This is a genomic window from Haemophilus sp. HMSC061E01, assembly GCF_001810345.1.
Lineage (GTDB): Bacteria > Pseudomonadota > Gammaproteobacteria > Enterobacterales > Pasteurellaceae > Haemophilus_D.
On sequence record NZ_KV801015.1, the window covers coordinates 401,455 to 455,934 of the forward strand.

At 39.1% G+C, this 54,480-nt stretch carries 46 protein-coding genes and 4 tRNA genes; 16 read left to right on the plus strand and 34 right to left on the minus strand.

Going from position 1 to position 54,480, the window contains the following annotated elements:
• The first annotated feature begins 52 nt into the window (after positions 1–52).
• From HMPREF2732_RS07910 to rnb, 3 genes are all read left to right on the plus strand, one after another.
• The gene (locus tag HMPREF2732_RS07910; RefSeq protein ID WP_070592355.1) at positions 53–808 is read left to right on the plus strand and encodes a Nif3-like dinuclear metal center hexameric protein; all 756 of its coding nucleotides are present in this window, start codon (positions 53–55) and stop codon (positions 806–808) included.
• 85 nt (positions 809–893) lie between these two features.
• Positions 894–1,682 carry an SDR family oxidoreductase gene (locus HMPREF2732_RS07915; protein ID WP_070592356.1) on the plus strand — a complete coding sequence of 263 codons (789 nt, stop codon included), beginning with the start codon at positions 894–896 and terminating at the stop codon, positions 1,680–1,682.
• Between the two features lie 66 nt (positions 1,683–1,748).
• Positions 1,749–3,728 (plus strand): exoribonuclease II, encoded by a 1,980-nt coding sequence (rnb, locus tag HMPREF2732_RS07920; protein ID WP_070592357.1) that lies wholly within the window; start codon positions 1,749–1,751, stop codon positions 3,726–3,728.
• Positions 3,729–3,938: 210 nt separating this feature from the next.
• Here the strand turns inward: rnb and HMPREF2732_RS07925 are convergent, their stop codons facing one another.
• The 3 genes from HMPREF2732_RS07925 to malQ are packed head-to-tail and all read right to left on the minus strand — an operon-like array spanning position 3,939 to position 10,188.
• Positions 3,939–5,603 carry a PTS transporter subunit IIBC gene (locus HMPREF2732_RS07925; protein WP_070592358.1) on the minus strand — a complete coding sequence of 555 codons (1,665 nt, stop codon included), beginning with the start codon at positions 5,601–5,603 and terminating at the stop codon, positions 3,939–3,941.
• 10 nt (positions 5,604–5,613) lie between these two features.
• Entirely contained in the window at positions 5,614–6,405 is a 792-nt protein-coding gene (locus tag HMPREF2732_RS07930) for an endonuclease/exonuclease/phosphatase family protein (protein WP_070592359.1), read from the minus strand.
• 9 nt (positions 6,406–6,414) lie between these two features.
• Entirely contained in the window at positions 6,415–10,188 is a 3,774-nt protein-coding gene (gene malQ, locus HMPREF2732_RS09720; protein ID WP_083304369.1) for a 4-alpha-glucanotransferase, read from the minus strand.
• 195 nt (positions 10,189–10,383) lie between these two features.
• Here malQ and HMPREF2732_RS07940 point away from each other — a divergent pair, with 195 nt between their 5' ends.
• Entirely contained in the window at positions 10,384–11,097 is a 714-nt protein-coding gene (locus HMPREF2732_RS07940; protein ID WP_049367404.1) for a UTRA domain-containing protein, read from the plus strand.
• 78 nt (positions 11,098–11,175) lie between these two features.
• Here the strand turns inward: HMPREF2732_RS07940 and tehA are convergent, their stop codons facing one another.
• The gene (gene tehA, locus HMPREF2732_RS07945) at positions 11,176–12,120 is read right to left on the minus strand and encodes a dicarboxylate transporter/tellurite-resistance protein TehA (RefSeq protein WP_049367403.1); all 945 of its coding nucleotides are present in this window, start codon (positions 12,118–12,120) and stop codon (positions 11,176–11,178) included.
• A 157-nt stretch (positions 12,121–12,277) separates the two neighbouring features.
• Positions 12,278–13,567 (minus strand): serine--tRNA ligase, encoded by a 1,290-nt coding sequence (gene serS / locus HMPREF2732_RS07950; RefSeq protein WP_070592360.1) that lies wholly within the window; start codon positions 13,565–13,567, stop codon positions 12,278–12,280.
• Positions 13,568–13,805: 238 nt separating this feature from the next.
• Between serS and HMPREF2732_RS07955 the strand changes: the two genes are divergently transcribed.
• Entirely contained in the window at positions 13,806–14,024 is a 219-nt protein-coding gene (locus tag HMPREF2732_RS07955) for an HP1242/YdcH family protein (protein ID WP_005695756.1), read from the plus strand.
• A gap of 51 nt (positions 14,025–14,075) precedes the next feature.
• Here the strand turns inward: HMPREF2732_RS07955 and HMPREF2732_RS07960 are convergent, their stop codons facing one another.
• Together HMPREF2732_RS07960 and HMPREF2732_RS07965 are read right to left on the minus strand one after the other, a co-directional pair.
• The gene (locus HMPREF2732_RS07960) at positions 14,076–14,954 is read right to left on the minus strand and encodes a DMT family transporter (RefSeq protein ID WP_070592361.1); all 879 of its coding nucleotides are present in this window, start codon (positions 14,952–14,954) and stop codon (positions 14,076–14,078) included.
• Positions 14,954–15,754, minus strand: coding sequence for a hypothetical protein (locus tag HMPREF2732_RS07965; protein WP_070592362.1), 801 nt, complete (start codon positions 15,752–15,754; stop codon positions 14,954–14,956). Before HMPREF2732_RS07965 ends, HMPREF2732_RS07960 begins: the two co-directional genes overlap by 1 nt.
• 133 nt (positions 15,755–15,887) lie before the next feature.
• On the opposite strand from HMPREF2732_RS07965, the gene HMPREF2732_RS07970 reads away from it, so the two are divergent.
• Together HMPREF2732_RS07970 and proA are read left to right on the plus strand one after the other, a co-directional pair.
• The gene (locus tag HMPREF2732_RS07970; protein ID WP_049366010.1) at positions 15,888–16,550 is read left to right on the plus strand and encodes a trimeric intracellular cation channel family protein; all 663 of its coding nucleotides are present in this window, start codon (positions 15,888–15,890) and stop codon (positions 16,548–16,550) included.
• A 549-nt stretch (positions 16,551–17,099) separates the two neighbouring features.
• Positions 17,100–18,353, plus strand: a complete 1,254-nt coding sequence (gene proA / locus HMPREF2732_RS07980; protein ID WP_070592364.1) for a glutamate-5-semialdehyde dehydrogenase — start codon at positions 17,100–17,102, stop codon at positions 18,351–18,353.
• A 68-nt stretch (positions 18,354–18,421) separates the two neighbouring features.
• On the opposite strand, the gene HMPREF2732_RS07985 is transcribed toward proA, so the two are convergent.
• The 10 genes from HMPREF2732_RS07985 to seqA form a co-directional block, all read right to left on the minus strand.
• Positions 18,422–19,270: a DUF808 domain-containing protein gene (locus HMPREF2732_RS07985; protein WP_005695749.1), complete on the minus strand. Its 849-nt coding sequence runs from the start codon at positions 19,268–19,270 to the stop codon at positions 18,422–18,424.
• Positions 19,271–19,310: 40 nt separating this feature from the next.
• Positions 19,311–21,455 carry a DNA polymerase III subunit gamma/tau gene (gene dnaX, locus HMPREF2732_RS07990; protein ID WP_049374568.1) on the minus strand — a complete coding sequence of 715 codons (2,145 nt, stop codon included), beginning with the start codon at positions 21,453–21,455 and terminating at the stop codon, positions 19,311–19,313.
• Positions 21,456–21,471: 16 nt separating this feature from the next.
• Positions 21,472–22,014 carry an adenine phosphoribosyltransferase gene (apt, locus tag HMPREF2732_RS07995; RefSeq protein WP_005698770.1) on the minus strand — a complete coding sequence of 181 codons (543 nt, stop codon included), beginning with the start codon at positions 22,012–22,014 and terminating at the stop codon, positions 21,472–21,474.
• A gap of 113 nt (positions 22,015–22,127) precedes the next feature.
• Positions 22,128–23,087 carry a lauroyl-Kdo(2)-lipid IV(A) myristoyltransferase gene (lpxM, locus tag HMPREF2732_RS08000; protein WP_049374569.1) on the minus strand — a complete coding sequence of 320 codons (960 nt, stop codon included), beginning with the start codon at positions 23,085–23,087 and terminating at the stop codon, positions 22,128–22,130.
• A 9-nt stretch (positions 23,088–23,096) separates the two neighbouring features.
• Entirely contained in the window at positions 23,097–23,864 is a 768-nt protein-coding gene (locus tag HMPREF2732_RS08005; protein ID WP_070592365.1) for a TSUP family transporter, read from the minus strand.
• Positions 23,865–23,874: 10 nt separating this feature from the next.
• Positions 23,875–24,747 (minus strand): penicillin-insensitive murein endopeptidase, encoded by an 873-nt coding sequence (gene mepA / locus HMPREF2732_RS08010; protein ID WP_049370279.1) that lies wholly within the window; start codon positions 24,745–24,747, stop codon positions 23,875–23,877.
• A 65-nt stretch (positions 24,748–24,812) separates the two neighbouring features.
• Positions 24,813–25,886, minus strand: a complete 1,074-nt coding sequence (gene aroC / locus HMPREF2732_RS08015) for a chorismate synthase (RefSeq protein ID WP_049374570.1) — start codon at positions 25,884–25,886, stop codon at positions 24,813–24,815.
• Positions 25,887–25,901: 15 nt separating this feature from the next.
• Positions 25,902–29,246 carry a mechanosensitive channel MscK gene (mscK, locus tag HMPREF2732_RS08020; protein ID WP_049374571.1) on the minus strand — a complete coding sequence of 1,115 codons (3,345 nt, stop codon included), beginning with the start codon at positions 29,244–29,246 and terminating at the stop codon, positions 25,902–25,904.
• 13 nt (positions 29,247–29,259) lie between these two features.
• Entirely contained in the window at positions 29,260–30,612 is a 1,353-nt protein-coding gene (gene menE, locus HMPREF2732_RS08025; protein ID WP_070592366.1) for an o-succinylbenzoate--CoA ligase, read from the minus strand.
• A 4-nt stretch (positions 30,613–30,616) separates the two neighbouring features.
• Complete coding sequence (gene seqA, locus HMPREF2732_RS08030) at positions 30,617–31,258, minus strand: replication initiation negative regulator SeqA (RefSeq protein WP_070592367.1); 642 nt, start codon at positions 31,256–31,258, stop codon at positions 30,617–30,619.
• 70 nt (positions 31,259–31,328) lie between these two features.
• Here seqA and HMPREF2732_RS08035 point away from each other — a divergent pair, with 70 nt between their 5' ends.
• The 3 genes from HMPREF2732_RS08035 (at position 31,329) to fur (ending at position 33,228) form a co-directional block, all read left to right on the plus strand.
• The gene (locus HMPREF2732_RS08035) at positions 31,329–32,114 is read left to right on the plus strand and encodes an alpha/beta fold hydrolase (protein WP_070592368.1); all 786 of its coding nucleotides are present in this window, start codon (positions 31,329–31,331) and stop codon (positions 32,112–32,114) included.
• Positions 32,115–32,237: 123 nt separating this feature from the next.
• Positions 32,238–32,762, plus strand: a complete 525-nt coding sequence (fldA, locus tag HMPREF2732_RS08040; RefSeq protein WP_049357621.1) for a flavodoxin FldA — start codon at positions 32,238–32,240, stop codon at positions 32,760–32,762.
• A gap of 31 nt (positions 32,763–32,793) precedes the next feature.
• On the plus strand, positions 32,794–33,228 hold the full coding sequence (gene fur, locus HMPREF2732_RS08045) for a ferric iron uptake transcriptional regulator (RefSeq protein ID WP_049357622.1): 435 nt from the start codon (positions 32,794–32,796) through the stop codon (positions 33,226–33,228).
• A gap of 95 nt (positions 33,229–33,323) precedes the next feature.
• On the opposite strand, the gene argG is transcribed toward fur, so the two are convergent.
• The 3 genes from argG to HMPREF2732_RS08060 form a co-directional block, all read right to left on the minus strand.
• Positions 33,324–34,658 (minus strand): argininosuccinate synthase, encoded by a 1,335-nt coding sequence (argG, locus tag HMPREF2732_RS08050; RefSeq protein WP_070592369.1) that lies wholly within the window; start codon positions 34,656–34,658, stop codon positions 33,324–33,326.
• Between the two features lie 51 nt (positions 34,659–34,709).
• The gene (locus HMPREF2732_RS08055) at positions 34,710–35,540 is read right to left on the minus strand and encodes a Rossmann-fold NAD(P)-binding domain-containing protein (protein ID WP_070592370.1); all 831 of its coding nucleotides are present in this window, start codon (positions 35,538–35,540) and stop codon (positions 34,710–34,712) included.
• 72 nt (positions 35,541–35,612) lie between these two features.
• The gene (locus tag HMPREF2732_RS08060) at positions 35,613–36,473 is read right to left on the minus strand and encodes a phosphoribosylaminoimidazolesuccinocarboxamide synthase (protein ID WP_070592371.1); all 861 of its coding nucleotides are present in this window, start codon (positions 36,471–36,473) and stop codon (positions 35,613–35,615) included.
• A gap of 220 nt (positions 36,474–36,693) precedes the next feature.
• Here HMPREF2732_RS08060 and prfC point away from each other — a divergent pair, with 220 nt between their 5' ends.
• Positions 36,694–38,277: a peptide chain release factor 3 gene (prfC, locus tag HMPREF2732_RS08065; RefSeq protein ID WP_070592372.1), complete on the plus strand. Its 1,584-nt coding sequence runs from the start codon at positions 36,694–36,696 to the stop codon at positions 38,275–38,277.
• A gap of 34 nt (positions 38,278–38,311) precedes the next feature.
• Complete coding sequence (locus HMPREF2732_RS08070) at positions 38,312–38,851, plus strand: hypothetical protein (RefSeq protein ID WP_070592373.1); 540 nt, start codon at positions 38,312–38,314, stop codon at positions 38,849–38,851.
• Between the two features lie 140 nt (positions 38,852–38,991).
• Here the strand turns inward: HMPREF2732_RS08070 and HMPREF2732_RS08075 are convergent.
• The 7 genes from HMPREF2732_RS08075 to gloB all read right to left on the minus strand — a co-directional run bounded on the left by HMPREF2732_RS08075 (position 38,992) and on the right by gloB (position 42,392).
• Positions 38,992–39,066 (minus strand) — tRNA-Gln (locus tag HMPREF2732_RS08075).
• 47 nt (positions 39,067–39,113) lie between these two features.
• Positions 39,114–39,188, minus strand: a tRNA-Gln gene (locus HMPREF2732_RS08080).
• Positions 39,189–39,215: 27 nt separating this feature from the next.
• Positions 39,216–39,300, minus strand: a tRNA-Leu gene (locus HMPREF2732_RS08085).
• Positions 39,301–39,305: 5 nt separating this feature from the next.
• Positions 39,306–39,382, minus strand: a tRNA-Met gene (locus tag HMPREF2732_RS08090).
• 123 nt (positions 39,383–39,505) lie between these two features.
• Positions 39,506–40,249, minus strand: coding sequence for a phosphodiester glycosidase family protein (locus tag HMPREF2732_RS08095; RefSeq protein ID WP_049370260.1), 744 nt, complete (start codon positions 40,247–40,249; stop codon positions 39,506–39,508).
• Positions 40,233–41,555, minus strand: coding sequence for a glutamyl-tRNA reductase (gene hemA, locus HMPREF2732_RS08100; protein WP_070592374.1), 1,323 nt, complete (start codon positions 41,553–41,555; stop codon positions 40,233–40,235). The genes HMPREF2732_RS08095 and hemA overlap by 17 nt, the downstream gene beginning before the upstream one ends.
• Before the next feature lie 135 nt (positions 41,556–41,690).
• On the minus strand, positions 41,691–42,392 hold the full coding sequence (gene gloB / locus HMPREF2732_RS08105) for a hydroxyacylglutathione hydrolase (RefSeq protein ID WP_049370258.1): 702 nt from the start codon (positions 42,390–42,392) through the stop codon (positions 41,691–41,693).
• Between the two features lie 10 nt (positions 42,393–42,402).
• On the opposite strand from gloB, the gene HMPREF2732_RS08110 reads away from it, so the two are divergent.
• A complete protein-coding gene (locus tag HMPREF2732_RS08110) occupies positions 42,403–43,119 on the plus strand; it encodes a class I SAM-dependent methyltransferase (RefSeq protein WP_070592375.1) in 717 nt (238 codons plus the stop codon).
• On the opposite strand, the gene HMPREF2732_RS08115 is transcribed toward HMPREF2732_RS08110, so the two are convergent.
• On the minus strand, positions 43,120–43,458 hold the full coding sequence (locus HMPREF2732_RS08115; protein ID WP_005695704.1) for a YegP family protein: 339 nt from the start codon (positions 43,456–43,458) through the stop codon (positions 43,120–43,122).
• A gap of 179 nt (positions 43,459–43,637) precedes the next feature.
• Between HMPREF2732_RS08115 and ycaO the strand changes: the two genes are divergently transcribed.
• Both ycaO and gyrA read left to right on the plus strand, forming a co-directional pair.
• Positions 43,638–45,401: a 30S ribosomal protein S12 methylthiotransferase accessory factor YcaO gene (ycaO, locus tag HMPREF2732_RS08120; RefSeq protein ID WP_070592376.1), complete on the plus strand. Its 1,764-nt coding sequence runs from the start codon at positions 43,638–43,640 to the stop codon at positions 45,399–45,401.
• A 153-nt stretch (positions 45,402–45,554) separates the two neighbouring features.
• Entirely contained in the window at positions 45,555–48,200 is a 2,646-nt protein-coding gene (gyrA, locus tag HMPREF2732_RS08125) for a DNA topoisomerase (ATP-hydrolyzing) subunit A (RefSeq protein ID WP_070592377.1), read from the plus strand.
• Positions 48,201–48,298: 98 nt separating this feature from the next.
• Here the strand turns inward: gyrA and HMPREF2732_RS08130 are convergent, their stop codons facing one another.
• Genes HMPREF2732_RS08130 through sstT form a run of 6 tightly spaced genes read right to left on the minus strand, consistent with a single transcriptional unit; the run spans position 48,299 to position 53,700 of the window.
• Positions 48,299–48,856 (minus strand): TorD/DmsD family molecular chaperone, encoded by a 558-nt coding sequence (locus tag HMPREF2732_RS08130; protein WP_070592378.1) that lies wholly within the window; start codon positions 48,854–48,856, stop codon positions 48,299–48,301.
• 23 nt (positions 48,857–48,879) lie between these two features.
• Positions 48,880–49,485: an NAD(P)H-dependent oxidoreductase gene (locus tag HMPREF2732_RS08135; protein ID WP_070592379.1), complete on the minus strand. Its 606-nt coding sequence runs from the start codon at positions 49,483–49,485 to the stop codon at positions 48,880–48,882.
• Positions 49,482–49,937, minus strand: coding sequence for an NfeD family protein (locus tag HMPREF2732_RS08140; RefSeq protein ID WP_070592380.1), 456 nt, complete (start codon positions 49,935–49,937; stop codon positions 49,482–49,484). The genes HMPREF2732_RS08135 and HMPREF2732_RS08140 overlap by 4 nt, the downstream gene beginning before the upstream one ends.
• Before the next feature lie 55 nt (positions 49,938–49,992).
• Positions 49,993–50,907, minus strand: a complete 915-nt coding sequence (locus HMPREF2732_RS08145; RefSeq protein ID WP_049370905.1) for an SPFH domain-containing protein — start codon at positions 50,905–50,907, stop codon at positions 49,993–49,995.
• A gap of 44 nt (positions 50,908–50,951) precedes the next feature.
• Positions 50,952–52,400 carry a molybdate ABC transporter ATP-binding protein ModF gene (gene modF / locus HMPREF2732_RS08150; RefSeq protein ID WP_070592381.1) on the minus strand — a complete coding sequence of 483 codons (1,449 nt, stop codon included), beginning with the start codon at positions 52,398–52,400 and terminating at the stop codon, positions 50,952–50,954.
• Positions 52,401–52,458: 58 nt separating this feature from the next.
• Positions 52,459–53,700, minus strand: coding sequence for a serine/threonine transporter SstT (sstT, locus tag HMPREF2732_RS08155; RefSeq protein ID WP_070592382.1), 1,242 nt, complete (start codon positions 53,698–53,700; stop codon positions 52,459–52,461).
• A gap of 273 nt (positions 53,701–53,973) precedes the next feature.
• Here sstT and HMPREF2732_RS08160 point away from each other — a divergent pair, with 273 nt between their 5' ends.
• Positions 53,974–54,423 carry a LexA family protein gene (locus HMPREF2732_RS08160; protein WP_075875252.1) on the plus strand — a complete coding sequence of 150 codons (450 nt, stop codon included), beginning with the start codon at positions 53,974–53,976 and terminating at the stop codon, positions 54,421–54,423.
• The last annotated feature ends 57 nt before the right edge of the window (positions 54,424–54,480 follow it).

The following is a 54,480-nucleotide window of genomic DNA, read 5'->3' on the forward strand; positions in this document are numbered from 1 at the left end:
TTTTTTTTAAATCCCTTACCATATCTCACCTTTTTCTTTTCTCTCAAAAATGATGAACAATCTAGAACTTGAACGTTTACTAAACGAAAAACTTAGCACAGACAGAATCAATGATTACGCGCCTAACGGTTTACAAGTGGAAGGTAAAGCAGAAATCCAAAAAATCATTACAGGCGTTACCGCAAGCCAAGCATTAATTGATTATGCTGTCTCACAACAAGCTGATGCGATTCTTGTCCACCACGGCTATTTTTGGAAAAGTGAAAATCCATGTATTCGCGGTATGAAAGGCAAACGCATCAAAACCTTGCTTGTGAATGATATCAATTTATACGGCTACCACTTGCCTTTGGATGTTCACCCTGAATTAGGCAACAATGCAAAACTTGCTCAGTTATTAGGGATTGGCGATCTTCAACCTTTAGAAAATAGCGCAACCAGCATTCCTGTTTGGGGAACGTTAAAAGAGCCCGTTACCGCTGAAGAGTTTGCGCAACGTATTGAGCAAGTGCTTCAACGCAAACCGTTAATTTGCACCGAAAATGGACCGCACTTAATCCGTAAAATTGGCATTTGTACCGGTGGCGGACAAGGCTATATTGATTTAGCGGCAGCACAAGGTTGTGATGCCTTCATTACCGGTGAGGTTTCGGAGCAAACAATTCACTCTGCTCGTGAGCAAGGTATTCATTTCTTTGCGGCTGGTCATCATGCGACTGAACGCTACGGTATCAAAGCATTAGGTGAATGGTTAGCGGCTGAATATGGCTTAGATGTAGAATTTAAAGATATTGATAATCCGGCCTAACTGGTACAAAGTGTGATTAATTGCCAAAAGCTCACAAAACAAGTATAATCTCGTCGATTTTTTTAACTCAAACATAGGAAAAAATATGGGTTTCTTAACTGGTAAACGTATTTTAGTAACAGGTCTTGCAAGCAACCGTTCTATCGCTTACGGGATCGCAAAAGCAATGAAAGAACAAGGTGCAGAACTTGCTTTCACTTATTTAAACGATAAATTACAACCGCGCGTAGAAGAATTTGCAAAAGAATTCGGTTCTAACATCGTCCTTCCTTTAGACGTAGCGACCGATGAAAGCATCCAAAACTGCTTTGCAGAATTAAGCAAACGTTGGGAAAAATTTGATGGTTTCGTACACGCTATCGCATTCGCACCAGGCGATCAATTAGATGGCGATTACGTAAACGCAGCAACTCGTGAAGGCTACCGTATCGCTCACGACATCAGTGCATTCAGCTTCGTTGCTATGGCACAAGCGGCACGTCCTTACTTAAATCCAAATGCAGCGTTATTAACCCTTTCTTACTTAGGTGCAGAGCGCGCAATTCCTAACTACAACGTGATGTGTTTAGCGAAAGCATCTCTTGAAGCAGCAACTCGCGTAATGGCAGCTGACTTAGGTAAAGAAGGTATTCGTGTAAATGCAATTTCTGCAGGTCCAATCCGTACTTTAGCGGCATCAGGTATTAAAAACTTCAAGAAAATGTTTGCTACATTCGAGAAAACCGCAGCATTACGCCGCACTGTTACTATCGAAGATGTGGGTAACTCTGCAGCATTCTTATGCTCTGATTTAGCATCTGGTATTACTGGTGAAATCGTTCACGTAGATGCAGGTTTCAGCATCACTGCAATGGGTGAATTAGGCGAAGAATAATTTTTCGTACAATCTATTTTTAGGCAGGCTTTTCAGTCTGCCTTTTCTCTTTTTTTAAATATAACTATGTTCCAAGATAATCCATTACTCGCACAACTTAAGCAACAAATCCACGATAGCAAAGAACACGTTGAAGGCGTGGTAAAAAGTACTGATAAAGCTTATGGTTTTTTAGAGTGCGATAAAAAAAGCTACTTTATTGCTCCTCCCGCAATGAAAAAAGTGATGCACGGTGACAAAATTAAAGCCACCATTGAAAAGCAAGGCGATAAAGAGCAAGCTGAACCTGAAGAATTAATTGAGCCAATGCTCACGCGCTTTATTGCCAAAGTGCGGTTCAATAAAGACAAGAAATTGCAAGTTTTGGTTGATCACCCAAGTATCAACCAACCCATTGGTGCGCAACAAGCCAAATCCGTCAAAGAAAAATTACAAGAAGGAGACTGGGTCGTCGCAAATTTGAAAACGCACCCATTACGTGATGATCGCTTTTTCTATGCCACCATCAATCAATTTATCTGCCGTGCTGATGATGAATTAGCCCCTTGGTGGGTCACATTAGCACGTCATGAGCAATCTCGTCATCCTGTGCAAGGTGCAGAAAGTTATGAAATGTTAGATCAACAAACACGTGAAGATCTGACCGCACTTCATTTTGTCACCATTGACTCTGAAAGCACACAGGATATGGACGATGCCCTTTACATCGAACCTATCGAGCAAAATGGTACGCAAACCGGCTGGCGATTAGTCGTTGCCATTGCCGATCCTACGGCTTACATTGCATTAGATTCAAAAATTGAAAAAGATGCGAAACAGCGTTGTTTTACCAATTATTTGCCAGGCTTCAACATCCCAATGTTGCCGCGTGAATTGTCTGATGAACTATGCTCATTAATGGCAAATGAAACTCGTCCTGCTTTAGTATGTTACATTGAAACGGATCTTGCTGGTAACATCACGGCTAAACCGCATTTTGTATCGGCTTATGTACAATCTAAAGCAAAATTAGCCTATAACAAGATTTCAGATTATTTAGAACAAGTACCGGATGCATGGCAACCGGAAACACCTGAAATTGCCCAGCAAATTGATTGGTTACATCAATTTACTCAAGCGCGTATTCAATGGCGTAAAACCCATTCATTGTTATTTAAAGAGAAACCAGATTACTCCTTTATTCTCGCTGAGAATGGCAAAGTACAAGAAATTAAAGCGGAATATCGTCGTATTGCAAATCAAATCGTGGAAGAATCCATGATCATTGCCAACATTTGTGCCGCTCAATTCTTAGCGGAGCATGCTAAAGCTGGTATTTTCAATACACACGCGGGTTTTGATAAGAAATTCTTAGAAAATGCCCATAATTTCTTAATGGCAAATTTAGCCAATGAAGAAAATCAAGCTGAACTTGCTGAACGTTATTCGGTGGAAAATTTGGCAACCTTAAAAGGTTATTGCCAAATGCGTCATGATATTGAACCGATTGAAGGTGACTATTTAGAATTCCGTTTACGTCGTTATTTAACCTTTGCGGAGTTTAAATCCGAACTTGCTCCACATTTTGGGCTTGGATTAGAAGGTTATGCGACCTGGACATCGCCTATCCGTAAATATTCCGATATGGTGAACCATCGTTTAATTAAAGCCGTGCTCACACAGCAAGCTTGTGAAAAACCACAAGATGAAGTCCTTGCTCGCTTGCAAGAAGCCCGTCGCCAAAATCGCTTGGTTGAACGCGATATCGCAGACTGGTTATATTGTCGCTATCTTGCTGACAAAGTCGCTGAAAATGCTGAATTTGATGCAGAAGTGCAAGATGTGATGCGTGGTGGTTTACGTGTTCAATTATTAGAAAATGGTGCATCCATGTTCGTACCAGCTTCCACGTTGCATCCAAATAAAGATGAAATGCAAGTGAATGCTGATGAATTAGCACTGTATATTCAAGGGGAACGCCGTTACAAAATCGGTGATTTGGTGAAAGTGAAACTTACCGAAGTACGAGAAGAAACTCGTAGTATCATCGGCCAATTAATCATTTAATGACCACTTCCATTCTAACACTAGAAATACCGCTCGTTATATAACGGACGGTATTTTTTTATAGAGCTAAAATTGTGGAAATTTTTTCTACGTTGATAGTATCAAATAAAAAGATTTTTAGGGTAGATTGAAGATGAGCAATATAGAAATGAGTTATTGATATAATATCCCCGCCTTGAAGGCGGGGATAAAGTAGATATTTAGGTAGAATTACATTTTAGGAATTTCTACGCCCGATGAAAGCACGTCTTGAATATCGGATTTTAAGACATCTGCTTTTGGTCCATAAATCGCTTGGATACCAGAGCCTTTCACGATAAAGCCCATTGCACCTGCTTGTTTCCAACTTGCTTCATCCCCCACCAACTCTGGATTATGTACGGTGATACGTAAACGTGTCATACAAGCATCAACATCTGCAATATTATTACGTCCACCAAGTAAGTTGATGATTTGAATAACTTGCGTGCTAGCATTCGCCACTTTTGGTTCATCGCTAGAAGCTTCATCTGAACCTTTTGCATCATAGTTACCATTACGGCCTGCTGTGGCAAGGTTAAATTTCTTAATCATAAAGTTCGCGATAAAGAACATGGCAACCGCAAAGAGGATTGATACCCAAATAAAGTTGATCACATCCATACCAATGCCAGCTTTAATCGCCATTGGTGTACGAGTTAAGAACTCAATGTTACCGAATGAATGCACACGTAAGTCAACAATATCTGCCATGGCGAAAGCACAACCTTGTACTAACGCATAAACAATATAAAGCGGTAAGGCGACAAACATAAACATATATTCGATTGGTTCAGTCACACCTGTTAAGAACACGGCAAGTGCAGATGAAAGGAAAATACCTTTATAAAGTTTTTTCTTGTCTTCATCCACATTGATATACATTGCGAGAGTCAAGCCCATTAAGATACCAGTTGACCCAATCATTTGCCCTACTTTGAATCGAGCAGGAGTCACAGTTGAAAGAAGGTCGTTATATTGCGTTAAATTACCTGCATCTTTAAGGTTGATTAAGTCAGTCACCCAGGCAAGCCAAAGTGGATCTTGACCAAATACTTGTTTGCCTTGTTGTGCACCGGTTAAGAACTCATAAGTACCGCCTAATGAAGTGTAGTTCATTGGGATAGTCAACATGTGGTGTAAACCAAATGGAAGCAATAGACGTTCTAAGGTACCATAAATAAATGGTGCTAAAATTGGTGCTGAGTTTTGTGAGTTCGCAATCCATTGACCGAAATGATTAATTCCTGTTTGAACTAAAGGCCAGAATAATGATAGGAAGATCGCCACTAATACGGAACGATAAATGACAACGAAAGGAACAAAACGTTTACCATTAAAGAACGTTAATACTTCAGGTAATTTACGGAAATTGTAGTAACGATTGAAGGTTGTTGCCCCCACAAAACCCGCAATAATACCAACGAACACGCCCATATTTAACGCAGGTTGCCCAAGCACATTCACAAAGTAATTCGCCACAGGAATTTCACCGGCCAATATGGTACTTACGTGAGCATTTGGATCGACTAGCATTTCAAGTTTCACACCGAAAAAGTTACCGGTAATTAAGTTAATTAAAATGAAAGCAAGGCCAGCTGCAAATGCACCGCCTGCACGCTCATTTGCCCAGCTACCACCAATCGCTAACGCAAATAATAGATGGAGGTTACCGATAATCCCCCAACCAATTTGGGCGATAATGTTTCCGACAATCGCTAGCCATTCAGCATCGCTAATCAAAGGCAGTGAGTTACCAATACTCACCATTAAACCCGCGGCTGGCATCACGGCAATCACAACCATTAGGCACTTACCGAATTTTTGCCAAAATTCAAAACTAAGCATTTTTTTCATATTGATTCTCCTACAAGATGAGAGCTACTTCTACGCCAAAATGGTCGGAAACAATCGGTTTATTTTTGCCATTAAAAATAACCTGACTGGATAAAACCCTTTTTGCTTGGTTTAAAAAAATATAATCTAATCGCTTTTCTTGACTATGGCCCTTCCAACCGTCAATCGCTTTCTCTACAGTGATACCGCTATCCTTCTGCTCTGCCATATCAAAAGTATCGAATAAGCCTAAGGATTTAATTTGTTGATAAGCTTGCTGATCGCTTATTGCATCAGTATTGAAATCACCCATCAGGATTTTAAGATTCGCACTTTGACTTCGCTCTACAATATAACGAACATTATCAAGTTGGTTTTCTCCATCACAATTTGGCAAATTGATATGGCAAGAATAACATTCAATTAACTGGCCTTGATATTCTACCGTCAAGCCAATGATTTTACGCGAGAGAATCGAGTCAAGACGTTGATGTTGGCTACAATAAAACGCATCAACATCATAAACGGGCAAGCGCGTTAAAAACGCAATGCCCTCATCATATTTATCGTAACCAATATGCGAATTACTCCAAAAAAGCGAATATTTCTGTGCAACGCGTTGATTGATTTTATTTAACAGAATGACACCATAGTTATCTTGCTTTAACGTTGGCGAAATAGCAGGAGACGACATCAATTGATTAACCTCTTGTAAGGCAATGATGTCATAACCCTTTTCCACAATAGTGTCAGCAAGAATCTCTATTTTTTCCGCTTGGTTAGCTTCTAACCAAGCGTGTACATTCAGGGTAAGTAGTTTCATTGCTTCCCCTTAGCCCTCACAATGCCAAATATCTGCATTATATTGAGCGATAGTGCGATCTGATGAGAAGAAGCCCGCTTTTGCGATATTGTGAACGACTTTCTCATTCCAACTATCTTGATCTTCATAATCGGCTAAGATTTGTTCTTTCGCTTCAACATAAGCATTAAAGTCAATTAACGTCATAAACCAGTCTTTATTCAATAATTCGTTATAAAGACGTTCTAAACGTGTTTTATTGCCTAATTTCACTACTGCAGGATTCAGAATAAAATCGACCGCTCTTTTAATATCTTTGTCGTTTTCATAATACTCTTTTGAAACATAACCTGCTGTTTCATAAAGTTTAATAATGCTTTCTGAATCTTTACCGAATGTATAGATATTTTCAGCACCGGCTAATTCTGCAATTTCAACATTAGCGCCATCCATTGTGCCTAAGGTTAACGCGCCATTAAGCATAAATTTCATATTACCTGTACCAGAAGCTTCTTTAGAGGCAAGTGAAATTTGCTCTGAAATATCAGTTGCTGGAATCAGTTTTTCTGCTACGCTCACATTATAGTTTTCCACCAAATGTACGTTTAAATACTTATTCACTTCAGGATCATTATTGATTAACTCAGATAAACAAAGAATTAAGTGAATAATATCCTGTGCAATCACATAAGCAGGTGCAGCTTTTCCGCCAAAAATCACCGTAATTTTACGTTTTGGTAATTTACCTGCTTTAATTTCTAAGTATTTATGAATCACATAAAGCGCATTCATTTGTTGGCGTTTATATTCATGGAAACGCTTAATTTGCGTATCAATGATTGAATTTTCATCTAACTCAATACCTTTATTTTCTTTAAGGTACGCTTTTAGTGCTAATTTATTTTCAAACTTAATTTTCGCTAATTGTTGATGAACCTTTTTATCATCTTTAAAGGCTAACAATTTCTGTAATTTCGTTGCATCATGCAAATATTCATCGCCAATCAATTCTTTAATGTAAGCGGCTAATGCTTGGTTAGAAAACTCTAACCAACGACGGAAGGTAATGCCGTTTGTCTTATTATTGAATTTTTCAGGATATAACGCATAGAATGCTTTAAGTTCTGAATTCTTCAAAATCTCCGTATGTAATGCCGCCACACCATTGACTGAATTTGAAAAGTGAATATCCATGTGCGCCATATGCACACGTTTTTGTTTATCAATGATTTGCACTGCTAGATCTTTATATTCTGCACGCACTAATTTATCTAATTTCTTAATGATCACCACTAAATGCGGCACCACTTCATCTAAATAAGCGAGTGGCCATTTTTCTAATGCTTCAGCCAAAATGGTATGGTTTGTATAGCCTACCATATTACGTACAATTTCAACGGCTTCGGCAAATTTAATCTGATGTTTTTCCGTTAATAAGCGAATTAATTCAGGAATCACCATTGAAGGGTGGGTATCATTGATCTGTACATACGCATAATCCGCTAAATCATGTAAGTTACTGCCACGCGCAATTGCTTCATCAATTAATAATTGTGCAGCATTTGATACCATGAAGTATTGTTGATAAATACGCAGTAATTCCCCATTCTTATCTGAATCATCTGGATAAAGGAATAAAGTCAGATTTTCTTCAATCGCAGTTTTATCAAACTCGATACCTTTTTTAATCAGTTTAGGATTCACTGATTGAATATCAAATAAATTGAGATAGTTTTTCGTTTCTTTCTTATAACCTAAAATATCAATGCGATCTAGTTTAGAGGTTAACGTAAATTTCTTAAATGGCACCTCATAGGTAATATCTGTTGGAATTAACCAAGAGTTATCTTCAATCCAATCATTAGGCTCCGCATGTTGTTCATTCTTTTTAAAGACTTGTTTGAACAACCCATAATGATAATTTAAACCTACCCCTTCAGCATTTAAGCCAAGTGTAGACATTGAATCAATAAAACAAGAAGCCAAACGACCTAACCCACCATTTCCTAAAGACGGTTCTGGTTCAATATCTTCAATATGACTTAATGATTTACCCGCACTTTCTAATTCTGTTTTGATATCTTGATACACACCAAGATTAATCAGGTTATTAGAAAGTAATTTACCAATTAAAAACTCTGCTGAGATATAGTAAACCTTACGTTTACCTGTGTTTTTAGGTTTATCTGCAGAAAGTGCTTTTACGTAATTTAATAATTGAATATAAGTTTCTTTATCACTTAATTGCTCAAGCGATTTATTGGTTTCGTTTTTTACAAATGTACTAAATTTAATCATTGTTTTTTCCTGATTAGCACGTTGATATAACGTGGTCATTTTTGCTAAAAAGTCTTTTTTATCTTGCGTTAAATCTGATTGCTGCATTCTCCATTGCCAGTTTCCACCAATTGTTGAAGGAACATTCATTCTTGAACTGGCTGGCAAATCTAAAACATCTTGCATTGTGGCGATCGCGGTATTGCTAACCGTTGCAAAAAGCTGACGAATCATCGCCTGACAAATCGATTCATCCTCACCACGATGCGTATAATCATTAATATATTGTTGCTGTTGTTCGGTAAGTCCGTTATACCAACCATTAGTTACTTCGTTATCATGTGTACCGGTATAAACAATGGAATGTGGGATGCAATAATGCGGGCTATCTAAACTTTTTCCGCTGACATCTTCAAAACCAAATTGCAAGATCTTCATACCTGGGTAATTACAATCTGCAAGCAATTTTCTGGCTTTATCATCAATATTACCTAAATCTTCGGCAATAATCGGTAAGTCACCCAATTGCTCTTTAACAGCTTTGAATAAATCATAGCCGGGACCTGGCTGCCAACTACCATATTTAGCAATATCGGCTTTTCCATCTACCTGCCAATAATCGGAAAAACCTTTGAAATGGTCGATGCGAAGTACATCATAAATCTTGAAACTTTCTTCAATACGATGAATCCACCACGCATAGCCTTGTTTTTTATGCTCTTCCCAAGCGTAAAGCGGATTGCCCCAAAGCTGTCCGGTTGCACTGAATTGATCCGCTGGAACTCCAGCAACAACAAGCGGATTGCGTTCTTCATCTAATTGGAAGAGTTCTGGTTTTGTCCAAACTTCTACACTATCTGCAGCCACGTAAATCGGCATATCACCGATAATCTTAATGCCTTTTTGATTCGCGTAATGTTTTAACTCGCTCCATTGTTTAAAAAAGAAATATTGCGTCACTTTAAAGTACTGAATTTGATCCGTTAACATCGTGCGATATTTTTCTAATGTTTTTGGATCGCGTGCAACGGCTTTTTTATCATCCCATTTTTGCAATGCTTGATTGCCGAAATGCTCTTTAATTGCCATAAACTCAGCAAAATCGTCCAACCATAATCGATTGTTTTTCTCGAAGTGATTGAAATCAGCTTGGAGTGATTGATTCGCTAAAAAATTTTTTACGGCTGTTTCTAAAATCGGACGGCGTGCGTAAAAGATACGTTCATAATCCACGCTAGTTGGATCATCACCAAAATTGACCGAAGCATAATCAGATTCTTTCAGTAAGCCCATTTGGGTTAGTAAATCAAAATCAATAAAGTGAGTATTACCTGCAATTGCAGAGAAAGATTGATAAGGTGAATCACCATAACTGGTGGTAGTAAGTGGAAGAATTTGCCAATAAGTTTGTTTAGTTTCAACTAAAAAATCGACAAAATCATAAGCCGATTGCCCAAAGCTACCAATTCCGAATGCATTTGGTAGCGAGGTAATGTGCATAAGAACACCACTTGAACGAGTAAGCATAATATTTCCTCTAGGAAGTTATCATTTTGGCTCATTCTAACCTAACCGTATTTTTATGCAACAACTTATACGTAAAAGTTTAGAACATTTTCGTAAAAGAGTGACTAATATCACATTTTATACGTATAACATTTATGATTTTATGATATGCTATGACGACACCTATGGAACCAACGATAGATAAAAGGATTAAAAATGAGCAAGTATAAGCAGGTCTATAATGAGATAAAGACCCAAATTAACAATGGTAATTTAGCGCCATTGCAAGAGCTTCCGAGTGAAAATGAACTCATGCAAAGCTATGGTTTTTCTAAAGATACTATTCGAAAAGCGCTTTCCTTACTTGAAATTGATGGCTATATTCAAAAGCAACAAGGCCGAAATTCAATTGTTTTAGAGCATGACTTATCTAAACCACAAATGCTTTCTGAAATTAAAACCGTTAGCGAATTAAATAGTGCCTTAACACACCACGTAAAAACGACATTAACCAGTTTGTATATTGTGCAAGGTGAAGAAGAGTTAATGCATATTTTTAATGTCGATGATCAGATCGATTTCTACCGCATCAGTCGCCTGCGTGAAATTGATGGTGAAGCCGTTGAATACGAAGTTTCTTATTTTGATCGCCGCATCGTGCCTTTTATTAGCCGAGAAATCGCTGAGCACTCTATTTATCACTATTTAGAAAACGAATTAAAATTAAAAATTAGTCACTCACAACGGAAAATTGTCTTTCGTTATGCAAATGAAGAAGAAAAAAAGGCGATCGATCTTGGTGAGTATGACATGGTTGTGAATGTGACGAGTACCACTTATTTGGCTGATGGTCGACCGTTTCAATATGGGAGTATTAGCTATCGACCAGATAAAATTGCATTTACATCAACAGCAAAACGACATGTCTAGTTTTTGTAAATGATAGGTTGTTATTTAAAAAATTCATAAAAAAAGTGCGGTCATTTTTAACCGCACTTTTTATTTAAGCTATTTTAACCAAAATTGTCCTTTGAAAATTTTTCCTAATGTCATCAGCACCAAACCGCTCATCATCAAGTTAGCAAAGATAAATGCACCGTTTGCCAATCCGCTCAGTACGTTATGATGAACAAAAGAAACAGCTCCATTCGCTAAAGAAGCTAATCCGAATGAAAAAGCCCAGAACCCAATATTCAGTCCTTTTTCACTAATCCAAGGGAACAAACGAATTAAAAAGAACATTTGTAAAAAACCGTATCCCCATAAGAGTTTAACGAAAAGATCGATCTCTCCTCCATTAAGCGATAAGTAAGCTGACGATCCTACAAATGCCGGTGCGAGAATGATCCCCATGGTTGGACGAAATTGTGGTTCAATCTGCAACACGCGTAAACGTTGGAATAACACAGGTTCATAAATAATCCAAGCAATCATCCCTGCACCTAAGAACAAATAGCCTAAATCTTGATAGCCTAACAAGGCTAATGATGAGGCACTTGTAAAGTTAGTCGCCACAGAGGGCAAATAAAAAGGTGGCAGTGTCGATTTTTCCTCAAATGTGCCATCTTTCCATAACGCACTAATACGCACTGAAGCAAACAATAATTGCCCAATTGTCCCGATCCAAATTAATCCCTCACCAATAAGAGGAAACCAACGATACAGAACATCCCCGCTTAACATCGTTGTAATCGGTATTAATGCGAGAAAAGAAAAACGTATCGGACAACAATATTCATCTCGTACTTCTTGAGAGAAATAAATCATTTTATAAATATAGAGCAAGACGAAAAGTGCCCATACTGAAACAGACGTTACGCCAATAATATCACTCACATTTCGAGAAAAAGAGAGCGTATCGCCCATATGCAACCAGGCTAAAGATAAAGCGCTTAAACCTAATGGAATCGCAAAATACCCTGTTGGTAATGGAAATGGTCGTTTATCAGTCATTATTATTCTCCTAAAAATTGATACCTTATAAGATTACCTCTAAATGCATGAATATTGATGTGGATTTATCTCAAAGACTAGAATAAAAATCTCATTTCTCTAGATGAAAGAAAGGGCTAATAAACATTAGCCCTAAATTGAATTTATATATTTTGGATTATTTGCAGATCACTTCTAATCCGCCCATGTAAGGACGTAATACTTCTGGCACCGTAATTGAGCCGTCTGCATTTTGGTAGTTTTCAAGCACGGCGACTAAAGTACGACCGACTGCTAAACCAGAACCATTTAATGTGTGTACTAAGCGAGTTTTCTTATCCCCTTTCGCTTTGCAACGTGCTTGCATACGACGGGCTTGGAAATCCCACATATTTGAGCAAGAAGAAATCTCACGATAAGTATTTTGTGCAGGCACCCACACTTCTAAGTCGTAAGTTTTGCAAGAACCAAAGCCCATATCTCCGGTACAAAGTAAGACTTTACGATATGGTAGATTTAAAAGTTGTAATACTTTTTCTGCATGTCCTGTTAATTCTTCAAGCGCTTCCATAGATTTATCTGGATCGACGATTTGTACCATTTCGACTTTATCAAATTGGTGCATACGAATTAAACCACGGGTATCACGACCATATGATCCCGCTTCAGAACGGAAACATGGTGTATGTGCGGTCATTTTGATTGGCAATTCTGCTTCATCAATAATCACATCACGTACAAGGTTAGTTACCGGCACTTCCGCTGTTGGAATTAATGCGTAAGGTTGCTCACCTTCTAAAGCTAAAGTATGGAATAAATCTTCACCGAATTTTGGTAATTGGCCTGTCCCATAAAGGGTCGCATGGTTAACTAAATAAGGCACATAGGTTTCTAAATAACCATGTTGTTCGGTATGAAGATCTAACATGAATTGCGCTAACGCACGGTGCATTTTAGCAATTTGACCTTTCATGACCGCAAAGCGCGCACCTGCTAATTTAGCCCCTGCTGCAAAATCTAATCCATTGGCATCTTCACCTAATGACACGTGATCTTTGATTTCAAAATTAAATGTACGCGGTGTCCCCCAACGTAAAATTTCTTTATTTTCAGTGTCGTCTTTACCTAATGGCACTTCATCCGCTGGGATGTTTGGAATGCTTAACGCGATTTGATTGATTTCTGCTAACACGGCATCAAGTTGAGTTTTCGCTTCGTTAAGCTGTTCGCCCATGTTATCTACTTCAGCCAATAATGGTGCAATGTCTTCACCACGTGCTTTTGCCGCACCAATGGCTTTGGAACGCGCGTTACGTTCAGCTTGTAATGTTTCAGTTTTTACTTGTAAATCTTTGCGTTGTTCTTCTAATGCGGTAAGTTTTTCCGTATCAAGAATAAAGTTACGTTTTACTTTTAATTTTTCTGCTACTTCAGCCAGATTATTACGGAGTAAATTTGGATCGATCATTGGAATTCCCTATTTTTCATTATGAAACAGATACCTTTATTCTAGCGTGCTTTGAGCAAATAAACCAGTTAAAACCCTGATTTTTCTTTTATTAATATCTTCAAAAACATCCAATTTTATGACCGCACTTTGCCATGATTTAATTTTGTGATCTCTGTCAAATTCTGAGAATGAGACACTAGAAACAGCAAAAAAAAGTTCTATAATGAAAATGAACGTTAACCAAGAGGAGTAACCTATGTTTCCTGAATTTCGCGATTTAATTACTAATCTCAAAAATAAAGATGCTTATTTCGATCGCTTGTTTGAAAAACACAATGTGTTAGACCAAGAGATCAAAAATAAGATTGATAACATAGAACTCGCTACTCATACGGAAATTGAGAACTTGAAAAAAGAAAAATTACGGATTAAAGACGAGCTCTATCAATACTTGAAAAAGAAAGCAGCTGAGTAATTGGTTTAATGTGAAGACAAAGTGCGGTGAAATTTACCGCACTTTTTTGTTTTAAGTGGTTTTATTCTTTTGAGAGCCCAGATAAATCGCGACTAATGTCAGCACTGCCCCCGCCCATTGCCAATGATTGATGGGCTTATCCAAGCCAAAATAATCAATCACAAGCGCCACCACCGGTTCGGAAAGAAGCAACAAACCGGTTAAACCTAACGACAAATAAGGAATGGTATAAGCAATCATACCCCAAGCGACACATTGCATCACTGCACCATAAATGAACACCAATCCCCAATCGGTGAAGGTGGTTGGATAAAGATTATCAGAATTAAAAATCAACGAAGGAACAATTAAGACAAGCGCACCACTTAAACTCAAAATAAACATTAACGAAAATAAAGCGGTGGGTTCTTCTTCGTGCACTTTTTTAATCATAATCATTGAAGCGGCAAGCATACCTGCCGAAATGAGCCCAATGATAATGCCGTACATACCGTCAAAATTATGTTGTAGCTCTTCCCCTGAGATTAAGACTACACCCGCAACCGCTAAAAAAAGGCTTAACATTTGTAATTTCGTTTGGCGTTCACCAAAGAAAAGATAGCCAATTGCTGCCAAAAAGAAAATCTGCAAGCTATTCAGCAACGTTGAAATACCCGGCCCTACGGCATATACACTTTCATGCCAAAAAGATAAATCAAAGGCTAAAAAGATGCCGGCTAATGCGGCATACATCATTGCTTTACGGCTTCTCGGAAAACGCTGTCTTTTTAATTTCATTAAGAACCAGAAAATAAAAGAGGCAATAAGTAAACGCCAAAATGCAATGGCATAACCACCCACTGGCACAAACTTGACAATTAGGCCTCCTAAACCGAATAGCACACATCCCACGACTAACATCGGGGCGGCGTAAGATTTTATTTTATCCATTAAATGAACATTGCCCAGACAGCCAAACTCGCCGCCATAAAGAACAAAATGAGTAAGCTGTTATAACTGAGTTTCCATTTATTAACACTGTGCAAAAGCAATACCCCTGCTATTACTAAATGAAGAACAAAATAAATACCGTATGCGAAAACACCATCAAAACTGACCGCACTTACATCTTGATAAATAATAAAGATCAGTACTGCTAACGCATTCAGTGCAAGCAGTAAAATCATCAATAATGGCAGTAACGCAATGAAACCTTGCAGACGATTACGAGAAACAGACAAACATAAATTCGCTAATAATACGCCCATCACCGCTTGTGCCAATGGATTATATTGCACGAAATTTGGTGTTGGATTGCCGAAGAAAATCATCAAATAGGCAATTACACCCAATCCACTCACCAACGATGCCATTAAAAGAAAACCATGGCGAGCTGATTCATCTTTAGGTTGTTTCCATACTGCATATACGGCAGATAATCCGCATAAGCTAACAATATCAGTCATCACGTAATGATGTGGTGAGTCTAAGCTCATTCCAAGCCAAACTAACCAATAAAGTGCAAAACAGACATTTGCTTTGATTAAACGTCCGCGTTGTCCTGGACAAATTTCGCCTTTAATAAAGGCAACCAAACAAAGTAACTGCGCAATCAGCACACCAAAGGCTAAATGAGGAATCAGTTTTTCAGCAGATTGCAAAGACTCTGCAAAACATTCAATAATTAATAGCAACCCAATTGGCAAGAGAGCAAGAAATGCGGCTAAGGGTTTGGATTGTTCTTCTGACATAAGATTCTCGATTAGAAAAAGAAGGCGTCATTATGCCAAAATTTACAGTTTTTTTTAATGGCTTTCGTGCATTTTGACTCATTCCCTTTTAAAATAAGCAAAATTATAACCGCACTTTAGGAACCACAAAAAAATGCTATTAAGCGTACTTTATATTATTGGAATAACTGCCGAAGGAATTACCGGCGCATTAGCCGCTGGACGAGAAAAAATGGATATTTTTGGGGTAATTATTATTGCCTGTGTGACGGCGATTGGTGGCGGTTCGGTACGCGATGTATTACTTGGACACTACCCGCTTGGCTGGGTTAAACATCCTGAATATTTCATTATGGTGGCTGGTGCAGCTGTATTAACGGTTTTTATCGCACCTTTCATCAAACATTTCATGCGCTACTTCCGCACAATTTTCTTGGTATTAGATGCCTTAGGATTAATCGTGTATTCCATTATCGGTGCGCAGATTGCCATTGATATGGGTTATGGTTTTACTGTGACATCCATTGCGGCAACCGTGACAGGTGCATTTGGTGGTGTGTTGCGTGATTTACTCTGTAACCGCATTCCCCTTGTATTCCAAAAAGAACTTTACGCCAGCGTGTCATTCTTCTCTGCAGCCATGTATATGGCATTACAACACATTCAAGTAGAACACACGCTTTCAATTTTACTCACGTTATTCAGTGGTTTTGCATTACGTTTACTTGCTGTTCGATTTGGTTGGGGATTACCCGTTTTCGATTTCCAAGAGCAAGATGATGAAACAAATGATAAATTACCGAAGAAAACGAAGTAATGGATAACTCATGCAAACATTAACTTTAACTGGTAAAAAATGTATTATGATTTTTGCTAATTAGAAAAAATAGATGGACAGGATCTCTGAAGGAATAAAAAATTATTCACGATACTTACCTTTCATACTTTTTCCTAAATAAAAACAAAATAGAAGTAAAACGAATATTAAAGGAAACCATTTAAGAGTCACTAACAAACTAACTTTCTTAAAATCAAAGTTAAATTTATATAGAGCTAATACATACATAAATAAAGTTGAAATTACTGACATCTTTAAAACACTAAAAAAGTCAGTTTTCATATTTTATCTCCCCCTACTATTCTATTTATTATATTTTTCAAAAGTCTTATTATTGTCTATTGTACAACTGTAAATAGTACTATCTGTAGAACCTGTAAATTTTAAATACTTCCCTACGTCATAAAGTCGGGCAAATCATAACCCATTCACACCGAATTCACAAAATCCTTAATTTTAATCATTTCACCTTACGCATTTTTACGATAAGCTACACCATATTTTTGTTGAAATAACAAGGGATTCGATATGTTAGAACAAATGGGCAAACAGGCCAAAGATGCAGCCTTTATTTTAGCGCAGTTAAACACCACTGAAAAAAATCATGCGCTCAGCATTATTGCAGATCAATTAGAACAACAAGCGGAGCGTATTCTAGCCGCGAACCAAAAAGATATTGAAATCGCGAAACAAAACGGCTTATCTGAAGCCTTAATTGACCGCCTCTTATTAACCGAAGATCGCCTAAAAGGCATTGCGAACGATGTACGCCATGTGATTTCTCTTGCGGATCCTGTGGGGAAAATTATTGATGGTGGCACCTTAGATAGCGGATTAAAGATCGAACGAGTTCGAACACCGCTTGGCGTAATTGGTACCATTTACGAAGCACGTCCCAATGTCACCATTGATGTGGCAAGTCTTTGTTTAAAAACCGGTAATGCCGTGATTTTACGTGGTGGGAAAGAAACGCAACATTCCAACCAAATTTTAGTAGAAGTGGTACAAAATGCCCTTGAACAAGCGGGCTTACCACGCCATGCAGTCCAAGCTATTACGGATCCGAATCGTGAACTTGTGATGCAACTGCTTAAATTGGATCGCTACGTGGATATGATTATCCCTCGTGGCGGAGCAGGTTTACATGAGCTTTGTAAACAGCATTCTACCATTCCTGTGATTGTTGGTGGTGTGGGCGTTTGTCATCTTTTTGTGGAAGAAAGTGCTGACCAAGAAAAAGCCCTTGCGGTGATTGCCAATGCAAAATGCCAGCGTCCAAGCACATGTAATACGCTGGAAACGCTTTTAGTTCAACGTTCAATTGCTGATACTTTCCTACCTAAACTCGCGAAGTATTTAGCCGAGAAAAAAGTGAAATTCCATGCAAAATCGACCGCACTTTCGATTCTTCAAGCTGCAAATGTCGATGTGCAAGAAGTGACCGAACAAGCGCTACGCCAAGAATGGGGTTCACTCGATCTCAATGTTGTGGTGGTTGAAGATATGGATGTGGCGATTGCTCACATTCGTGAATATGGCACACAACATTCAGAAAGTATCTTGACGGAAAATCAACGACTAGCCACACAATTTATCAATCAAGTGGATGCAGCAGCCGTGTATGTGAATGCAAGCACCCGATTTACCGATGGCGGACAATTTGGTTTAGGTGCAGAAGTGGCGGTAAGTACTCAAAAACTTCACGCTCGTGGCCCAATGGGATTAGAAGCCTTAACCAGCTATAAATGGGTTTGTGTTGGCGATTATACTTCTCGCCAATAATCTGTTTCATCCATAAAAAAAAACCGCACCTTGAAAGCATCAAAGTGCGGTTATTTTTTATCTCGTTTTTAGTGTTTACCGAATAATTTCATTGCGGGTAATACAATCGCACAAGCAATCGCCCCAACAATCACACCAACGACTAACGTTGCCACATTACCTAATAAGCCATCAGCTAATTGATAATCAGCGAGCAAATGATGAATGAAATCTACATTATGCACAAAAATACCGCCACCGACTAAGAACATCGCAAGCGTACCGATAAAACTAAGTGAACGCATAAATTTTGGCATAATCACTAAAATTGCATTCCCGATTGACTTCGCTACGCCCCCTTTTTTGATAAGGTATAAGCCGAAATCATCCGCTCTAACAATCAATGCGACCAAGCCATAAACAAAAATAGTAATTCCGATACCCACTATCGAAAGAGAAATGATGCGAGTCAGCAAGCTCGCTTCGGTTAATTCGCCCAATGCAATAATAATAATTTCAGCAGAAAGAATAAAATCCGTACGAATTGCCCCTTTAATTTTAGCGGCTTCATTAAAGGTTGTTTTTTCTTCGTGCTCTTCATGGGCAATAAATTTATGCAGAATTTTCTCTACACCTTCAAAACATAAATACGCTCCACCAATCATCAGAAGTGGCACGATCAACCAAGGTAAAAATGCAGAAAGCAGTAAAGCAATTGGAATTAAAATGACTTTATTGACTAAGGATCCTTTGGTGACTGCCCAAACAATGGGTAATTCACGATCGGAAGATGCCCCTGTTACCTGATTAGCATTTAAGGCTAAGTCATCGCCTACTACGCCAACGGTTTTCTTGGCTGCTATTTTGGTCATCAAGGCGACATCATCAAGAATCGATGCAATGTCATCAATAAGAGTAAAAAGAGAGCTAAACGCCATATTTTTTCCTTTATAAAGTTAAAATTTAGAGAAACGAATTTTAAACTGGTCGAATGCTTTCAACATCCAACTTCGCATCAAACTCTTTTTGTAATAAAAGCAGTTTTTTATCTTGCTGTAAATCCGTACGCGCCTGTTCACGCAAGTCTTGATAAACTTTTTTGCGGTAATCCATCGGGGTTAAAACATCGGAATCTTCAACAAAAATCGACAATTTGACTGGCTTTTCATATAAACGTTCAAGATGCTCCAGTAAATTTTTAATATTTCGATCTTGTTTTAAATGGGCTTTTTCAGAATGAAGCCCGAGTTGAAGCTCATCTTCTGTTTGCGACTTAATAAAGCAATTTAATGCCAACTCTTTTGAAAAGCCAATCACGCCAGAACGTTCGACAATATCCGTCCAAGGATCTTGTTTTTGCGTAATTTGAATAATTTTCTCACGCAATTCTGGTGTCACATCTTTCAACATTGCCTGTTTAATATCAGAAGGACGCACACCACTATCTACTTTAGCTAAATCCGGATTACTCCACTCCCAACGGTAGGTTTCCGCATCGAGAATTTCTTGCTCTTCCGCATCCATTTCAGCATTGTCATCAATGGTATTTTCAACCGTCTCAATACCTTGCTTTAACTCGTCAGCTTGTTGAGTCATTGGATTTAGTACCGCTACTTTCGTTTGCGCAGCTTTCGGTGGTGTCATCTCTCGCACAGGAAGTGCGGTCATTTTTGGTGAATTTTTTTGCTCATCCAACGCTTGGAGATGATGCAAAGTTTCTTCTACGGCGGCTTGCTGTTCATCATGATGATGTTGGCGCTCTGATTGCTCAATTTGCGTTAATTGATTCAATGCCTCTAGTGCAGCAAGGCTAGCTAAATTCAATGAAGATGTGGTTTGCGTGGAAACCGGTTGAGAAGGTGAAGAATGCACAACTGCTGATTGAGCCATCGGCTTTTGCGCTTGTGCAGAATAATTTGCTTTGATGTTTTGCGACAGCACTGGCATATCCACATACCCAGAAACAGGCTGACTTTCAACCGCACTTTTCTGTGTATTTTGTTCAGGGGATAGCCCGCCTTGTTTAGGCGTTTGTGCTGCCGTAAGGAACTTTGGGTGGAATGCCAATGCCCTCAATAATGTCATTTCTGCACCAATTCGACGATTTGGTGCGGAGGCCAATTCTTTTCGACCCGATACAATTACTTGATAGAAGAATTGTACGTCTTCCGGTGAAATATGTTTGGCTAGAAAACCTAAGTGATCGTTTTCATCTGTCACACTTTTAGCGAGCAACTGCATTAATGCAATTTGATGTAATTTCTCAGCCGTTTCTGCCAGTAACTCATCCCAATCGCCCGCTTTTTCTGCCACCGTTTGGATGGTTTTCATTAAACGCTCACCGTTACCTTGATGTAAGGCGTAAATGATTTCAATCGGTTGGTCTTCATCTAATAGCCCAAGCATGGTATTCACCACATCGGTGGAAACTTTACCGTTGCCCATGGCTATCGCTTGATCCGTTAAACTTAAGCTATCACGAATACTACCTTGTGCCGCTTTGGCTAATTTATCTAATGCTGGCGCATCAAAAGGAATATTTTCGGCAGTAAGCACGCGATTAAGATGTGCTGAAATTTGCGGTTCATCTAATGCTTTGAGATGAAATTGCATACAACGGGATAAAATCGTAATCGGTAATTTTTGAGGATCCGTTGTCGCGAGTAGGAATTTCACATATTCAGGTGGTTCTTCCAAGGTTTTTAACAACGCATTGAAAGAATGGCGGGAAAGCATATGCACTTCATCGATGAGGTAGACTTTATAACGCCCTACTACCGGCTTATATTGCACGTTGTCTAATAGCTCACGGGTATCTTCTACTTTGGTACGAGAAGCCGCATCGATTTCAATTAAATCAATAAAATTGCCAGCTTCGATCGCTTTGCAGTTTTCACATTCACCACAAGGATCGGCAGTAATACCGTTTATACAATTCAAGCCTTTCGCAAATAAACGAGCAATGGAGGTTTTACCTACGCCACGGGTGCCGGAAAATAAATAAGCATGATGTAAACGGTTTTCTTTTAAACCGTTTTCCAAAGCAGTGAGCACATGGCTTTGCCCCACAACTTCAGAAAAGTTTTTTGGTCGCCATTTTCTGGCTAAAACTTGGTAGCTCATCGCATCCCTTTAAAAATTAATGGCCTTCAAAATTCACTAAGGTGTAGCAATCAATGCCTAAATCACGTAAGCGTTTTTCGCCCCCTAATTCTGGCAAATTAATCACAAAGGCAGCATGTTTCACTTCACCACCTAAACGTTGAACTAATTTCACGGTAGCTTCAACTGTTCCACCCGTTGCTAACAAGTCATCAATGATTAGCACATTATCACCTTGTGAAATTGCATCAGTGTGCAATTCAAGGGTGTCTTGACCATATTCTAATTGATAAGACTGTGCAATCACTTCACGCGGTAATTTGCCCGGTTTACGAACGGGGATAAATGGTAATCCTAATGCTAATGCAACTGGCGCACCAAAAATAAATCCACGAGACTCGGTACCAATGACTTTTGTGAGACCTTGATCTTTATACTTTTCAACGATCAAATCGATTGTGGCTTTGAAAGCTGCAGGCACTTCAAGCAAGCTCGTGATATCACGGAAAATGATGCCTTCTTTTGGATGATTTGGGATAGATTTGATAGAAGATTTGATTAATTCAAGTTGTTTGTTCATAAATAATTGCTCAAAAAAGAGTAAGAAAAAATCCTGTTTTTAGGCTCGCATTCTAGCATAGAAAAATGCAAAAGTGCGGTGAATTTTGACCGCACTTTTGTAAATAAAATGAATTAATCTGGGTAAATATCTTCCCCGTCTTTTCGAGTACGAAGAAGCTGTAAAATCCAGACATATTGTTCGGGGGTTGGTGTAACGAAATATTCAATTTCCTCGTTCATCGCACGGGCTGATTGCTCAGGATCTTCGCTTAATTGCATCGGTGGGCGAATTTCCATTTCATACTTGCCATTCTTAGCGTTATAACGAGGGAACATTGGGATAACTACCGCTTTCGCTAATTTTGCCATTTTGTTTAACCCAGGAAGTGTGGCTTTATAAGTGGCAAAGAAATCCACAAAGACACTTTGTTCGGCACCAAAATCTTCATCTGGAAGATAGTATCCCATTTGACCTTGCTTGATATGTGCTAAAAACGGCTTAATACCATTTTGGCGCGCATGCATTTTTCCACCAAAACGTTGACGCGCTAAAGTCCATAGCCAATCCACCAACGGATTTCGGTGAGGATTATACATTGAAGTCATTGGCATGCCATGTGTATGCAAAATAATGCCAGAGGCATCAATCGCCCAACCATGTGGTACCATCAAAATGATATTATGCCCTTCGGCTTTGGCTTGTTTGATATGCTCAAGGCCTATAAACTCGCTACGTTTTTGTAAATGTTTTTTTGAACGAATAGCAATTTCACCAATACCAAGCATGACTTGTGCGACCGTCACAAACATCTCTTCAATCACTTTGTCACGCTGCTCTGCCGTCCAATCTGGGAAACAGAGTTTCAAATTAATTTCTGCACGAATACGTGGTTTACCGATTTTTTTCGTCAGCGCACGAGCCAGTTTCTCGGCCATTTTATCGCGTAAACGAAATGGCACAAAAGCAAGTAACAAAAGCACAAAAATACCAAGCCAAATGCCCCAATTTTTCGGGTGCAAATATGCCCATGAAAAATGTGGTTCATAACCCGTTCGTGCTGTAATACGTAATTTTTTCTGAGAGTCTGTCATAATCAATCGTTAAAAATGAAACCAACCCTGATCATACGCCATTTTTATCGTCATGATAAATGACATAATCACCACCATCGGTCTGATCAGTTGTTTGCCTTTTGCCATCACCATTTTAGCACCTAAATTTGCACCTATCAGGCTTCCTGCCATCATCACTAAACCGACAGTCCAAATCACATGACCACCAATTAGGAAAAAAATTAATGAGGCTAAATTTGAGGTTAAATTCATCACTTTGGCATGCGCAGTAGCTTTAGTGAGGTTAAATCCAAGTAACGTCACACAAGCTAGGTTCATCAATGAACCCGTCCCAGGCCCGAAAAAGCCGTCATAAAAACCCAGTAATGAACCAAAACATAACGCAAAAACAACGTAAGAAATTCGTTGTTTACGATCACTTTCACCCAATTTAGGCGTAAATAAAAAGTATAAGCCGATCGCTAAAATGAGAAATGGAAGCCCTTTTTTAATTAATGATGCATCTAAATTTTGTATGAGTAACGTACCAATCACCGAGCCGATAAAAATCACCAGTAAGATGAAAGAAAACGCCGATAAATTGACCGCTCTTTTACGCAGAAAGTAAATACTTGCCGACAACGCACCACCGAATGCTTGTAATTTATTCGTGCCTAATGCCATTGCTGGTGGCATGCCTGTCATTAATAAGGCAGGGATTGTAATTAAGCCTCCACCACCCGCTATCGCATCAATAAATGCGGCAATAAAGGCAGCAGCAAAAAGCATGGCTAATATATCAATCCCCAACTCCATGATTTAACTCCTACTCTAACCATTCACTACTATTTGGCGAACTCAACACCTGTTGGCATAAAAACGGCTCTGGTGGTGTCACTTTTGGTTTAGAAGAGCCTGAACCTGGTTTTGCAGGTTCAAGCCAAGAATAAAGTTCATCGCCACAACCATCGCCTGCTGGTACCGGTGCTTGATCTTCACAATAAGCAGCATCTTTCGGGCAAGCAATGCGAACGTGGAAGTGTGAATCATGCCCAAACCATGGACGAATTTTGTGTAACCAAGCACGATCATCACCCGCAGTCTGACAAAGTTTTAATTTAATCGCTGGGTTCACAAAAATACGGGTCACTTTGGGATCTTGCGCAGCCAATTTAATTAACGTTGCATGATTGTTATTCCATACATTTTCATCAACACGTTGTGTTTGACGGTTCACCACAAGCAAGCCTTTTCCGTCAGAATTTAACGCTTCACTGTCTGTCATGGTCCCCATGCGCAACCAAATATCCGCGTCTAATCCCATTTGATGGCTTGCATGCCCCGTTAAAAAGCGACCACCACCTGGCATAGCAATATCCCCAACTAACATCGTTGGTAAGCCTGCTGACTTCGCTTTTTGTCCAAGACGCTGTAAATAGGCAATCATATCCGGATGACCATAATAGCGATTTTTATTCATACGAATCACTTGGTAGCCCTCACCTTTATAAGGCAATGGCTCTGCCCCGATAATACAACCATTCGAATAGCTGCCGATTGGATTTGCTTTACCATCTGTTGCAGGAATTGGACGTTTAATCCGTTGCCAGTCTTGTGGCGAGGCTGTTGTTTGCAACGAGAAAAAAACACACCCTAAAGCAACCGCACTTGAAAGTAATTTTGCTAAAGATTTATTCATAAGATTTCCTAAAATAAGTTGATTTCTCTTCAATAAAAGAGCACAAGAAGCTTAATTTAAAAGAGTTATTTGCATTGTGCCTTAAAACGCAATAAATGGTCGAGTAAAACAATTGCAACCATTGCCTCCGCAATGGGTACTGCACGAATCCCCACACAAGGATCATGACGGCCTTTTGTCACCACTTCCACAGACTCTCCCGCTAAATTAATGGAACGGCCTGGAATCGTGATACTGGATGTCGGTTTCAATGCAATCGTTGCAATAATTGGCTGTCCTGAGCTAATGCCCCCTAAAATACCGCCAGCATGGTTACTTTCAAAACCATTGGGTGTCATTTCATCACGATGTTGACTGCCACGCTGTTCAACCACTGCAAAGCCGTCGCCAATCTCTACGCCTTTAACGGCATTAATCCCCATTAAAGCATGGGCTAAATCTGCATCAAGTCGATCAAAAACGGGCTCACCTAAACCAACAGGAACATTCTCTGCAATCACAGTTAGCTTTGCCCCAATCGAATCGCCTTCTTTTTTCAATTCACGGATTAATTCATCAAATTTTTCAACCGCACTTTCATCTGGACAGAAAAATGGATTGCTATTCACTTTATCCCAATCAATTTTATCGATAGTCCGTGGTGCGATCTTTACCTCGCCAATCTGGCTTAAAAAACCTCGCACTTCAATGCCAAACTGCTCACGTAAATATTTCTTCGCAATCGCTCCCGCAGCAACACGCATAGCGGTTTCACGTGCAGAAGAACGACCACCACCGCGATAATCACGAATACCGTATTTTTGTTGATAGGTAAAATCCGCATGTCCAGGACGGAAACGATCTTTGATATCACCATAATCTTGTGAACGCTGATCACCATTTTTAATGATCATTCCAATACTGGTACCCGTTGTTTTACCTTCAAACACCCCAGATAAAATCTGTACCTCATCGTCTTCGCGACGTGGTGTGGTATAACGTGATGTACCCGGTTTACGACGATCTAAATCAGGTTGAATATCGGCTTCCGATAATTCAAGATTCGGTGGTACGCCATCTACGATACAGCCTAATGCAATACCATGTGACTCCCCAAAGGTCGTCACACGAAAAAGTTGTCCGATAGTATTCCCTGCCATATTTTCTCTCTTTAATTAATGATTTTGGGCTAATTTTGCCACATCAATAAATGGAATCTCTTCACCTGTATCTTTGTTTTTGATAAAGATATCTAATTGGTTGAATGCAATATCAATATTATTTTCTGCAAATAATTCATTCACTCGACGATTGAGTGCATCCAACGTATCATTACGCTCAGATACTTGCCCTACATAAACACGTAATTCGTGATCTAATGTACTTGCCCCAAAGGTCAAGAATAATGCTCTTGGTTCTGGATCTTTTAAGACACTTGGTTGCTCATGCGCGGCTTGCAATAATAAGCGTTTCACTAAGTCTAAATCTGAACCATACGCCACACCAACGGAAACCACTAAACGAGTAACGGTATTAGATAATGCCCAGTTGATCACTTGACCTGTTACAAAGGACTTATTTGGCACAATCACTTCTTTTCGATCAGGATCAATCATGGTAATCGCACGAATACGGATTTTCGCCACCGTACCTGTCACGCCATTAATTGTCACGGTATCGCCCACACGAATTGGACGTTCAAATAATAAAATGATACCCGAAACAAAGTTTGCAAAAATTTCTTGCATACCAAAACCGAGACCAACGGAAAGGGCTGCAAACAACCATTGTAATTTCGACCAAGACATCCCGAGTGTTGAGAATGCCCATGCTCCACCCACTGCAACAAAGATGTAGGTTAATAAGGTGGTAATGGTATAAGGTGTACCTTGTGAAAGTTTCACTCGAGAGAAGATTAATACTTCTAAAATACCCTGAATGTTACGCACCAAAATATAGGTAATCACGACAATGATTAATGCAACAATCAAGTTAAAGAGTGAAATCGTTTCTGTCACCACGCCCGCTTCAGTTGTTGAAGTTTGTTGCCACAAGGTAATATCACGCAAATAACTTACAACGGTCACTAAATCTGACCATACATAATAGAAGATGGCAAAAAGTGCGGTCCAAATAAAGAGATCGGCAAAGCGTAGTAACTGGCTACGCACTTCATTTAAGGCTAATCCCTCTTCTTGTTCGGTAATCACGACCACATCATCAGAGGCTGAAGTATCACTTGAATCTTGTTGTTTTTGCTGACGTTTTTCTTGTAAACGTCGATAAGCTAAACGTCTTGATGCAACCGTAATACCACGATAAATAGTATGACGCACCAACGACCACACCACCCATGCAATGTAGGTATTAATAATATGCGTAATTAAATTTAAGGCGGTGTAATAATAGCCTAAAGCAACTAGTGCAATTAAAATAACAGGGACCAATTGCAATAAAACGCGCATAATTTTTAAAAGCGTTCTATCACGCTGATCCGTTACGCTTGAATTCAACGATTTTTCTGTGCGAACAAAACGTGGCGCAATAATCACAATACAGAAAAGCAAGGCAACAATCGTATTAATTTCGCCGAGGACGTCATTGGCTAAACCTGTATCCATGACATTACTGAAAATTGACGTATTCAGTAATAACACAACGGAAACAATGATACGTTTTGTGACGTCTTGCAAAGCAGCCGCGCTCTCTTTAGCAAAACCGAAATGGCGGACTAAAATACCATTCGGACGAAGAATAGCTAAGATAAAACTAAAGAACCACCAATAGCCCGCCATACTGAGCGACCACTCCCAAAACTCTTGTGGATTTTTCACAAAGAAAAAGCCTAAAAGTTGGCAAGCGGCTAAGAACCAGAGTGTGCCCGATAACGATAAAAATGCCGTATAAAATAACGCAAGCGGCGTATGCCATTGGCTATCAGAACGAAGCGTATTAATTTCGCCATTAATCACGCTCAAACGTTGTTTAATTGATTCTTTAAATTTGAAAATCAATCCACCAATCACAAACAAAATAAAGACATAAGTGAGTAAATACGGCAAATTATCAAAATTTGTCGGGAAGCCGATTTTCTTTCCAATGCCATCAAATTGTGCCTTGAGTGACATTGGCAGCTTTTTGAACCAATCAAGATTAATTGGGTTATTACTTTTTACCCAGAAACTTTGTTGATCGAGTTTAGACTGAATTTGATCACTGATTTGAGTAATCTGCTGTTGGGTTAACTCTAAGGAAATCGCTAAGTTCAATTGATTATTCAATGATTTAATCAAATCAGAGGCAACTTTACGACGTTCAGTGAGCAAATTGGTTAATTGTGTTTTTTCTGCAGGTGTAAACGATTTGTTTTCATTCTGCTCTATTTTACTGATGTAAGCATCAATATCATAAAGTTCATTACGTTTTTGTGTAATATCAAAGATTTGTACACGTAAATCCGCAATTTGTTTTGAAAGCCCTTGAATATTTAAATTAGTCGGTAATTTTTGTTTTTGTTGCTGAATAATGCGAGAAAGCACCAACGTGCCTTGTAACGCACTGATTTGCTCATCAATGGTACGCTGTGTCTGCGTCAAGTTATCCAATACATTTCGCATGCGCAATTCATCTTGCGTTAATGTATTGGTTTTCTCAGTTTGCTCAAGTAAATATTGGCTAAGCTGTGCATTCAAATTCAATTCTTTCTGAATCAACGGATTTTGCTCAACATTTTGGCTTTGTTGTTGTGCTTGCTCAACTTGGTTTTGTGTTTTAGCCAAATTCTTTTGATTAATCACGTCTTGAATGGCGGCAATTTGTTTCTGTAGCGCTTGAACACGTGTATTCAATAAGTCATAACGGCTCTGGTAAAGAACCGTAAATTGATCGCTATTTTTTAATAAAATTTGATTGTACGCATTTTTTAGCTCAATCAATTGCAACTCAAGTTGAATTTGCTGTTTTAATAGCGAACTGGTTGTTGGATCAGCCAATTTCTGATTCAATTCTTGCGTACGTTTAACATTATCTGTTAAGGCTGTTTGGGCGCGTTCGGATACAGCGCTTTGCCCTGCAAGTTGTGTATTCACGGCACTTAATGCAGATTGAGCATCTTGTTGTTGATTGGTCAGTTTCTCAAGCTGTGCCTGCAAAGTCGCTAAACTTTGAGAAGCATAATCGGTGTTATTTGGCGTGCTTAGCTGTTTTTTAAGATTTTGAAGATCGGCATTATTCTTCTGAATTTCAGAATCTGCATCAATAAGCGTATCTTGCAAATCGTTATTATTTTTTTGCTGTGTTTGAATTTGTTGCAAGAAATCAAGCGAAGCCTGGATTGTCGTGACGTTATTTGTTTTTTCATCACCATCTGGTAATTTTTGTGCCTCGGCTAATTCACTTTTTAGTGTTTTTTCCGTCGGTAAATCAGCATTATTATTCTCTGCCCAAACAGGCTGAGAAAGCGCCAGCGTAAAAACAAATGAAAGACCAAGTGCGGTCAAAACTCGAGAGATATTTTTCATTAAACTAACTTTCCTATTGTTGCAACAGCCAATCGGCGAGTGCTTTGCGAGAAATCTTTATTGCCCCTTGGATTAAATCCTGCGGGAGTTCATAGTAGGCAACGGGTTGCTTAAATCGTTCCAATCGTCCTTGTAAAAAAACGTTGAGAGATTCGACCGCACTTTCATTAAATGAGGTATGAAATTCAACAATCGCGACAGGGCGATGGCCAAATTCCTCATCATGTTGAGGCAAAACAAAGACTTGTTTCACCAAATCTGATTGTGCAATCACTTTTTCAATTTCTTCTGGTTGAATATTTTCACCTCCAGAAATAAACATATTATCCAATCGGCCTTGAATAACTAATTCGTCATCAAGCCATTGAGCTTTATCTTTTGTTTGGAACCAACCTTCGGCATTGGTGAGTGGAACAATATGTCCTTCTCGCCAATATCCCATGGCAAGTCCAGCACCTTTTAGCCAAACTTCTTCATTCACTAACTTGAACGCTCGGCCAAGTAAAGGTTGACCTACACCAACTTTTCCATCCGATTGTTTAGCGAATACGGTAGAAGCCATTTCTGTCATACCATAGCCTGAATAGCTTCGAATACCTAATTCACTTAATACTTGGGTTAATTTTACAGGAATTTGTGTCCCACCTAATAACACGGCTTGCGTTTGGATAGGTTGAGGATGCTCCGACAAATAATCAAACCAACGCTGCAATTGCGTTGGCACGAGAGAAACATGGGAAACCTCACCAATAGATTGATAAAAATCTTCTTTCGGTAGTACTAAAGTTGCCCCCGCATACAGCCAACGCCACACAATGCCTTGTCCGGAAACATGATAAAGCGGTAAAGAAAGTAGCCATGATTGATCTTTGCCAAAATTCATTAAGGCACAAACGCCTTCCGCATTAGCTAAATGAGCAGAAACATTATGCACCACCGCTTTAGGCAAACCAGTAGAGCCCGATGTGAGCGTCATCGTTGCCGCCTTTGTAAAATCAGCTTTATGCTCAGGTAATGGTTCAGCAGCTAAATAATGAATATCTTCGGTTTGATAACAAAAATCCACCCCATACTCTTGGCACAATTCTTCTCTTTTTTCTTGAGGAAATGCAGGGTTAATACCTAAAATTTTTGCGCCTAGCTGAATAACGGATAAATAAAGAAATAAGATCTGTTCTGAATTTTTACCACAAAAAGCGACCGCACTTTGCGCTGTCACGCCTTGTTGTAAAAGAAAGGCTTCCACTTGATTAATTTTCTCAGCAAGTTCGACCCAAGTAAAAGGATCGCCCTGCGAATTTCGCAACGCGATCTGATCTGCATACGCTGAATTTTGGGCAAATGCTTGCCAAGGGAATTTTTGCATCGAATTAGTTGCTAACGAAATAAGGGCGAACTTCGTCAATTAAATATTCCGGCAAATGCATAGATTGCATCGCCCCTTCTAGCATCAGCATCTTACGACCACTATTGGTATTGGTAATCACCCAATATGGCGTGTCAGGAATTTGTTTCGGTTTCGTGTGATTACCCGCCACAAGCAAAGTCCCTTCGTCACGAGCAAAATAAACACGAGTACGACCTTGTAGGCTTTCTGTTGCCTGTGCGAAACTTTCTGGATTGGTACGATAAAGCGTCCGTAATATACTTAAAAAACGCACCACTGCTTTTGGCTCTTCTTTGAACTCAGCAGAATTCAAGAGTGCACGCACTTTATCAACAATATGATTGATTGCTTCATCCGATTGTTTTTTCACTGCTTTTGGCGGTTCAATAGGTTCAACTTTTGGTTGAGATACTTCGGTTGTTTTTTCCGTTAAAACAGGCTCAGAATGCACCGCACTTTTTGGCGTTTCAGCTGATGTGACTGATTCAAAGAAATCAACCGAGCTTGCTGCATGAGTGGGTAAATTCAACAAACGGCGAAGAATATCAGACGCACTTTCTCCAATAGATTGAGTTTGTGCCGCAATGTATTGATATAATTCTTCATCGACTTCAATTATCTTCATTTTTTTCTCTCCGTTTGCTAAAATTTTCGTCCATTATAACGATTTCTAACCAAATTCTCACGCAAAATATATGTCATCTTCCCAATTATTAAACCATCAATTTCACCAAGTAAAACAATCAATTAATTCACCTACCTTAGTTTTCATTCATGGCTTGTTTGGAGATATGAATAATCTTGGTGTAATCGCCCGTGCATTTAGCGATAACTATAATATTTTACGCGTAGATTTACGCAATCATGGACATAGTTTTCATTCAGAAACAATGAATTACGATGCCATGGCTGATGATGTATGGCAACTTATCGATCACCTTCAATTAGATAAAGTGATCTTAATTGGTCATTCAATGGGCGGAAAAACAGCAATGAAAATGACCGCACTTCAGCCGCAGCGTGTGGAAAAATTAGTTGTCATTGATATTGCCCCAATCGCAAATAGCAGTGCGGGACATGATGATGTGTTTCGTGGTTTGTTTGCCGTGAAAAAAGCGCAGCCACAAACTCGTCAACAAGCTAAGCCTATTTTAGAAAGTGAAATTGCCGAGCCTAGCGTGGTGCAGTTTATGTTGAAATCTTTTGAGCCGACTTCAAGCGAATATTTTCGTTTCAATTTGACCGCACTTTTTGAGCATTATGCGGAACTGATGGATTGGCAGGAAGTTTACGCTAATACGCCTACTCTCTTTATTAAAGGTGGGCTTTCATCTTATATTAAACCTGAATATACAGAAATTATTCTAAAACAATTCCCGAATGCAACCTCGTTCACTATCAATGGTTGTGGGCACTGGGTTCATGCAGAAAAACCTGATTTTGTGATACGTGCAATTGATAGGTTTCTAAATAAGAATTAATCGCTTTAAATGAGAATTATTCTATTCAAATGAGAATTCATTTGTGGTATAGTTCGCACAAATTGTAGGGCTTTGCCCCTAATTTTTTCTATTCACCTAATTTTATTTCAAAAGGAAAGAACAATGGCAGTTGTCGGTTTATTTTACGGTAGTGACACGGGTAATACAGAAAACATTGCAAAAATGATTCAAAAACAATTAGGCAATGAATTAGTCGATATTCGTGACATTGCAAAAAGCACGAAAGAAGATATCGAAAGTTATGATTTTTTACTTTTTGGTATTCCGACTTGGTATTACGGTGAAGCACAAGCTGACTGGGATGATTTTTTTCCTACCTTAGAAGAAATTGATTTTACTGACAAGTTAGTCGGTATTTTTGGCTGTGGCGATCAGGAAGATTATGCTGATTATTTCTGTGATGCGATCGGTACAGTACGTGATATCGTTGAACCACGTGGCGCGATTATCGTGGGCAATTGGTCAACTGATGGTTACACCTTTGAAGCATCAAAAGCATTATTAGACGACGGAAACTTTATCGGTTTGTGTATCGATGAAGATCGTCAACCAGAACTCACAGCAGAACGCGTAGAGAAATGGACGAAACAAATCTACGATGAAATGTGTTTAGCAGAATTAGCTTAACCATCTCTATTTAGCATATTAAGGGAACATTATGTCTGAAGAAAACATCAAATTACTCAAAAAAGCCGGATTAAAAATTACTGAACCTCGGCTCACTATTCTTGCGTTAATGCAAGAGCATAAAAACGAGCATTTCTCAGCAGAAGATGTGTATAAAATCTTGTTAGAACAAGGCAGTGACATTGGTCTTGCAACTGTATATCGCGTGCTTAACCAATTTGATGAAGCGCATATCTTAATTCGTCATAATTTTGAAGGTAACAAGTCTGTTTTTGAACTTGCACCAACAGAACACCACGATCACATTATCTGTGAAGATTGCGGTAAAGTATTTGAGTTTACTGATAACATTATCGAACAGCGTCAAAAAGAAATCAGTGAACAACATGGCATCAAATTAAAAGCACACAGTTTATACCTCTACGGTAAATGTAGCGATATCAACAAATGTGAAGAGAAAAAATAATTCTTGCTAAAAACAAAAACCTTAGGCGAAAACCTAAGGTTTTTTATTATCTCAATCAAAAGTGCAGTCAAAATCGACCGCACTTTTTATATAGATTATTTTTTACCTAATTGCGGTAACACTGAATCTTTACCCGCAGTTAATAAACCAACTTGAGAGTAGATACTTAATTTGCCGCGTGTATCCGCTACGTCTAAGTTACGCATGGTTAATTGGCCAATACGATCGATTGGATCAAATGGCGCATTTTCCACTTTTTCCATACTTAAACGTTCAGCCGCATAAGTTAAGTTTGGTGATTCAGTATTTAAGATTGAGTAGTCATTACCACGACGAAGTTCTAATGTCACTTCACCAGTCACCGCACGAGCGACCCAACGTTGTGCGGTTTCACGTAACATTAACGCTTGTGGATCAAACCAACGACCTTGGTATAACAAACGACCTAAACGTAAACCGTTGATACGATATTGTTCAATAGTATCTTCATTATGAATACCAGTTACTAAACGCTCATAAGCAATGTGGAATAATGCCATTCCCGGTGCTTCATAAATACCACGTGATTTAGCTTCGATAATACGGTTTTCAATTTGGTCTGACATGCCTAAACCATGACGACCACCAATGCGATTTGCTTCTAAGAAAAGATCCACCACGTTATCAAATGTTTTGTCGTTTAATGCAACCGGCACACCTTCTTCAAAGCGAACGGTCACCACTTCTGGTTTCACTTGAACATTTTCATCCCAAAATGCCACGCCCATAATTGGTTTCACAATTTTAATGCCTGTGCTTAATTCTTCTAAGTCTTTCGCTTCGTGTGTCGCACCTAACATATTAGAGTCAGTTGAATACGCTTTTTCTACCGACATTTTGTAGTCAAAACCATTTTCGATTAAGAATTGTGACATTTCAAAGCGACCGCCCAACTCATCGATGAATTGTTGATCTAGCCATGGTTTGTAAATTTTTAAATTTGGGTTGGTTAATAAACCATAACGATAAAAACGCTCAATATCGTTACCTTTGAAAGTTGAACCATCACCCCAGATATTCACATCATCTTCTTTCATTGCTGCAACAAGCATCGTACCTGTTACCGCACGACCTAGTGGTGTGGTATTGAAATAGGTTGCTCCACCAGTAGAAATATGGAATGCACCACATTGAATAGCCGCAATCCCTTCATGGGCTAGCTGCGCACGACAATCCACTAAACGCGCATTTTCCGCACCATATTCCATCGCTTTTTTGGGAATGGCATTGTAATCATCTTCATCGGGTTGACCTAAGTTTGCTGTATAAGCATAAGGTACTGCACCTTTTTGACGCATCCAAAGCAATGCAGCACTGGTATCTAGCCCGCCTGAAAAAGCGATACCAACTTTTTGACCTTTAGGTAAATGTTGCAGAATCGTATTTGACATATTTTATTTCCTTCATTGTGGTTATGGTGAGTGAGTCTTTAAAAAGTGCGGTCAAAAATCACTGCGCTTTTCTAACATATCATCGGGATTTGGATAACGATAAGCAAAGCCTAAATCTCGACAAATTTTATCTGCCATAATGATTCGTTTCGGATCCGAATCACTACATTCAAATTGTGGTATGGATAAATCATAAAATACCGCTGCTTTTGTGTAATATTCTGCTCGCGTAGGATGAACTGGCGCGCAAAGATGGTAAGTCCGTAATCCATTTGGATTCATAAGTAAGGCTGTAATAGCTTGAATGCAATCCTCAAGATGCACCAAATTAACAGGCGAATTGCCCTGTTTTAAATTGTGTTTTCCTGCTAAGAATTTAACCGGATGGCGTTGTTTACCAACTAATCCTACAAGTCGAAGAATATCGCAATGAGATATTTCTGATTGGAATAAACACTGCTCGGCTTGTATCAGTGTTTTCCCCATTTCCATTTCAGCTGAAGGTTGAGAACTTTCATCAAATTGCCCAGAAATATCAGGAAAAACAGAAGTTGAACTGGTAAAAATCAGGTGCTGTACACCTTGTTTCTTTGCTTGATTAGCTAAAAAAGCAAGATGTTCACAATACTGTTGAGAAGAAAAACGACTAGGTGGTAAGGTGATAATGAAGGCATCCACATCAAAAAGAGATTGAATATTATCAGGCAAACTATTCATTTTTTCTGAAAAAGAAAAAGGATAAGTTTCAATGCCTAGCTGATGCAATTTTTGAGCATCCTCAGGGGATTGTTTGGATCCTTTTACACACCAACCAAGCTCTTTTAAGTGCAGCGCTAATGGTAAGCCTAACCAACCTAAACCTACTATCGCAACAGATTTCATACTCTTTTATTCACAATATTTTATCCATAAAAATCCCTGCTATTCTAAAGCATAGCAGGGAGTTTGTTAATGTTATTTTGTTAATAAATCCAAAGCCTCTTGATATTTAGCCACTGTTTTTTCAATCACTTCTTTTGGTACTTTCGGTGCTGGTGGTTGTTTATTCCAACCACTTTGTTCTAACCAATCTCGTACAAATTGCTTATCAAATGATGGCGGATTTGTGCCTTCTTTATAAGTATCAACTGACCAAAAACGACTCGAATCAGGTGTTAATACCTCATCCATTAAAGTGAGTGTGCCATTTTCATCTAAACCAAATTCAAATTTAGTATCACAAATAATAATACCTTTAGTCAGCGCATATTTGGCAGCCTCAGTATAAAGTGCAATCGCTTTTTCTCTCACTTGTGCCGCTAACTCTGCACCAATTGCTTTTTCACATTCTTCATAGCTGATATTGATATCGTGATTACCCACTTCTTCTTTACTTGATGGCGTAAAAATTGGTTCAGGTAATTTACTTGCCTCAACTAATCCTTCTGGTAATTTCAAACCGCAAATGGTACCCGTTTGCTTATAATCTTTTAGTCCGCTACCCGTTAAATAACCACGTACGATAGACTCAATTTTAATTGGATTCAAACGTTTACAAACCACTGCGCGATCTTTTACTAAATCAGCTTCTTCTTTTGGTAACACATCATAAACTGAATCACCAGTAAAATGATTCGGCATAATATGAGCTAGCTTATTGAACCAGAAATTGGAAATTTGCGTCAGGATTTCACCTTTACGTGGGATAGGATCATCTAAAATCACATCAAATGCAGATAAACGGTCACTGGCTACCATTAGCATCCGTTTATCATCGATCTCATAAAGATCACGCACTTTTCCCGAATAGATTTTTTTTAGACTAAGTTGTGTCATTGCTTGCACCTTTTATTATAAGAATAAAAAATCGGCACGTATTATATCTCATTTCTTGCGCAAACGTTTGCTTTTTTTATCAAAAATTTTTAAAGAAAAGAAATTACAGAGTCATACACCTAAATAAGCTATAGATAACAAAAGAAAAGCAATTTAATTTGAGCTCAATCTGAAAATCAGCGACAATACAGCATTATTTAAAACAGAAGAAACAAGACAAATGAGTTATCCATTAGAAGAAGTGAATAAACGTCGCACGTTTGCGATTATTTCCCACCCTGACGCGGGTAAAACCACCATCACCGAAAAAGTATTGTTATACGGTAATGCCATTCAAAAAGCGGGCTCTGTTAAAGGTAAAGGCTCTGCACAACATGCAAAATCTGACTGGATGGAAATGGAAAAACAACGTGGTATTTCCATTACGACTTCCGTGATGCAATTCCCTTACAATGAGTGCTTAGTGAATTTATTGGATACGCCGGGGCATGAGGATTTCTCGGAAGATACCTACCGCACTTTGACGGCTGTGGATAGCTGCTTAATGGTTATCGACTCGGCAAAAGGGGTTGAGGAACGTACCATTAAACTAATGGAAGTGACCCGTTTGCGCGATACACCAATTATCACATTCATGAATAAACTTGACCGTGATATTCGTGATCCAATGGAATTATTAGATGAAGTGGAAAGTGTATTAAAAATCCATTGTGCACCGATTACTTGGCCGATTGGTTGCGGTAAATTATTTAAAGGAGTTTATCATTTATATAAAGATGAAACCTATCTTTATCAAAGCGGCCAAGGCTCAACTATTCAAGAAGTGCGTATAGTGAAAGGCTTAAATAGTCTAGAATTAGACGCTGCCGTAGGTGATGACTTAGCCCAACAATTACGTGATGAATTAGAGCTTGTAAAAGGTGCAAGTAATGAATTTGACCTCGATTTATTCCTAGCTGGTGAATTAACACCTGTCTTTTTCGGTACAGCATTAGGTAACTTCGGTGTCGATCATTTCTTAGATGGTTTAACCGAATGGGCGCCTGCCCCACAAGCTCGTCAGGCAGACACGCGTAAAGTCTCAGCTGAAGAAGAAAAATTCACTGGTTTTGTGTTTAAAATCCAAGCCAATATGGATCCCAAACATCGCGACCGCGTGGCTTTCTTGCGTGTAGTTTCTGGTAAATACGAGAAAGGCATGAAACTTAAACACGTGCGTATTGGTAAAGATGTGGTTATTTCTGATGCACTTACCTTTATGGCGGGAGATCGCTCTCATGCCGATGAAGCTTATGCTGGTGATATTATCGGTTTGCACAATCATGGCACTATTCAAATTGGTGATACCTTTACGCAAGGTGAAGAGCTTAAATTTACCGGTATTCCAAACTTTGCCCCTGAATTATTCCGTCGTATCCGTTTGAAAGATCCTCTCAAACAAAAGCAATTGTTAAAAGGCTTAGTACAACTTTCTGAAGAAGGTGCTGTGCAAGTATTCCGTCCATTAAGCAATAATGATTTGATTGTTGGCGCGGTCGGTGTGCTACAGTTTGATGTGGTCGTTTCTCGTTTGAAATCAGAATATAACGTTGAAGCCATTTACGAAACGGTCAATGTCGCGACGGCTCGTTGGGTGGAATGTGCGGATAACAAAAAATTTGAAGAGTTCAAACGCAAAAATGAGCAAAATCTCGCATTAGATGGTGGCGATAATCTTACTTACATTGCACCAACGATGGTTAATTTAAATCTTGCACAAGAACGTTATCCTGATGTGACCTTCTTTAAGACAAGGGAACATTAATTACCATTTTCTACCATTAACAAAAGGAAAAATTATGAAAAAATTGATGCTTATCAGTACAGCAGCGTTACTACTCTCGGGTTGTGTAAACACTGAGCTGTCAAATGCAGGAAAAGCTTATAACCCACAAACTGACGCACGTATCCGTCTATATGGACAAAATGGCCGCTATACCGAGATGGAAGTAAAACAGAATGGAAAAACAGAAAAAGTAAATGTTGGAGGTGGATGGGGGCAATCCTTCGGCTCAATGCTTTACCTTAAAGGTAATGAATCGCTAGGAATGCCAGATAGCGAAGCGAGTAAAAAACCAAGCCAATTCAATAACTTTGGTTCAAGTACTTTCTTTAAAGAGTTTGTTATCCCTGCGGGCGCTGAAATCACCCTAAAAAGTGAAATAGTAACCCCAGATAATACCTATACGGATTATGCAAAAGGTATTAAATATACACAACTAGGTTACAGCTGTTCTGGTAAAAAACTCACATTCACGCCTCAGGCAGGAAAAGATTATGAAGCATTACCTGCAGCATCAACAGCCCAATGTAATTTAACTTTAGTAGAACTAAAATAAATCAATGTGAAAGGTCACCGCAAGGTGGCTTTTCTTTTATATAAAGACATTAAAATTGTAGCTAATAACAACAGACAGATAAAACAAAGTGCGCTTAAATTAATCGCATTTTTTATATAAAAGAAATAGAGAAAATAAGATGGCTGGGGTACTAGGATTCGAACCTAGGGATGCCGAGATCAAAACCCGGTGCCTTACCGCTTGGCGATACCCCAACTGGAATTCTTTGATTGGAAATAAAGAAGATTTTACTTAGATAGTATGGCTGGGGTACTAGGATTCGAACCTAGGGATGCCGAGATCAAAACCCGGTGCCTTACCGCTTGGCGATACCCCAACTACTATTTGACTGCAAGCTGATAAATGGTGCGGGACGAGGGACTTGAACCCACACACCTCTCGGCGCCAGAACCTAAATCTGGTGCGTCTACCAATTTCGCCAGTCCCGCAAATTTGGTGGCTACAGCGAGATTCGAACTTGCGACCCCAACATTATGAGTGTTGTGCTCTAACCAACTGAGCTATGTAGCCATCATTTGCTTTACCTTATCGGCTTTGCGGGGCGTATTATCCTGATTTGACCTATTCTCGTCAATCATTTTTTTGCAAAAAACGGATTTTTTGATTTAGTTGATTATAAATAAAACGCTTTTGCTATTTTTTGTTCACATCAAGAACGGAGATCATTCCCACAAAATGCTTCCAATGCAAAGAGCTAAATTGCCCTGGGATGTACCAATTAGAAATGGTTCCATCAAGATATAAGGCATCCTGACAACCAATTTTAAGCAAACCTTGACTCAAGGTATAAAGATTAGGCTCACCTCTTATAGTCATCAAAAACAGTAATTCATTTTGCTTCGTCAAACACACTGCATTACGCTTATGATAGCTTTCTAGATTTGCTCTAAATTGCGGATTTATTTTGCTATGAATAATCAACATCGGGCCTGATTGCAACGCAAAATCCGGCTTGAGCTTGCTTTTCTGATAAGCGGTGGTTGTTAAAATATAGGGCTTATTTCCTGCAATGGCAAACACACCATTGGGTTGTACATGAAAGTTACCTTTGCCTGATTTTGTATTTAACGCATTGAGCTCTTTTCCATGCTCAATCCATAATCCCGCTGGCGTATTATCCATGCTATAAATGCCTGCATTCATGATCATTTTCACGTTATAGCTAGGCTCTAAGGCATTTTTGAGACGCGTTAAACTTTGATAATCTTTACCTTCAGCATCTTTCCAATGTAGCTGTACTTCTTCTGGCTTTGCTTGAAAAATTCCATAAGTAATATTGCCATCATCAAAAGTTCGGTATTCCGCTAGGGCTGGCACACTCATCAGTAACGATGCGCTACTGAAAAGTGCAGTCAAAAATTTAATCGTTTTTTTCATTTAAAGGATGGGTTAAATGCAAAGCATTTGAAAAGGCATGCAAGCCTTCCGCATTACCAGATTTCATCATCGCTTGCATGGTTTGGGTTGGTGCATGAATGAGTTTATTCATTAACTTATAACTCAATTCTTGCAGAATTTTTTCAGCATTCTCACCTTGTTGAATTTGGTGTAAGGCTTTTTCGAGTAGTTCTTGGCGAGTATTCTCCGCCTCATCACGATAATGACGAATCAAATTGGAGAATTGATGAACCTTCAACCACTCAAAGAAATCCGTGCATTCTTGTGTGATGATGTCCTGTGCTTGCTCTGATGCTTGCTCACGTTGAGAAAGATTGCGTTGAATAATATCTTGCAAATCATCTACGGTGTAATGATACACACTTTCTAATTCCGAGACGTTTTCATCAATATCACGAGGTACGGCGATATCAACCATTAAAGTCGGTCTAAATTGGCGTGCTTTCTCCGCAATTTCAGCCATTGCTTTGGTGATTAAAACATTTGGACTGCCTGTAGAGCTGATGACAATATCCGCTTGATTTAATGGGGTTTGCAATTCATCAAGCGAATACACATCAATCGGTGTATTAGACGCTAATTTTTCCACCAACTGCTCAGCACGAGATAAAGTGCGGTTAGCAATCATCAATTTTTTTACCCCGTGGCGTAATAAATGACGGCTCACCAATTCAATGGTTTCTCCTGCCCCAACAAGTAAAATTTGTAGTTCACGTAAAGATTCAAAAATCTGACGAGCCAAGCTACAAGCTGCATAAGCTACCGACACAGCGCTTTCACCAATATTGGTTTCAGTACGCACTCGTTTTGCTGTTGCAAAGGTTTTTTGGAACAAGCGAGAAAGCGTACTTGAAAGCGGAATATTCGCCGCTTGATAATAATCTTCACTGATTTGGAAAGCTTGTTTCACCTGTCCTAAAATTTGCGGCTCACCCAAAATTAATGAATCCAAACCACAGGCCACGCGCATTAAATGATTCGCTGCTTGTTGATTTTGATGTGTGTAAATACTTTTATTTAATTCATCGACAGAAAGCTGATGAATATTAGCAAACCAATTTGTACAGTTCGTTTGCCATTGCTTACACTCTTGGGGTGAAATTTGACGATGGTGAAGATAAATCTCTGTACGGTTACAGGTAGAAAGAATAACCGCACTTTCTGCCAAATCTTGTTGGTGAATTTGTTGTAAGGCAAGCTGCCGCTTTTCTTCAGAAAAAGCGACTTTCTCACGAACAGCAACAGAAGCCGTTTTATGATTAATGCCTAGAACAAGAAGGGTCATAAAAACCTAATAAAAACAACCGCACTTTTATGAACATGCGGATTAAGTAGAAAGTAAAAGTTTCGCTATTTTAATGAATTGTTGAGAATTGAGCAAATTTCAAGAGAAAAAACTCAAACAAATAACTAAAACGAGTTAAAACTTATCTTTCGCTAAACGCCATTGCGTAAATTCGTCTAAATTTTTTGCTTGCAAAAACGGGTTAATTTGTTTCTCTAATCCAATTGTTGTTGGCAAACTCGGTTTCCCCTCTGCTCGATAACGTTCCACTAAAATACGTTGATTTTCAACCGCACTTTTATCCGCCAATATGGTTTCTGCAAAAGCTAAATTACCCCGCGTATATTCATGAGCCGGACAAACAACGGTTTCATCTGGTAATTGGTTAAAACGCTGCATAGATTCAAACATTTGAGCAAAATTTCCCGTGAACACGCGTCCACAACCACCAGAAAATAACGCATCGCCGCAAAATAGATGCCCATCCACCAAATAGCTGACATGCCCTGCCGTATGACCACCGCTTGGCAAAACTTCAATATGATAATGTGCCGTATTAATCACACCACTATCCACGATATTGGTTGCCCCTTTATTTGCACATTCTGTTGGACCGAAAACAGGCACATTAGGATAATATTGCTTAAACTCCGCGACACCTTGCACATGATCATCATGATTATGGGTTAATAACACCGCTTCTACGTCTAATTTATTCGATTCTAAATACGGAATTAAACGGGTTATTTCTGGGATATCGATCACAATTACGGGGAAATTTTCTCGTCTATAAAGCCAAATATAGTTATCATTGAGTGCAGGAATAGGAACTAGCATAAATTACCTTATGAAAATAGGATTAACATTGAATTGGAAAGCCAAATGGCACAAACCACTTCTTTTACCTGAAAGTTGGCAAGCGTTACCACAAGGTGAAGCCTATTGTAACGTATTAACACATTATTTTGCCCAATGGACGCCAAAAATTTTAGGCTATCAAATTCTGAAAGTCGGTGCCTTAAGTGGCGAAATTGCCTTTGACTTGCCTTTACGTCATCAAATTGTGTTAGCTGAAAAAACAGCGCATTTTCCTACCGCACTTTTAAATGAAAGTGATAGCTTGCTCCAAGCATCGCCATTAACCTTGCCTTTTATTGAAAAAGAAATGGATGCCTGCTTATTAGCAAATACCTTAAATTTTGCGCAAGATCCTCATCAAATATTGCGTGAAGCACATCGTGTTTTAAAAGATGACGGTTGGATTTTCATCACGTTATTTAATCCGCTGAGTCCCTTGCTTTTCAAACCGAAATTAGGCGAGTTTAAGTTCCGACAATATGCCACTTGGCGAGTGGTTGACTGGCTATCATTATTAAATTTTGATGTGATTGCAGAAGAAAGACTATCCATAAAACAAGAGAAGAGCTCGCTCTGCTCTCCGCTCACTGTGATCATTGCCCAGAAACGAACTTATCCCTTAACACTGAATCCTGAGAAAGCGCGATCAAAAATGCCGGCGTTTTTAGAGCCGGCAAGTGCATTTAAAGAAATCAGAACAGAATAATTATTCTGTTACTTCTTTAATTACTGCAGAAGATGCATTATTTATTACAGACTCAACGCCTTTTTCTGCTGCAGCTTGAGAAGAATAATATTGGCTACGGCCAATTTCTTGGTGGTTAGCCGCTTTTAATACGAAATAAGGTTTATCATTTTTCGCTACGCGATATTCAAAGTTTTTCGCATCCACACCATTTTTTTGCACTGATGCAATGCCGTTTTCAGCTGATGCTTTTGTTTTATAAAGTTCGCTAGTTAAAATAACTTGTCCGTTTGCTGCTTTTAAGTTGAACATAAATTGTCCGTCTTTAGCCACTTTTAATTCATAAAATCCTTGAGCCATGATGTCTCCCAATTGATTGATTTGTTTATAATTTTACCTACACAGAAAATGCCTTTCTGCGCCAGGCTAATTTACCCTTAAAAATCAAAGAAAACAAGAGCTAAAGCGTATAAATTTTATGCTTGATCAGCCCATTAAACTCCCCTATGATGCGAGAACTTTTTATAACAGGAACAATTATGACCGAACAAACATTTATTCTCGGCAAAGATGCCGCACTTGAAGACAGTATTTCAAAATTTCAACAAAAATTGACCGCACTTGGTTTCAATATCGAAGAAGCCTCTTGGCTTAATCCTGTGCCAAATGTCTGGTCTGTACATATTCGTGATAAAGATTGCCCACAATGTTTCTCTAACGGTAAAGGCGCGAGCAAAAAAGCTGCGTTAGCATCTGCATTAGGTGAATATTTCGAACGTCTTTCCACCAACTATTTCTTTGCCGATTTCTATTTAGGGCAAGAGATTGCCAATAGCGATTTCGTCCATTATCCCACTGAAAAATGGTTTCCTATTGAAGATGAAGCCCTTTTACCACTAGGGATTTTAGATGATTACTTATGGGATTATTTCGATCCAAATCAAGAACTAACCCCAGAATTGCTTGTGGATCTGCAATCTGGTAATTACGATCGCGGTATTGTCGCGATGCCTTATGTGCGTCAATCCGATCAAGAAACCGTCTATATTCCACAAAGTATCATTGCGAATTTGTATGTGTCTAACGGAATGTCTGCCGGTAACACAAAAAATGAAGCACGAGTGCAAGGGCTTTCAGAAGTTTTTGAACGTTACGTAAAAAATCGCATTATTGCAGAAGCAATCAGTCTTCCTGAAATTCCAAAATCCGTGATGGATCGCTATCCATCTATTCAAGCCTCTATTGAAAAATTAGAGGAAGAAGGCTTCCCTATTTATGCCTTTGATGCGTCACTAGGCGGCAAATATCCTGTCATTTGCGTGGTATTACTCAACCCAAATAATGGCACGTGCTTTGCCTCTTTTGGTGCACATCCAAACTTCCAAGTGGCATTAGAGCGTACCGTAACGGAGCTTTTACAAGGTCGCAGCTTAAAAGATCTCGATGTATTCTCTCCTCCATCATTCAATAATGATGATGTGGCGGAGCATGCTAACCTTGAAACACACTTTATTGATTCTAGCGGTTTAATTTCTTGGGATTTATTTAAAAATACGCCAGATTATGAATTTGTAGATTGGGATTTCTCAGGTTCAACGCAAGAAGAATATGAAAACTTGATGACAATCTTTAATGCAGAGGAAAAAGAAGTCTATATCATGGATTACAACCATTTAGACGTTTACGCTTGTCGCATTATCGTACCTGGCATGTCTGATATCTATCCTGCTGATGATCTCATTTATGCCAATAATAATATGGGTATGGACTGGCGTGAGATCTTATTGGATCTACCGCACCATCATCATGATGCTGAGACTTATGAAGAATTATTAGCAGAATTAGATGAGCAAGATATTGATGATGCTACACGCGTTCGCGAATTTATCGGTATCGTTGCACCAAAAGCAAGCGGTTGGACAACATTACGTGTTGGTGAACTTAAATCCATGCTTTACTTAGCATTAGGTGAATTAGAATTAGCCTTAGATTGGGCAAACTGGACGATAAATATGAACAGCTCTGTGTTTACGCCTGAGCGTGTGAATTACTATCGTGCCTTAATCAGCATCATTGAATTGCATTTAGACAATACTCGCGATCCACAACAATATCGTACTGTATTTGAAAGAATGTATGGTAAAGAAGCCGTTCAACAAGCTTGGGCTGCAGTGGCAGAAAAAGGTAACCCGTTCTATAACTTGCCAGCCAGTGATGAAACGCTTGAAAACTTCAAAGAACACCAAGCTTTACTTGGCGCTTATGCTAAATTACAAAAAGCCAAACGAGAAAATTGGAAATAGACGATTTTCTCTTAATCATAAGGCGGACTTAATGTCTGCCTTATTTATTTCCGCATCAAAAAACTGCTTTAAAATCAACCGCACTTTTCACACAAAAACGCTTAAATTTATGCTATAATCCGTCGCAATTTTTTGATCAAAAAAGGAATAAAAATGACGGATTCAATCCATTCCTCTATTACCCCAGTCAATATTGAAGAAGAACTCAAATCTTCTTACCTTGACTACGCCATGTCGGTGATTGTTGGGCGTGCTTTGCCCGACGTACGTGACGGTTTAAAACCGGTGCATCGACGTGTGCTTTTCTCCATGGATCAATCTGGCATCACTGCCGGCAAAAAATACGTAAAATCTGCCCGTGTGGTAGGTGATGTAATCGGTAAATATCACCCGCACGGTGATTCTGCGGTGTATGACACCATTGTGCGTATGGCACAGCCGTTCTCATTGCGCTACATGTTGGTAGATGGGCAAGGTAACTTCGGTTCAATCGACGGTGATGCGCCAGCGGCAATGCGTTATACCGAAGTACGTATGCAAAAAATCACCCAAGCGTTATTAACTGACTTGGATAAAGAAACCGTGAATTTCTCGCCAAACTATGATGGCGAATTAATGATTCCGGATGTATTACCAACCCGTATTCCTGCACTTTTAGCAAACGGTTCTTCCGGTATTGCGGTGGGGATGGCAACGAATATTCCTCCACACAACTTAAATGAAGTTTTAGATGGCTGCTTGGCTTATATTGATAACGAAAACATCACCATTGATGAGTTAATGCAATATATTCCAGGTCCAGACTTTCCAACAGCGGCATTAATTAATGGCCGTAAAGGGATTGAAGAAGCTTATCGCACTGGCCGCGGCAAAGTGTATGTTCGCGCTCGTGCAAGCGTAGAAACCACAGATAAAGGCAAAGAGCAAATCATTGTGACCGAATTGCCTTATCAGGTGAACAAAGCCAAATTGGTAGAAAAAATTGCTGAGCTTATCAAAGATAAAAAAATCGAAGGCATCAGCAATATTATCGATCTTTCTAACAAAGAAGGGATCCGCATTGAAATCGACATCAAACGCGATGCCGTAGGCGAAGTGGTATTAAATCATCTCTATGCGCTTACCCAAATGCAGGTGACCTTCGGGATCAACATGGTGGCCTTAGATCACGGTCAACCACGTTTATTCAACTTAAAACAAATCATTGAAGCCTTTGTGATGCACCGTCGAGAAGTGGTGATTCGCCGTTCTTTATTTGAATTGCGTAAAGCCCGCGAGCGTACTCATATTTTAGAAGGTTTAGCGGTTGCGACATCAAATATCGATGAAATCATCGATATCATCCGTCAATCGAAAGAGCGTAAAGAAGCGGCAGAAAAATTAATTTCTCGTCCTTGGAAACTGAATAACGAAATTTTAGGTTTGCTTGATGCAGCGGCACGTCCAGCTGAGTTAGCGGCTGAATTTGGTATTAAAGGTTCGGATTACTACCTTTCTCCAGAACAAGTTGATGCAATCTTAGAACTTCGCTTACATCGCTTAACCGGTCTTGCTACCGAAGAAGTGATCAATGAATACAAAGAGTTATTGGTTAAAATTGCAGAACTTCTTCACATCATCAACAGCCCTGAACGCTTGATGGAAGTGATTCGTGAAGAGCTTGAACAAGTACGCGCACAATTCGCGGATGAACGTCGTACTGAAATTACTGCGGCTTCTGGTGATATTGATTTAGAAGATTTAATTGCTCAAGAAGATGTAGTGGTGACCCTTTCTCACGAAGGTTATGTGAAATATCAACCGCTTACCGACTACGAAGCACAACGTCGTGGTGGTAAAGGTAAATCCGCAACGAAGATGAAAGATGAAGACTTCATCGAAAAACTTTTAGTGGCGAATACTCACGATACGATTCTCTGCTTCTCTAGCCGTGGTCGTTTATATTGGTTGAAAGTCTATCAATTACCACAAGCCAGCCGTGGCGCACGTGGTCGTCCGATTGTGAATATTCTACCGTTGCAAGAAAACGAGCGTATCACCGCAATCCTACCAATCTCTGCTTATGAAGAAGATAAATTCGTCATCATGGCAACCGCTGGTGGTATTGTTAAGAAAATTGCGCTAACCGAATTTAGCCGTCCACGTTCAAGCGGTATCATTGCCTTGAACTTACGTGATGAAGATGAATTAATCGGTGTGGATATCACCGACGGTTCTAACGAAATCATGTTGTTCTCATCTCAAGGTCGCGTAGTGCGTTTCGCTGAAAGCGCAGTCCGTGCAATGGGTCGTTTAGCAACAGGTGTACGCGGTATTAAACTTGCCCTCACTAATGATATCGCTGACGATGAAAGTGCGGTCGAAATTGAAGAGGTTTCGGACGATAATGCAGAAGAAACCCTCGATCTCAACATCGATAAAGTGGTTTCCTTAGTTGTGCCGAAAAATGATGGTGCAATCCTTACGGCGACGCAAAATGGTTACGGTAAACGTACACAATTAAGCGAATACCCAACCAAATCCCGTAATACCAAAGGGGTGATTTCGATTAAAGTAAGCGAACGTAACGGCAAAGTCGTTGCTGCGACACAAGTAGAAGAAACCGACCAAATTATGCTTATCACCGATGCAGGTACCTTAGTGCGTACTCGTGTAAGTGAAGTGAGCATCGTTGGCCGTAACACCCAAGGGGTTCGTTTAATTCGTACCGCAGAAGATGAGCACGTAGTCAGTCTTGAACGTGTTTGTGATGTGGATGATGAAGACGAAGGCATTGAAGATGTGACTTCTGAAGAATAAATAATCTTACAATAAATAAAAGCCCCGCGTTTTGATTCGTGGGGCTTTTTTATTGGTATCTAAAAATCTCTTTTAGGGATCTATTCTACTGATGAAAACTACTCGCCTTCTTCTAATTCATCAGCCATTGCCGCAAGAATTTCACGGGTTAAATACGCCAATGAACGATAAAAAGGAAGTGTGGCATAAGTTTCTACTTGGGTTAAAAATTTCGCTGCACAAGGTAATAAGAAATCACCGAATAAATCTTGTTGAGCAGATAACGATTCCGTATTGTCTTCTAACCAAGAAGCCGTAAGCAATAACAAGGCAAAATGATCCACATTCTCTGCTTCAGGCACATTACGAGCATGACGAAAATCCACAAAACGTTGCACATCCATATCATAACTAGAAATAGCTGTCGGCACATTACCGTTTGGGCCAAACAATTTTTGATATTCTTGATCAAGCAACGTTAAATCAATTTTCATTTGTAAATTATCAATGGCAGCTTCGCTTTCTTTATCCGTAGAAAGTGCCCACACTTGACTTAAACCTTGTTGTTGCAGCCAATCAAATACCCCACTCAAAATTGGATCCGTAGGGCTGCGATAAAATAAATTGCCGAATAAGCGACTAATTAAAGAGAAATTATTCATTTGAGTTTCTGACATCTGTTGCTTTCCTATAATTGTGCTCAAGATTGAGCTAAAAGTGCGGTCAATTTTGCTGTTGTTTTTTCAGCAGCTTCATCAAGCATCGCTTGGCGAGCAGCATTATCGATAATATGAATATCACCAAATAAAGAGTAATCCACATTCTCGATACCACAATAATTAAATAAACCATTGATCAAACAATGATTGAGGGATTTATCCACGCCGTATTCTTGATATTTTGCTACGCTACTCCCTATGGTGATAAATTGTTGCATCGCTTTACCTTGAAGCAGACCTTTAGATTCACCATTTTCTGTTTTATAAGCAAAACCATGGCTTAATACACGATCCAAATAGCCTTTCAAGATTGCGGGAAAGCCCATCCACCATAAAGGATAAACCATCGTAATCAAATCTGCTTGGCGAATAAAATCATGTTCCTGCTGAATTTCTGCCGGGATAATCCCCTTATTGGCCGATTGTAATTCTTCAAAGGAAATAATCGGATTAAATTCCATGGTATAAAGATCGCGCAAATGGGTTTCAACACCAAGCTGTTGGCTTGCTTTTACAATGCGATCCACAATTGCACGACCAAAACTTTTTTGGCTATTGGGATGCGCAAAAATAATCAAATGATTCATTCTGTTACCTTTTTAACTAACAATGTAATACCATCAACGCGTTCTACCACCACAAGATCATTCACTGTCAAATGCTCGCCTTGAATACGCCATGTGGTATCGCCAAAAGCACCGCGACCAATCCCGTTAGAACCGATTTCTAATACCGTGCCTTTTTTACCTAATAGTGTATGATCCCGTTGATTTAAGGTTGTACGTGATTGATCCTGATTATCTTTGCTATGTTGGTATTTCCACCAAAGCAACGAGAGAATAATCGCTAAAATTGCATAAAAAACGGCTAACGCGGTTAAGGATAAACTCGGCACCAATGCCATTACGCCTGCCGTCACAATCGCAGCCAAGCCCCACCACAATAAAAATACACCGGGTACAAGGGTTTCAGCGATTAACAATACAAAACCTAATACCAACCAATGCCACACCGACCAAGTTGTTAACCAATCTGCCATATCAACTCCTTGAGAGAAAAAGTGCGGTCATTTTTAACCGCACTTTAATAATAAATTACGCTTTTTTATCGCCTTTTAACAGTTCGGCAATACCCGCTACCGAACCGATTAAATTGCCAGCTTCAAGCGGCATCATGACTACTTTGCTATTCGGTGAACCACCGATTTGTTTTAAAGCTTCCGTGTATTTTTGTGCGATGAAGTAATTGATCGCTTTGGTATCACCGCTAGCAATCGCTTCTGACACCATTTGGGTTGCTTTCGCTTCCGCTTCAGCTGCACGCTCACGCGCCTCTGCTTGTAAGAAGGCTTCTTGACGCTCCCCTTCCGCTTTCAGAATGCGGGCTTGTTTTTCCCCTTCTGCACGTAGAATTTCTGCCTGACGAATCCCTTCCGCTTCCAAGACTTCCGCACGTTTATTACGTTCTGCTTTCATTTGTGCGTTCATTGAATCAATCAACTCACGTGGTGGACGCACATCGCGAATTTCAATACGAGTAACTTTAATTCCCCAAGGATTGGTCGCTTCATCCACAATTGCCAGCAAGCGACCATTAATGGAATCACGTTGGGAAAGCATTTCATCCAATTCCATCGAACCTAATACAGTACGAATGTTAGTCATGGTTAAATTGATAATCGCCTGTTCTAAATGGTTCACTTCATAAGCTGCACTACGAGCATCAATCACCTGAACGAAACAGACCGCATCAATAGATACGTTCGCGTTATCCTTAGAAATAACTTCTTGTGATGGAATATCTAATACCTGTTCCATCATATTGATCTTACGGCCAACACGATCCACAAATGGTACGACAAAGTTTAAGCCAGGCATTAAAGTGTGGGTATAACGCCCAAAACGCTCAATCGTCCAGTTATAACCTTGCGGTACAGTTTTGAGTGCTGAAAAAAGTACGACGACGACTAATACAATAAAGACGATTGCGGCAACGGATAAGCCTTCCATAGATTGCTCCTTAATGTGAGGAAATATAAGAAAAGTCTAACAAATTAGACCGCACTTTGTATATAAATATATTTATCGTTTTCTCTTATAAATTCAAAAAGATGTGTAATGCAATTCGGGGCATCTAAATCTTGATGAGAAACAAATAAAAGCTGTGTTTCACTATTATTAACGAGTTGCTCAATAAAATGTTTTACTAACTTGCGATTTAACCCATCAAGCCCTTGAAAAGGCTCATCTAAAATTAAAACAGGTGGATGCTTCACCATCGCTCGTGTAATTAAAAGCAAACGTTGCTGTCCCCAAGAAAGTGAACGAAATGGCTTTTTTGCTAAATGAGTCAGATTTAAACGAGCTAACCATTGCATGGCTTTCAAACGAATTGCCTCTGGCACTTGTTGATAAATCCCAATACTGTCAAAAAAACCTGAAATGATCACATCTAGCACGGAACAATTCACACGATAATCTAAATGCAGTTGGCTGCTTACGTAACCAATTTTTTGTTTGATATCCCAAATGGTTTCGCCTGAACCACGTTGTTTACCAAAAATCACCACATGATTCGCAAAGGCTTGAGGATGATCACCTGTAATTAACGAAAGTAAGGTTGACTTCCCTGCTCCATTTGGTCCTTTAATCCACCAATTTTGATTTGGCTGAACAACCCAATTTAAATGATCCAAAATCACTTTATCGCCATACTGAACTGTAACATTTTTAAGTTCAAAGTGCGGTTGGTTTTCAGACAGTTTTAGTAATGGTGAGGCCGGCTCAGGCAACGCAACATCAACAGACTGTTCCGCATACACTAATTGTTGATAAATACTTTGTTGCTCAATGGATTGGCGTACACCTTCTAATACTAACTCTAAATTTTCCAACATAGCTAAATGAGTCGCTTCAGCCGGAATATCTGCCAAACGATTAACGATTAGAACGATAGCACATTCTTTTTTTAGTTCGTTCAACATCACCATCCAATCTTTTACTGATTGCTGATCTAGCCCTTCAAAAGGTTCATCTAAAATTAATAAATCGGGCTTTTGCAATAATGTTTGTGCCAATAAGACTTTTCGTGTTTCCCCAGTGGAAAGTTTGATAAAGAAACGATCTAAGAGATAAGTAATCCCTAATTTTTCTGCAATTTGTTCACAAAAAGTGAGTTCCGTGCTGCCATTTAAAATGGTTTCTCTTGCCGTTTTACCAAAAAAATCGGGACCAGTATCATCGTTGTTTAAATTCTTTAATGTGGCTTCAAGAATTTCTCGTTGTTTTTCAAAAGAAAAGGAGTGAACACGTTTGAAGGAATTATGGTACTCCCCTTCCTGTAAAGGTAACTCATTTTGCAAAGCTAAAGCAAACGCCGATTTCCCACTCCCATTACTGCCTACCACAACCCAATATTGTTGTGGCTCAATCGCAAAGTGCGGTAAGTTTAAGGTCTGTTTTTGATAAAGCTTAAATTTTGCTTGCTGAATTAAAAGTGTCATTCTCTTTCCCTTAAAAACAAAAGGCGAGCAATTTGCCCGCCTTGTCAGATTCATTTAATTAGCCGTTTTTACGCTCTTCTTCCATACATACTGCCGCAGTAAATAATACGTCAGTTGAAGAGTTTAGCGCGGTTTCTGTTGAATCTTGTAAGATACCAATCACGAAACCTACACCGATCATTTGAGCTGCAATGTCATCATTAATACCAAATAAGCTACAAGCTAATGGAATTAACAATAATGAACCACCAGCCACACCAGATGCACCACACGCACAAAGTGCAGCAACAATACTTAATAACACCGCACTAACAAAAGAAACTTCAATACCTAATGTATGAACTGCCGCTAACGTTAATACAGTAATAGTAATTGCCGCACCCGCCATATTGATATTTGCACCCAATGGAATTGCCACTGAATAGGTTTCTTCATCAAGATTTAAGCGTTTTGCTAATTCAATGTTTACAGGAATGTTTGCTGCAGAGCTACGTGTAAAGAATGCAGTTACACCACTTTCGCGCACACAAGTCCACACTAATGGATATGGATTACGACGAATTTTCCAATAAACGAGAATTGGATTAAGTACAAAGGCAGTAAATAGCATTGTACCGATTAACACGAATAATAAGTGAACATATCCACCTAACGCAGATAAACCTTTGTCAGATAATGTTTCAGCCACTAAACCGAATACACCGAAAGGTGCAAATGAAATAATCACGTGAACAATTTTAGAAATGCCTTCTGCAAAATCAGCTACAACCTGTTTAGTTGCATCTGATGCATGACGAAGGGCTAAACCTAAACCGATAGACCATGCTAAAACACCGATAAAGTTGGCTTTGAAAATCGCATTTAATGGGTTATCCACCACATTCAATACTAAAGTAAGCATCACTTGGCCAACAGATTGAGGCGCTGAGCTCGCATCTTCTTTTACTGCAAGAGCAACATCTGATGGGAATGCCATACTTGCAATTACTGCAGCCACAGCCGCTAAGAAAGTACCCAAAAGATAAAGCACGACAATTTCTTTCATGTTGCTTTTAGAACCCACTTTCTTATTAGCGAGTGCCGCCATAACAAGGAAGAAAATCAAAATTGGTGCAACTGCACGTAATGCTTTAACAAAAATTTGACCCAGCACGCCAAAGCTAGATGCAAGATCAATACCTGCTGAATTTTTTACACTCTCATTCACCAAGGCAACAAAGATCCCGAGTACCAAACCAACAGCAATTCGTTTTACCAAATTACCTTGGAACAAAAAATGAAATAAACGTGTTGTATTCATAATAGTTTTAAATGAAGATTAAGTTGAACTTCAGATCGTTACGATCCACCGAAACACGATAAAGATAGCTCAAATTTTATTTAAAAGAAAATTTTTTCTTTATTATTTTGCTAAAAAATTGAACTTTTTAAGCTAGGAATGAATTTTTTCTAAAATTTTCGCCTATAAAAAAATTTTTTCTATCCCCTATTGACATACTGTATCTAATACCAGTATATTACAACTGTATAAACAACCACTGATTAAAAACACACAAACTAAAAGGAACACAAGATGATGAACTACGCAAATACAGTTGCACAAAATGATATGACGTTTTCTTATCATCCTATGCCATTTTTCAATGATGTTGAAAGCAAATCGACATTTAATAAAAAATTAGACCTCAACCTTTATTGTATCAAACGTCCACAACAAACTTGTTTTATTCGTGTTACCAATCCGAATATGCTTGCTTGGGGGATTGAAATGGGCGATATGTTAGTGGTTGAAAAAAATGACAGCCTTTTCATTGGTGATCTTGTCGTATTAGAAAAACAAGACGAATTCCATATTTATGAATTTGCCGGCGTAAGCGGTAATGAATTTGTATTCATGGCATTAGATTCTAAAGTGGAAAATATTAAAACAACACAATGGACAAACCTTCCGTTAGTTGGCACGGTGACGAATACTATCCATCAAATGAAACCAAGAAGAGACTTAATGAAATTTGCTGCTTAAGCCAATAATCAAATAATCTAAATAAAGAAAAAGTGCGGTTAAAATTAACCGCACTTT

Excerpts from the sequence above, each read along its gene's own strand:
- HMPREF2732_RS07910 (WP_070592355.1), top strand. The coding sequence starts at position 53 with ATGAACAATCTAGAACTTGAACGTTTACTAAACGAAAAACTTAGCACA.
- HMPREF2732_RS07915 (WP_070592356.1), top strand. The coding sequence starts at position 894 with ATGGGTTTCTTAACTGGTAAACGTATTTTAGTAACAGGTCTTGCAAGC.
- rnb (WP_070592357.1), top strand. The coding sequence starts at position 1,749 with ATGTTCCAAGATAATCCATTACTCGCACAACTTAAGCAACAAATCCAC.
- HMPREF2732_RS07925 (WP_070592358.1), bottom strand. The coding sequence starts at position 5,603 with ATGAAAAAAATGCTTAGTTTTGAATTTTGGCAAAAATTCGGTAAGTGC.
- HMPREF2732_RS07930 (WP_070592359.1), bottom strand. The coding sequence starts at position 6,405 with ATGAAACTACTTACCCTGAATGTACACGCTTGGTTAGAAGCTAACCAA.
- malQ (WP_083304369.1), bottom strand. The coding sequence starts at position 10,188 with ATGCTTACTCGTTCAAGTGGTGTTCTTATGCACATTACCTCGCTACCA.
- HMPREF2732_RS07940 (WP_049367404.1), top strand. The coding sequence starts at position 10,384 with ATGAGCAAGTATAAGCAGGTCTATAATGAGATAAAGACCCAAATTAAC.
- tehA (WP_049367403.1), bottom strand. The coding sequence starts at position 12,120 with ATGACTGATAAACGACCATTTCCATTACCAACAGGGTATTTTGCGATT.
- serS (WP_070592360.1), bottom strand. The coding sequence starts at position 13,567 with ATGATCGATCCAAATTTACTCCGTAATAATCTGGCTGAAGTAGCAGAA.
- HMPREF2732_RS07955 (WP_005695756.1), top strand. The coding sequence starts at position 13,806 with ATGTTTCCTGAATTTCGCGATTTAATTACTAATCTCAAAAATAAAGAT.
- HMPREF2732_RS07960 (WP_070592361.1), bottom strand. The coding sequence starts at position 14,954 with ATGGATAAAATAAAATCTTACGCCGCCCCGATGTTAGTCGTGGGATGT.
- HMPREF2732_RS07965 (WP_070592362.1), bottom strand. The coding sequence starts at position 15,754 with ATGTCAGAAGAACAATCCAAACCCTTAGCCGCATTTCTTGCTCTCTTG.
- HMPREF2732_RS07970 (WP_049366010.1), top strand. The coding sequence starts at position 15,888 with ATGCTATTAAGCGTACTTTATATTATTGGAATAACTGCCGAAGGAATT.
- proA (WP_070592364.1), top strand. The coding sequence starts at position 17,100 with ATGTTAGAACAAATGGGCAAACAGGCCAAAGATGCAGCCTTTATTTTA.
- HMPREF2732_RS07985 (WP_005695749.1), bottom strand. The coding sequence starts at position 19,270 with ATGGCGTTTAGCTCTCTTTTTACTCTTATTGATGACATTGCATCGATT.
- dnaX (WP_049374568.1), bottom strand. The coding sequence starts at position 21,455 with ATGAGCTACCAAGTTTTAGCCAGAAAATGGCGACCAAAAAACTTTTCT.
- apt (WP_005698770.1), bottom strand. The coding sequence starts at position 22,014 with ATGAACAAACAACTTGAATTAATCAAATCTTCTATCAAATCTATCCCA.
- lpxM (WP_049374569.1), bottom strand. The coding sequence starts at position 23,087 with ATGACAGACTCTCAGAAAAAATTACGTATTACAGCACGAACGGGTTAT.
- HMPREF2732_RS08005 (WP_070592365.1), bottom strand. The coding sequence starts at position 23,864 with ATGGAGTTGGGGATTGATATATTAGCCATGCTTTTTGCTGCTGCCTTT.
- mepA (WP_049370279.1), bottom strand. The coding sequence starts at position 24,747 with ATGAATAAATCTTTAGCAAAATTACTTTCAAGTGCGGTTGCTTTAGGG.
- aroC (WP_049374570.1), bottom strand. The coding sequence starts at position 25,886 with ATGGCAGGGAATACTATCGGACAACTTTTTCGTGTGACGACCTTTGGG.
- mscK (WP_049374571.1), bottom strand. The coding sequence starts at position 29,246 with ATGAAAAATATCTCTCGAGTTTTGACCGCACTTGGTCTTTCATTTGTT.
- menE (WP_070592366.1), bottom strand. The coding sequence starts at position 30,612 with ATGCAAAAATTCCCTTGGCAAGCATTTGCCCAAAATTCAGCGTATGCA.
- seqA (WP_070592367.1), bottom strand. The coding sequence starts at position 31,258 with ATGAAGATAATTGAAGTCGATGAAGAATTATATCAATACATTGCGGCA.
- HMPREF2732_RS08035 (WP_070592368.1), top strand. The coding sequence starts at position 31,329 with ATGTCATCTTCCCAATTATTAAACCATCAATTTCACCAAGTAAAACAA.
- fldA (WP_049357621.1), top strand. The coding sequence starts at position 32,238 with ATGGCAGTTGTCGGTTTATTTTACGGTAGTGACACGGGTAATACAGAA.
- fur (WP_049357622.1), top strand. The coding sequence starts at position 32,794 with ATGTCTGAAGAAAACATCAAATTACTCAAAAAAGCCGGATTAAAAATT.
- argG (WP_070592369.1), bottom strand. The coding sequence starts at position 34,658 with ATGTCAAATACGATTCTGCAACATTTACCTAAAGGTCAAAAAGTTGGT.
- HMPREF2732_RS08055 (WP_070592370.1), bottom strand. The coding sequence starts at position 35,540 with ATGAAATCTGTTGCGATAGTAGGTTTAGGTTGGTTAGGCTTACCATTA.
- HMPREF2732_RS08060 (WP_070592371.1), bottom strand. The coding sequence starts at position 36,473 with ATGACACAACTTAGTCTAAAAAAAATCTATTCGGGAAAAGTGCGTGAT.
- prfC (WP_070592372.1), top strand. The coding sequence starts at position 36,694 with ATGAGTTATCCATTAGAAGAAGTGAATAAACGTCGCACGTTTGCGATT.
- HMPREF2732_RS08070 (WP_070592373.1), top strand. The coding sequence starts at position 38,312 with ATGAAAAAATTGATGCTTATCAGTACAGCAGCGTTACTACTCTCGGGT.
- HMPREF2732_RS08095 (WP_049370260.1), bottom strand. The coding sequence starts at position 40,249 with ATGAAAAAAACGATTAAATTTTTGACTGCACTTTTCAGTAGCGCATCG.
- hemA (WP_070592374.1), bottom strand. The coding sequence starts at position 41,555 with ATGACCCTTCTTGTTCTAGGCATTAATCATAAAACGGCTTCTGTTGCT.
- gloB (WP_049370258.1), bottom strand. The coding sequence starts at position 42,392 with ATGCTAGTTCCTATTCCTGCACTCAATGATAACTATATTTGGCTTTAT.
- HMPREF2732_RS08110 (WP_070592375.1), top strand. The coding sequence starts at position 42,403 with ATGAAAATAGGATTAACATTGAATTGGAAAGCCAAATGGCACAAACCA.
- HMPREF2732_RS08115 (WP_005695704.1), bottom strand. The coding sequence starts at position 43,458 with ATGGCTCAAGGATTTTATGAATTAAAAGTGGCTAAAGACGGACAATTT.
- ycaO (WP_070592376.1), top strand. The coding sequence starts at position 43,638 with ATGACCGAACAAACATTTATTCTCGGCAAAGATGCCGCACTTGAAGAC.
- gyrA (WP_070592377.1), top strand. The coding sequence starts at position 45,555 with ATGACGGATTCAATCCATTCCTCTATTACCCCAGTCAATATTGAAGAA.
- HMPREF2732_RS08130 (WP_070592378.1), bottom strand. The coding sequence starts at position 48,856 with ATGTCAGAAACTCAAATGAATAATTTCTCTTTAATTAGTCGCTTATTC.
- HMPREF2732_RS08135 (WP_070592379.1), bottom strand. The coding sequence starts at position 49,485 with ATGAATCATTTGATTATTTTTGCGCATCCCAATAGCCAAAAAAGTTTT.
- HMPREF2732_RS08140 (WP_070592380.1), bottom strand. The coding sequence starts at position 49,937 with ATGGCAGATTGGTTAACAACTTGGTCGGTGTGGCATTGGTTGGTATTA.
- HMPREF2732_RS08145 (WP_049370905.1), bottom strand. The coding sequence starts at position 50,907 with ATGGAAGGCTTATCCGTTGCCGCAATCGTCTTTATTGTATTAGTCGTC.
- modF (WP_070592381.1), bottom strand. The coding sequence starts at position 52,400 with ATGACACTTTTAATTCAGCAAGCAAAATTTAAGCTTTATCAAAAACAG.
- sstT (WP_070592382.1), bottom strand. The coding sequence starts at position 53,700 with ATGAATACAACACGTTTATTTCATTTTTTGTTCCAAGGTAATTTGGTA.
- HMPREF2732_RS08160 (WP_075875252.1), top strand. The coding sequence starts at position 53,974 with ATGATGAACTACGCAAATACAGTTGCACAAAATGATATGACGTTTTCT.